Here is a 54,251-nt window from a genome sequence, read left to right as displayed (position 1 = left end):
TTATTCAATATAGCTAACCACACCTGGATTGTCAACTCTTTCCCAGCAAATTTTTTTGCCTCTTTTTTCGCCCGTCGCTACAAAGCCTCTAGAGTAAGTGTTGTAGGCTATATTATTGGTGCAAGTTATTAGGGCAGAGATGAAATTGTGAGTAAATCTGGTGTTTTGCCACCTTGGCTGGTATTAGATAGGCTATTGCATGATTGGTTGTTGGAGGATGTTGGTCGAGGCGATCGCACAACAAATAGCTTATTAGCCGCAGATGTGACTCCAGGCACAGCTAAATGGATAGCAAAAGCACCAGGGATTATTGCTGGTTTACCAATTGCCGCCAGGGTGTTTCAGCTTTTGAATGAGAAAGTAAATTTTGTGGCTACTGCTAATGAGGGTTCATTCTGCGAACCGGGCCAGGTAGTGGCGGAAATTCACGGTTCATTGGATGCTTTGCTGATGGGCGAAAGGGTAGCACTGAATTTAGCTATGCGTTTAAGCGGAATCGCTACTTTAACTCATCAATATGTAGAGCAAATAGCAGATTTACCGGCTCAGTTGGTGGATACACGCAAAACTACGCCAGGATTGAGATTGTTAGAAAAGTATGCAACTGCTGTAGGTGGTGCGATTAATCATCGCATGGGGTTGGATGATGCGGTGATGATTAAGGACAATCATATTGCTGCGGCTGGGGGTATTGGAGAAGCTATTACACGCATTCGGGCTAAAGTCCCGTATCCTTTGACGATAGAAGTGGAGACTGAAAGTTTAAATCAGGTGAAAGAAGCTTTGCAGTACCAAGCCGACATTATTATGTTGGATAATATGCCGTTAAGTTTAATGCATGAGGCAGTACAGTTAATTCGTCAGCAGGATATACGGGTGAAAATAGAAGCGTCTGGTAACGTGACTTTAGAAACTATTCGTGCTGTGGCGGAGACAGGAGTTGACTATATTTCTAGTAGTGCGCCAATTACTCAGTCCCGGTGGCTGGATTTGAGTATGAAGATTCCTGTTTAACGGGGGATATTCTTTATAAGATAAGGTTTACGGTAGAAATTAAACAGAAAGGCAAAACCACCGACTTTAATGGTGTGGGAATAATTGAGTGTACACTCAATTAGTTTGTTTCACATAGATTCTTTATTTGAAAATTTTTATGTTGGATTTTGTAGATTAAATGCTTGCCAAACAAGAGGTTTACGGATGAGGGAAAAATTGCGATCGCCTCACTAGCGCAACGTACAATAGGCTGTTGTTTATATAAAAATTTATTCTAGCCACAATTTAAACGTGACTAAAATTCAGACTAAGCATTCGACATTCCTAAAAACCTTAAAAAAAGCTTAAATTATTCAATTAACTCAATACCATAATATGAATCAAATTAATCAGCCTAAGTACCATAAATTTACACTAATTTTTTGATAAATTTCATACTAATTGAGTATTTTCGCTATTAGAAATATTCAGATAATTTATTGCTATTACTACTGTTGGTAAAATCCACAGTATCTAAGCAAGTTTAGGGTAACAGTTTCTATACAGAAGCGTTTATCCTAAATATTGTGGCTAGCTAATGGAGAAAGTTGGTGGAATTATTATCCGATTCCGTTGTGCTATCACGGATGCAATTTGCTCTAACTGCAATATTTCATATGCTTTGGCCTGTCCTGACTACAGGGATGGGAATTTATTTAGTCATTGTGGAAGGAGTCTGGCTAAAAACTAAAAATCCAGACTATTATCTTCATGCCCGCTTTTGGTCGAAATTTTACGTCCTAAATTTTGGGATTGGTGTAGCTACTGGTATCCCAATGGAATTTCAATTTGGGACGAATTGGGCCCCCTTCTCAGAGGCAGTAGGTAACTTTTTCGGCAGCGTGATTGGTTTTGAAGCGTCTTGGGCGTTTATGCTAGAGGCTGCTTTTTTAGGCATTATGTTATTCGGTTGGGAACGGGTGAATCCCACAATTCACTATCTTTCAACTATTTTGGTGGCTGTGGGTGCTAACTTATCAACCTTGTGGATTTTAACAGCCAACTCATGGATGCAAACCCCCGCAGGAGGGGAATTGGTGAATGGCAAGTTTGTGGTTCATGATTATTTTCAAGCCATTTTAAATCCGTTTATGGTCAATAGTGTGTTGCATATGTTCTTTGCCACGCTAGAGACTTCTTTATTTGTGATTGGCGGAATTAGTGCTTGGTACATTCTCAAACAACGCCATACAGGATTCTTTTCTAAATCTTTGAAGATTGCCTTAGCAGCTGCGATCGCAGTTGCGCCATTACAAATATACATCGGTCACTTAAGCGGCGAGCAAGTTTATCACTATCAACCCACAAAACTAGCCGCAATGGAAGCCCAATGGGAAAGCACACAAGCCGGACAACCTGCTGACTGGAGTTTACTGGCCATACCTAACGAAAAAGCCGAAAAAAACGATTGGGAAATTACTGTACCTAATGCTTTGGGATACATTCTGGAATTTAAAAAGAATCTTTCTGAACCAGTACAAGGTTTAAAAGAGTGGAAACCAGAAGATCGTCCCCACATGATAGGTTTAATTTACTACGCCTTCCGGGTCATGATTGCCATTGGCTTTTTCTTTGCCGGCTTAATGCTGTTGAGTACGCTGCAATGGTTACGTGGCAAACTTTCAGCAGAAAACATTACTCAGCAACGTTGGTTGATGGTAGCTTGGGTATTTGCTGCACCTTTAGGATATATCGCTGTTGAATCAGGTTGGATTGTGCGTTGTGTAGGTAGACAACCTTGGACACTTTACGGACAAATTCGTACTGTTGATTCTGCTTCTCATCTACCTGCAAGTAATGTCTTAACCTCACTCATTAGCTTCGCTGTAGTTTACAGCGTGTTGTTCATTGCAGCTATGTACTTTGGTAGCCGCATCATCCGCACAGGGCCAAATTTGGAACTACCAATACCAGGAACGGAAATCACCAAACCCGCAGTAGAAACTACTCCTGCTGAGTTTGTACCCGATGAACGGCCTGTGGAGGCACAACAATAAGTTTCTCAATTAATATTTGGCAGCATTGTCAATAACTGTCAGGTGGGCATTGTCAAAAACGTCAAATTAAGGCTTTGAAGAAATTGCCAGCAATGCCCACCCTACAAAAACTATCAGCAAGCAACAGGTACAAGTGGTTATTGACAATAATCTCTAGACAACTTAAAACTTAGGACTTTACCAATAGGACACTGTATGGAGACACTACAGTATTTTCTCCCTCAAGTCTGGTTTGTAATTCTAGCTCTTTTTTTATTTCTTTATGTCATGCTAGATGGGTTTGACTTAGGGGTAGGTATTTTGTCTCTCACTTCCTCCGATGAGGAAAGGCGAGGAATTTTGATGACTAGCTTGAGTAATATTTGGGATGCTAATGAAACTTGGCTAGTTCTCATGGGGGGGGGGTTGTTTGGTGCATTTCCCTTGGCTTATGGCACAATTTTGAATGCTTTATACATCCCGATTCTAACTATGGTGTTTGGGTTTATTTTTCGGGGTGTGGCGTTTGAATTTCGAGAATTATCTAGACGTAAATTTTTTTGGAATTTTGCTTTTGGTGCGGGGAGTTTTACTGCTGCACTCGGTCAAGGTTTTGCTTTGGGTGCAGTTCTCAAAGGTATCAGAGTTGATGAAACAGGACACTTTATTGGTAGCACTTGGGACTGGTTAAGTTTACCGTCAGTGTTGGTAGCTTTAACTTTAATTCAAGGCTACGTATTGATTGGTTCAACTTATCTAGTTTGGAAAACCACAGGAGAATTACAAGAGACACACTATAAAACAGCTAAACTTGCGGCTGTGACAACCCTAATCGGCGCGATTTTAATTACAATTACCACACCCATCATTTATGAGAGTGCTAGGTCACGCTTGTTTCAGCAGCCCCTAGTTTATATTTTTGCGGTTATTCCTGTGTTGGGAGTGTGGTTGATTTGGCAACTTTTACAAAGTCTTAACCGCAAGGAAGAACGCGCTCCTTTTGTTTGGACTATTCTGTTATTTGTGGTGACATTTTTAGGATTGGGATTAATTGTTTTCCCCTATATTATTCCTAATCAGATCACAATTTACGAAGCATCTGCCGATCCGAGTTCCCTCGTGATTATGATCATATTTATTGGCTTCCTGATTCCGGTGATGCTGTTTTACAACCTTTACCAGTACATTGTTTTTCGTGGTAAGGTGACTGGCGGGCAATATGGAGAGTAAATCAAGTTTGATTTAGATCAGTAACCTCAAAAATCACCGCCAAATAAAATCAGTCCGCTTTGGCGGACTTTGATTAAAATAGTTGATGTTATTTAAGCTAACTATTTGTAGCCACAGAGAACTAAACATCGATTTTTAGTGGTGGCAAGAATCATAGTTAACGTGAATGCTACTTGATTTTTTGCTTAATAAACGTCACTAACTGAGCGAGTTGTTTTTTCAAGCCGTCAATCTCTGCTTGCATTTTGATAATCTTGTCATTCAAAGCTTTAATTTCTGCGGCTGAAGTTGCTTCCGGTTGGGCAGTTGCGACTGTAGCTGTTGTAGCAACAGGAGCAGTGGCGATCGCACCATTTGTGACAGTGGCAGCTGTTGCTACTGTAGCAGTCTTAACAGCAACAGTAGCAGCTACTGGTTCTGGGCGAGGCAGTTTCGCCTTAGTCATTGCTGCCTTAATGGCGTTAATTAGCTGCTTCTGGTCAAAAGGCTTATGCAAAAATTCAAAATATTCAAAGGGTTCAGTAATTTTTTCTGTCACCTCTTCCTTTCGCCCAGACATGATCACTAAAGGAATCTTTCTTAAATCTGGGCTAGCCTGGATTTGTTGGAAAACTTCCCAGCCACTCATTTTGGGTAAAAGGAAATCCAACATAATCAAGCTGAGTTTTTCTTGACGGATGAAATTTAGTCCTTCCAAACCGTCTTTTGCTTCCAAGACCTCGAAATTGCCAGGAGGTAGCATTTCTCGTACTTTGACCCTGACAACGGTAGTGTCATCGATAACTAGAATCTTGTTACTTGCCACGACTGATTGCTCTAAAAGAATATCTAAGTTTAAATAACGGCTTTGTTGATTGACCGTGAGAATGTTCCCACTATATCCAACATTTTGATTAATTGGGGGATAGTATATTTCGGTATAAATGTCGTTGCGGGTAGTGTTTTACAAAACTTTTACTCCTGTGCCTGTAAATTTATGTCAAGGTGATATTTAAGGCCTAACAGTACCATTGCTTAAAGTTATATGACCTCTTCACAATCAGCCCAAATTAAGTCAGAAATTGCCGCAATGCCTAGCTGGTTACGCCGTCCTATCGGTAAAGCCAGTGAACTCTCGACTGTACAACGGATTATCAAGCAGCGTCAAATTCATACAATTTGTGAAGAAGGTCGCTGTCCCAATCGGGGAGAGTGCTATTCCCAAAAAACTGCCACGTTTTTACTGATGGGGCCAACCTGTACTCGTGCTTGTGCTTTTTGTCAAGTGGATAAAGGTCATGCACCAATGGCTGTTGACCCAGAGGAACCGCAAAAGGTAGCGGAGGCGGTGCAGCTTTTAGGCTTGCGTTATGTCGTACTGACTTCTGTAGCCCGTGATGACTTGTCAGATCAGGGTGCTGGTCACTTTGTGAGAACGATGGAAGCTATCCGTCAGTTAACCCCGAATACACAAATTGAAGTGTTAACGCCAGATTTTTGGGGTGGTGCAGGTGCGGGAGAAGCAGGACAGCGCGATCGCATCGCCTTGATTGTGGCAGCTCGTCCGGCTTGTTTTAACCACAATATTGAAACAGTACGACGGTTAACTGGGCCAGTACGTCGAGGTGCGAAGTATGATCGCTCTTTGCGAGTATTATCTCTAGTCAAAGAACTCGATTCAAGTATTCCTACAAAATCCGGTTTAATGCTGGGACATGGTGAGACTCAGGAAGAAATCATCACTGCAATGGCAGATTTAAGGGCTGTGGGATGCGATCGCCTGACTCTTGGTCAGTATATGCGTCCATCTTTAGAACATCTGCCAGTCCAAAAATACTGGACACCAGAAGAATTTGACGAACTCGGAAAACTCGCCAGGGAAATGGGATTTAGTCATGTCCGTTCTGGGCCGTTAGTTCGTAGTTCCTACCATGCAGGTGAGGAGTGAGTGGGTACAAATCAATTCAAAATTGTTGATTTTTGATTATTGATTGTTGACTGTTGACTGTTGAATTGATTTGTCCCCAGTCCCTATTCCCCAGTCCCCAATCCCCAATTTCCCACCCTCACACAAATATTTTTAAAGAAATTTGATAATTGGCTCCTCTGTTTGGTATTTCTGAAAAAGTCTGACATTAGGAGAATCGCCTTATGGCTAAAGTTAAAAATCCCCCAGTTCCTGACTCTGGAGCGAAAGCACCCTATCCTTTTCGCACAGGTTGGGCAATCTTGCTACTAGCTGTTAACTTCCTGGTAGCGGCTTACTACTTCCACATCATTGACTAATTAACTGTTTCCTGGTGTTGCTCAAATCGTGCCTTTGAATAAACCTTTGGGACGAATGAGCAACACCAAAATCATGATTAACAGTGCTACACCTTGCTTATACTGGGAACCCAACCAGGGTGTACTAACTTCTTGGACGATACCAATAATAAAAGCGGCGGCGATCGCACCGTAAGGGTTGCCAATCCCTCCCAAAATTACGGAAGCAAATAAGGGTAGAATCAAAAACCACCCCATGTTGGGACGTACAGCCGTAATTAACCCATACATACTACCCCCCAAAGACGTGAGTGTACCAGCAATTAGCCACGTCCAAAAAATTACCTGCTCAACATCAATCCCAGAAACCTTGGCTAAATCTAAATCATCAGCCACGGCTCGCATCGCCTTGCCAATTTTCGTGTTTTGTAACAAGTAGTGCAGAGCCAAAATAGCCACTACCGCTAATGCCAACACCAATAATTGATTTTGCGGTACTCTAATGCCAAAAATATCAAGTGCCGGAGTAATCGGTAAGTCATAATTTTGATTCTTACCTCCCCACAGGAGAATAATCCCATTCCGTAGGAATAAAGCCAATCCAATCGAGATAATAATCAGCGTCGTCGAATTAGCGCGGATCGAGCGCATCCTTGACCATAGTAATTTTTCTGATATCAGCATCGCCAATACCGTACCTGCGGCTGCCAAAATCATTGACAGCCAAATATTCAACCCCAAAGTATTTACCAGCAAAGTTAGGTAAGCTCCCAAGGTGAGAAAGTCACCATGAGCAAAGTTAGATAACCGTAAAATACCGTAAGTAAGCGTGAGTCCAACTGCCGCTAACGCAATAATGCTACCCACGGCAATGCCATTGACAATTAGCTGAATGATTTGTGTGTCCATAGTCTTACTTAAAAAAGTCGCCCGTTAATCAATTGGAATGGTTAAGCACAAATAATTATTTTTGGTTTTGTAGTAATCATCGACACTATAGGTTATGATTTTGATACAAAAAAGAATTGTGAGTTAATATACATAGGATCTTGTTCGTATTTTTTGCGAAACCACAGTTTTTCAACGGTCTAGTTGACCATGCAGCAGTATTCAAGCTTACCAGAACCGAACTCACAGGTAGATACCACAATTTCACAACTTCGCGCTGAGTTATGGCTGGAGCGCAGCTTGAACCAGCTACAAAGTCGGCTGAATGATTGTCTATTGGCTGTGTTTACTAATGTCTCACAGGCAAGAATCACAGAAGCTGAAATTTTTCAAACTGTGGTTAATGAACTCAACACGGCTTTAAATGCAAGTAGATTAGGGTTCGCGCAGTGTGTCATGGGTATCGCTCTGTTTCAAGCGCAAGACTCAGTTGGTAAAGTTTACTATATTTCTCATTCTCCATCTGCTGGTTCTCCATATCTGTTCCCAGAGGTAAGGCTGAAAAAAGGTAAAAAGCTCAGATTGGAACTGCAAGCAGAAATTACACTCAAAGATTTACAAGAGCTAGAAACACAAAAACCGCCAAAAGCTTGGCGATTAACTGATGAGACTGGTGGGATGGTTGGTTGGCTACTCATGGCTACACCTAAACACAACTCTCATGGCAAAACCCTAACAGCATCACAAGCGCAACTCTTGACGCTATTAATGGTTAAGTCAGTTGAGCAATGTGTTAAAACCCTGACACAACTTAAACAAATTCAATCTTTACAACAGCAATCTCAGAATTTATTTAGCACTAATCAAGAACTGAAGCGGACAAATCAACTAAAAAACCAGTTTTTAGCTAACACCAGTCATGAAATCCGCACACCATTAAGTTCCATTATTGGTTTTACTCACCTGCTGCTAGCTCAAAACTACGATCCAACTAGAGAACGTCATCGTGAATATCTAAATATTATTCAATCTAGTGGGAAGCATTTACTAGCTCTGATCAATGATATTTTGGATCTTTCTAAAATTGAAGCCAACCAATTAGAAGTGCAATGGGAAAAAGTTGATGTGCCAGAATTGTGTCGTAATGTTCTGGGGCTAGTCAAAGAAAAAGCTGGTAATAAAGGCTTAAAGTTAACTTTAGAATTAGATGCTGATGTCACCACCCTGGTAGCAGATTCCTTAAGACTTAAGCAAATGCTGTTAAATTTGCTGTTTAACGCTTTAAAGTTTACCAATAAAGGCACTGTAGGTTTAAAAGTAACACGACAAGATTCAGATTTGCATTTTCTGGTGTGGGATACGGGTGTTGGCATCTCCACAGAAAACCAAGCTTTACTTTTTCATCCCTATGTCCAAATCCCTAACTCCTCAGCTAGCCAGAATGAAGGTACTGGTTTGGGGTTAGCAGTAACAAGAAAACTGGCAGAAATTCATGGCGGTTCTGTTACGGTGGCATCAGAGGTAAATCACGGTTCCCGTTTTACGATTATCTTACCTCTTATACCTACAGGCGCAGTATTATCAACAGACATAGAGCCAGAGGAAGAAGTAACATCTTCACAGTCTTTGCCAATAACTCCTAGCAGTTGCAGAGACATTTTGCTGGTGGAGGATGACTTACCCAATGCGGAACTGATGAAAATTCATCTCAGTAAGTTGGGATATGCGGTAACTTGTGTGAACAATGCAGGGGAAATGTGGCTAGCACTTAGCCAAAAACAGCCAGCAGTAATATTAATGGATATTTGTCTTCACGATGCCAATGGTTTGGATTTAGTGCAGCAGTTACGAAAAAAACCAGAATATCAGCACATTGCTGTGATTGCCCAAACGGCAATGGCGATGAAAGGCGATCGCGAAATGTGTTTAGCTGCTGGGTTTAATGAATATATTTCTAAACCTATCGATTTATCACTGTTGACTAACTTGGTGGCAAAGTATAGCCAACCAAGTTAGGGTATGGGAAATAGGGGCAGAAATCACCACTAAAATAAAATTGATTTGGTGCTATTGGCTTTTGGCAGGAATTAGGAAATGATGTTGACAGCAAAACTGGAGCAATTAACAGCTTTATTTGCAGAAATGGAACAGGCTTTGATTGCCTACTCTGGGGGTGTGGATAGCACTCTGGTAGCTAAAATTGCTTATGATGTTTTAGGCGATCGCGCTTTGGCTGTAACGGCTGTTTCACCTTCGCTGTTACCAGAAGAACTGGAAGATGCCAAAATTCAAGCCGCAACTATTGGGATTACTCACAAAATCATCCAAACTCATGAAATGGAAAATCCCAATTACACAGCTAATCCGATCAATCGTTGTTATTTTTGCAAAAGTGAATTACACGACAACCTCAAACCTTTGGCTTTAGAGTTGGGCTATCCCTATGTAGTCGATGGGGTGAATGCTGATGATTTGCAAGACTACCGCCCAGGAATTCAAGCGGCTAAAGAAAGAGGCGCGCGATCGCCTTTAGCTGAAGTCGGTGTGACTAAGCTAGAAGTGCGGCAACTGTCGCAACAATTAGGTTTACCTTGGTGGGATAAACCAGCCCAACCTTGTCTGAGTTCCCGTTTTCCCTACGGTGAGGAGATTACTATCGCCAAGTTACAACGCGTAGGTAGAGCAGAAATTTATTTGCGGAAACTGGGTTGGCAGAATTTGCGAGTCCGTTCTGAAGGCGATACAGCACGCATTGAATTACCACCAGAAAAAATTCAAGATTTTGTACTCATGACAGATTTACCATCTGTAGTTACAGCCTTCCAAGAGTTGGGATTTATTTATGTCACTCTTGATTTAGAAGGTTATCGTAGTGGCAAGTTAAACCAAGTTTTAAATCGGGAAGCCTGGGAAACTAACGTATAAAAGTTATTTTGCATGATTAAGCTGCGAGGGCGGATGTTATGTAGTTTCTGCGTCTACAGACACTAAAATACAACCGTTAATCCTCCAAGTATCATCAGGTTGTTTTTCCATAAAATACAAGGCTCGTAAGGGAACCCCTTCAGGTGATAGCAGTAAAACCGGCTGAGTGATATTGTCTTGGATTGTGGTAATCTGCTCAAAAAATACCGAACGAGGACGGTAAACCGCAGGGTAACTGATGCTCACCATCCGCATAAAGTTCTCTGCGGTTTTAAATTGCTCTTTGATTGCCAGACTAGCAAAGGAGAAGGCAGCTTGAGCATCATCCTGTTGAAATGCTTGTAATTGGCCTTCTATCACAGAACGGATGGCAAGATAATCTTTATCAGTAGCTTCCATAAAACCTACAATTTGCGATCATTGATGTCAGGGTGAAGCCTATCGCTCAATTGCTTGAGAGAGTTTGAATTCTACTTGCTGGAGGGCAAATCGCCACACATCATATCCATCTTGTGATAGATGTAATCCATCAGTAGTTAAATCTGAGCGTAAGTTACCATCAGCATTTGTAAACCAATGATGGATATTCAAGTAATTAGCTCCTTCTTGTTGAGCAATCTCAGAAATTCTTTGATTCAGATGACGAATACGGCTATTAGAAATTGTTGAGATATCAGTTGGTAGGATAGATTGAACAAATATCTGAGTTTTAGGGTGAGTTTGCCGTAAACTGCGAAGAATTCGCCGATAATTTCGTAAAATTACTTCATCGCTTGTACCTTTTCTTAAGTCATTAATCCCAGCCATAATGTAAATTGCATCTGGTCGGGTTTTGGCGAAGGCTGCCAATCTTCTGGCAATACCGCTTGATGTATCTCCAGATATGCCCTGATTAAGCCATAATTTCCCAGTAGGCAGTTTTTCTGTGGGAAACCACAGGCTTAAGGAATCACCCACTAAGATACTCAAGCGGTTTTTACCTTGACCTTGAGCGATCGCTTTCCCTTCTAAAACTAATAAACTTTTCCAATCTTCATAAGTCAATTGCCGCTTCCTACCTGAGTCTCGCGGTAATTTTCCGCGCTCAATATCTGTACGTGTATAAATTTGACCCGTTTTCAGTGCTGCTAGTCTTTGATAGTAAAGTTGATTGCCAGAAGTTAATGACTGATTTGTTGGTTGGCTACTGGGGTTAAATAATGACTCTACGGTGTTTGGTATTTCTTGCGAGTTAATTTTCCGTAAACTGACGTTCTCATTCGCCAGCTTGTTGTCACCTACTTTTGTTTCAGAAGCTTCTGAAGCTGGTAACAGTTGACTGCTCAACTCTGATAATGAAAGCTGAAAAAGCCTAGGAAAAAATTTTTGACTGAATGTTGGTTGTAATTTTTCTACAGGCTGGGTTACTTGACTACTGAATTCGGGTACAGATACATCATGATTGAGGTTATTTTTGACATCTGTTCTGGTCTGCAAGCCTTGATTTACATCCCATTGGGATATATCATGTTGTGGCAAGATAGCTAACATCTGTGGAAGAGCTGAAGCTGGTATTGCCAATCCTGTTAACAAGCCTGCTGCCAACAGATAAGGTTCCCTCATCGCTTTGCTTCTCCTCTAAATTCCTGCTTTTCTCTTTGACAGCGTTAATTATCCGTATTCAGGAAATTTTACTGTAGTTAAAATATTATTCTTATGAAAAATGTATAATTTTGTAAACTAGGTTAACAAGATTACATAAGATAATTTACAAATTCTTTAAAGCATAACTTTTATATTACATAATTTAGCCTGATGTTAGACTTCATGTTCAAGAATGTATAACTTTTTATATACAACATGTTTTACCAAGTTTTTACTTCCGTATGCACCAGACGAGATTGATTTGGAATTATAAAAAAAATTTATCTGCTTGTAAATAAGTTAAGATAGAGAATATTTTGCATAAATGTGTCTTAGCAAATTCATGCAATTGCTAGCCATGTTTGACGACATCAGTAATTTTGAAGTCAAATACGGAATTTTTCCCTAAAACCATTCATATATTTTTACATATAGGACACTTTGTAGTAGTGAATACCATCTACTTAGATAGCCTCATGCCTTAACACTTAGGATGTCTGTATTATTACTCAATTAAATTTAGTTCAATATATATAGTATAAGCCCCTGGGAAATGCTAATATTTATCCGATGTCATTGATGTTTCCCTTTAATTTTGTGGCTAGAGCTAGTACAGCAATTGGAGTAAGTCCAATTATCAAGGAGATTGTGCAAAAACAGGCACATTCAACTCGTCTCACGTTAAAAGAGGTAATTCTCATGGGAATGTTAGCTATCGATAAACTTGATGACCAAAGTCGTCAAGAGTTAGCCGACCGAGTTCACCAAATGCAAGTCAATGGAGAAATTTGAATCTGCTTTCTTGTGTAAATAGTCTAGAGTCTACAGTTCACAGTTAACTACTGACTCTTGATTATTCACGAAATCGGTAACGACTTCCCAGAAGATAATCCTCATTAATCTCAAACGATAACCATCGACGTTGCAAAGTTTCAGCAACAAACCCAGTAGTATTAGAACCTGCAAAGGGATCTAATACTAAATCACCCTCATCAGTTAAAAACTTGATGAAAAATTCAGCGAAACCTTGAGGAAATCTAGCTGGATGTGGTTTGATTCCGGCTGCTTTACAACGTCGTAAATACACACTATTTGATTCGGTGTTCGGAATTTCTAGCAAATTCGGTGGAATTGCGCCTTGGTTATCTGTTTGAAATTTGTTAGAAATGTCATGTCCACTAGGACGGCTTTTAGCTTGATAGCCATTTTTAAGTAGGTTTTTCATACTTTGGCTATATGGCTTTAAAACTTTGCGATTGTTTGCTTTCGGGTACGGCGTTTTAGATAACCACCAAACTGTATTTACTGCGTCTTTAACCCGAATTCGTCTAATTGTTACCCACTCAGCAGGAGTCGGCAGTCGCGCTGGATTGTAGTGATAGAATTCCTGTGCTAAAAAAAAGCCGACTTCTTTGCAGAGTTTAATCAGAAGTTCGTATTGGTATATACTGCGGACAGGATTACCAGGCAGATAAGCTCCGCCTAAATCCAATACCAATGAGCCATTCTCTGCCAGAACTCTTTGAAACTCGTAAGCAAAAGGCAAAAACCAATCAATATATTTTTCTGCGCTTTCGTTACCATAAGCTTTTTTACGTGTTAAAGCGAATGGGGGTGAAGTGAGAATTAAATTAATGCTGTTGTCTGGGATACTTTTGATAATTTGCAGGCTGTCACCTAAATAGGCTTGTCCGTGCTGTTGCGTGTAATAAGGCTGAAAATTAGTGACTTTTGGGGTTGTTGGCTGTGAGTTCAAGCGGTATCTAAATTATCTGAATGACTCAAAGACTACCACTTTTTGTCAGGTAGGAACTTACCAAAAAATAAATTATCCAAATCGACTATTAGTAGGGTGCGTCAGGATGAATATTTTCTTGGTATAGTAGGGGCGGGTTCACAAATACCCTAGTTGAGCAATCCAAGATATTGATCAACCCGCCCCTACAAGGGGTTCTCGTACTGACGCACACTACATTTTGGATATTTTTGCTCTGGAAGTCCCTGAGAGAAATCTAACTCACTAAATCAGGGAATACCTCTTGCACAGCTGGATGTACTAAGCGACGATTCTGCACATTTAAACCTTTAGCTAAGGCGGGGTTAACTTCTAAAGCTTTGATACCTAAATTTGCTAACTGCACAACATAAGGTAGTGTACTGTTATTAAGTGCTTGGGTAGCTGTCCAAGGTACTGCACCTGGCATATTGGGAACGCCGTAATGGACTACACCCTCCTCAATATATATCGGGTTGGTGTGAGACGTGGCGTGTAAGGTTTCCACACAACCACCTTGATCAACGGCAACGTCAACAATTACAGAACCGGGGTGCATTTGTTTCACCAATTCGCGGTTAACTAGAATTGGGGCTTTACGTCCTAATACTAAAACTGCGCCAATGAGTAAATCCGCTTCTTTGACAGCTGCTTCAATATGGGCAGAGTTACTGTAAAGTAATTCTACCCTAGAACCAAATAAAGTTTCTAAGTAAGATAAACGCTCAACATTAACGTCTAAAATTTGCACCGCCGCACCCATGCCTACAGCAATTCTGGCGGCTTCTGTACCAACTACGCCACCACCTAGAATTACTACTTTTCCAGGTTTCACCCCAGGAACACCACCCAATAACACACCTCTACCACCTTGTTGACGTTCTAAGTAGCGTGCGCCAAATTGTACTGATAATCTACCAGCGATGATGCTCATGGGAGTCAGCAGAGGCAGTCTGTTAACTCCGGGTTGCTCTACGGTTTCGTAGGCGATCGCACAAATGCCAGAATCAATTAAGTTTTCTGTTAATTTGCGATCGGCTGCTAAATGCAGATAAGTAAACAATATCTGCCCTTTTTGGCAAAATTTATACTCACTAGCCAGTGGTTCTTTAACTTTAACAACTAATTCCTGATTCCACGCCGCTTCTGCTGTGGAGACAATCACCGCCCCTGCACTTTGATAATCCTCATCTGTAAACCCCGCGCCACTACCTGCTTGAGTCTCAACGCAAATAGTATGACCCTTTTCCCGCAATACCCTTACACTAGAAGGACTTAAACCTACTCTAAACTCTTGATCCTTAGTCTCTTTGGGAACGCCGATTTCCATTTAACGCCTCTGATAAATTTTTGTTTAATTAAGCCTGCCAGTCTCAGCCTGACAGTTCCGTATTAGGGATAGCTATCTATAAGATTAGGTTTCCCAATTTAAATTAATTTCCCCTCAAACTACTTACCCTTGACGATTGCTCTAGAGTTTCTACAATATATAAAGAATAATTACAAAATGTTAACGAGCCTTTGCAAAGCTTTTTAATCAAGCAGCTGTTAGCGTTTTCAAGTTATCTTGTCCTACAAGCTCTGCAATTAGCTCATAACTCGTTATTAAGTCCCGTTTGCCAAAAAGAGGTTTTTGCACAATGTCACAAACACAACCTACTGTTACCCCCAAACTAGAAGAGCCAAAATTTGGCTTTAACGAATATGCCGAAAGATTGAACGGTCGAGCTGCTATGATTGGCTTCCTGTTGATGGTGGTAATTGAATACGTCACCAATCAAGGTGTTCTCTCTTGGCTGGGTTTGAAGTAGTTCTTCGTATTGAAGTTGTAAGCTAATAATTAGAACAGTTGCAACCAGCTGGAACATTCAGCTGGTTTTGACTGTATTAATAGATAGTGCAATACCTGAGAGGAGTTTTCCTTTATAACTATAAGGCAGAGCAGAGAGTGTCAGTGATATCCTAAACTTGCAAATATGTAATGCAAGAGAGCCAATGACTATACATACTCTCAAACTTCAGAAAATTATAATATTTTTTAGGAGCCTTTTATGGTGAAGGGCAATTCCTCAGTTGGGTATTCTGGGTAAATTGACACACAAGGTGAACAGGAAAAACCAAGTTGTGATGAATGCTGTATTACCGCGTTTTTTGAAGTCAGCCTATAGAAAAGAACCCATAATTAGTGTATTGATCACAATGGGTGTAGTAGATGCTCTGATCGGTGGATTAGATGATAGTTGGTCATTGTTCGTTGTGGGTTTGGGAACAGCAGGCGTTACCCTCGCCTTTAAACTCTGGCGTAGTAGCCAGCAAGTCCGCCCTCCGATGGCAGAAGAGCCTGTAGTCCAACATTACTTGCCTTCTCGTTCATCTAGTCCGACTTTGCCGATGCTGACTGTAAATAAGAAGAAACCACCTTACTAGAAAGCTGGGTTTTGATCAGTCCATATTGAGCAGGTGAGGAAGAACAGTGAGGAGTCAGGGAAAAGCTAGCCTGTATTTTAGTTTGGCATTGCTAGGGGCGATCGCTCTGCCGATTCATCTCTGGCACGAATACAAAATCAATCCTGCTCATGCTACCGCAACAGTTAGCACCCCAGAAACCACACAAGCATTTATCAATCCGCGCCTCCTGAAAAACTTCAGGGCGCATCGTGGTACGGTGAAATCTTTAGCTTTTAGTCCCAATGGTCGAATGTTGGCTAGTGGCGGTGATTACAATGAGGGGGTAATCCGCCTATGGAACCCCATCAACGGCGAAAAAGTGGGTAGTATTACCAAAGCCCAAACAACGTCTGTAGAATCTTTAATCATTTCCCCAGATGGGCAAACTTTAGCTAGCTGTGGTGCTGACAAGACAATCAACTTATGGAATCTCAAAAATAATCAGTTTAAACGCTCTTTTGTAGGACATGGTGGGAGTGTATTGTCTCTGGCTGTATCTCCCGATAGTAAAATCCTTGTCAGTGGAGCTTTAGATGGTATTCGACTGTGGGACTTAGTACAACAGCGTCCCTTAGCTACCTTAGTACGCTTCGATAATACAATTTACACTGTAGCGATGAGTCCTGATGGTCAGACTGTCGCTAGTGGTGACAAAAGAGGCGTAATTAAGTTATGGAATTTAAATACTGGTAAGTTAACTCAGGAATTTGTCGCCCATGCTGGTACAGTCACCAATGTGGCTTTTACGCCTGATGGGCAGAAGTTAATTAGTTCTAGTCGCGATCGCACAATCAAACTATGGCATATTACCTCGGAAACACCAGTTTACACTCTCACCGGACACAACAATTGGGTAAATGCGATCGCCATTAATCCCGATGGCAGAACTTTAGCTAGTGCTGGTAGGGATGGGATTAAATTATGGGATTTAGCTACAGGTAAGTTATTAAATACACTAACTGGACACAGTGATTGGGTGAGTGCGATCGCTTTTAGTCGTGATGGCAAAGTGCTGGCGAGTGGAGCATTTGATGGACGAATTAATATTTGGGGGAATCCGTCAAATAAAGTTAGCAAGTAACTATTGTGACTTTGATGTAAGAGCGATCGCACAACATCAGTCTAGATGAAATATGCGATCGCTTGTAGCTCTTGGAGACGATGATTGCTTAATAGGGAATAACTATTTGTGTTTTTTCAACGGTGTCTTCAACTAATAGACTGCCGTCTTGTTGAGTTTGTAGTTGAAAGCTTCCCTGGTGTGCAGGAGGAGAAATCAGAATTTTGCTGTGATTGACATGCTCAATTTGCCAGTTCAAAATCTGCTCGTGATTATCCATAGCAATAGCATAGATCAGCAGATGGTCACGACCAAAGGGGGTAGTCCATTCACATATTTTGCCAGAACCTTCAGCCCCTTGGCCTAGTTGGTTGGGCTGGGGGTGATAACAGTCGTGAACATAGCCGTCTCTCTGGACAAACTTCACATTAGTATCATGATTTTTACCATCTAAATATAGAGGAGAATCAGGAGCAGACCAAAAGTAGTTTCTGGAAATGGCGGCTACAAGCACAAATTTAACAGAAACATCACCGCGCCGAAATAGTAATTCACGAGGAGAGATAACTTGAGTTTCCAGTTTTCCATCCCGATTATTCAGCAAAAAAGATGCTTGAACTGCTATTGATTGTTGGGATTGAATTCTGTCTACAAGGAAGAGACTATTTGCTCCACACAAAATCCATGTTCTTTGAGCTTTTTGGAGTGGCTTACCATAAGAGAATTTGAAGCGTTCTCTTTGGATGATAGACTTACTATAAGCGTCCGCCGCATCAGATTCGATAACAGTCATATTCCCTTTTTGGGAAAGTAGTTTCATCTGACTAAGAACTGGGGCATTTTTGTAGATACTTCCCTGTATAGGCTTTTGTTTGATCGTGGGAAAATTCTTGGTGATAAAAGTCCAGGTATTGTGAAAAGCTGCGGATTTTGAGAGACGTTGAATTTTCAGACGATAACAACAATGTCCAGGATCAACGAAAAAGTCTTCGCCGCCGTAGGAGAGTATAAAACTATTTAGATCCTCATGACGATGAGCGACTGCACGTAAAGGCTCATATCCAGTTTGAACGGAGAGAACTGTGGATTTATGATGCCAGCGATCGCGAACAATCACAGTGCCATTGCTGAATTTTGCTGCTAAGGGAAGGTTAGCTTGCTCAGGTGTGATGGAATTGTCCGCGTATCTCCAGTTGAGCAGAGTCGGGAACAGAAAATTATTAAAAAAGCCAAAGGTAGCTCGATCATCAGGGCCTAATTTGGGTTCTTGATAGGTTTCCTGAAACATCCAAAATGCTAAACCTGCTTCCATTGGCATAGTTTTTTTAGCCCGTCGGGAGATATGGAGTAACAGATCAGCCGTAGGTCTGAATATAGCAGCCGAATCACCCCAATTTAAAGAACGAGGATAAGGTAAATCTCCCCACCCAGGCAGAGGTTTCATTTGAAGGAATGATGATACAACCCAAGGCAAACAGCGAGTATAACAGGATATATCCAGCTTGCTTTCTAAGGATGGATCATAATGCACAAGCACTTCAAATAAGTGTGCCAGGTGCAGAGTTGCGTAGTTCCAGTATTGTAGAGATTCAGCATAGCTATCTTGGTTATATAGCTTGACAGCAAATTCGTAATCTTCTACAGACTTTTGTACACCTGCTTGATCGCCCAGGATTGCCGACACTGTGCCGTAGCCATTGAGAAGAACCATAAACCAGTTGCTCTTAATTTGTTGGTTTTTAATGGTTTTATCCAGCCATTCTCGACATAGTTTTTGAGGCTTATTTCTCAAAGCTGCACGAATTTCATCTAACTCAGTGGTAGTAAAGATATCTGGGCAAAGATCAAGAACAATTGCGATCGCAATTCCCGCATGAGCAGTCTCAAGCTGTCCTGATAATGGTTTAGTGCGTTTTCTAAACCAAGGCCCTACCCACTCATCCGCCGATTTACGTATAACATCTAACACAACAGCCTTCAGCCATTCTTTGAGCCTGACTATTTCTGTTTCAGGCGTTAAACCATGAGATTTAATTACTTGGTTAACCAGATCAGATATTAACGGCAATAATTGTTGTTTGGATATTGTATTATCTTCAGATAAAAATTTATTTTGACTTACCTGAAAATTATGGGATTTTTGCGCTAAAAAGCAAATAAATGCTACATCGCTTAAACGTTCCCAAATAATATGCCACCATTCATTAGTATCTGAAGGTTGTACCAACCCTGGATATTGAGTATTTTTGATAGTACGTTCCAACAGAGCAATTAAGAAATCATGCCGACGATCATTAGCTATCTCAAGGGCTATCAGTTCATCATCTGAAATCAACAATCCCATGACAGTTGCACCTTTATTATCAGCGTATTTACTTAGTGTATTGTACCTGCTTGCCATCAGCTTATATTGCAATCAGGTTTAGTTGATTTGAGTAGTAAATGCGGCTGAGTAACAGCGAAAACCGCAAAAGTCTTGATATAGTTAGGTTTGATTCGGCAAACTCATCTACACTATTGTTAATTTTTCTCCTCAAGAAACCAGTATTGACTGTATTTGATGTTACAGAAATACACAAGAAAGTTTCTAACTCAGCATTTCCTAAAAAAAAAACCCCCAAAGGGGGGAAATTTGGAAGTTGTCCGCGTGGAGTGAACAACTAAATAATGAATTCTCACAGTAAATAGAGTAATCCGAACAAAATAATCCAAATTACGTCAACAAAGTGCCAATAAATTTCCGCAGCTTCCACACCAAAGTGTTTTTCACTACTATAGTGACCGGGAGAGCGCGATCGCCACAACACAGCCAAAATCGCCAAAACGCCGATAGTAACGTGCAAACCGTGGAAACCCGTCAACACATAAAAGGCACTGGCAAATAAATTAGTAGTCAGACCAAATTCTAAATGTGTATATTCGTAAACCTGACCGACTAAGAAAATTGTACCCATGACGGCGGTAATCGCTAACCAAGTACGCATTCCCTTGGTATCATTCTTTTTGATAGCAGTGTCAGCATTGTGCATGACAAAACTACTAGCAATCAGATTGACAGTGTTAACTCCAGGTAGTAGCAGTTCTAACTCTGGTGTACCTGCGGGCGGCCACGCAGGTAAAGTTGAACGGAGAGCTAGATAAGCTCCGAACAACCCCATAAAAATCATTCCTTCAGCAATCAAGAACACAAATATCCCAAACAGACGATGATCGGGATGTTCTTCATGAGCAGCGATCGCCGCCGCATGATGATTCAGTTCTGTTTTCGCTGGGTCAATTGTTTGACTTTGCATGAATTTTGACAAGTGTGAAATGTGAATAGTTTGGGGATTGGGGATTGGGTCAAAGTGTTTCTTTCTCCGTTCCCCTGCTCCCCTGCTCCCTCTGCTCCCCTAGCCTCTAACCTCTAAATCAGACTCAATGCTGGGATATGGCTCATCAGTATCAGCCCTGAGTACGGGATTTTCAGATGGGGAGACATCAGCAGGTGCGAGTTCTACACCATAGTCATAGGGGCCATGGGTTAACACTGGCAGTGTTTCAAAATTTTCAATGGCTGGTGGTGAGGTAGTCGCCCACTCTAAGGTGAGTGCTTTCCAGGGATTATTACCCGCTTTCTCTCCGTACATCCAACTCCAAATAGCGTTGATGATAAACGGGAATGTGGAAACAGCCAGAATGTAAGCACCGTAAGTGCAAATTTCATTTAACAGGGTAAATTTGGGATCATACTGAGCCACCCGGCGGTTCATGCCCATCATCCCTAACTTGTGCATTGGTAGGAATGCCATATTTAGCCCCACAATCGTCAGGGCAAAATGCACCTTACCCCAAGTTTCATTCATCATCCGCCCCGTCATTTTCGGGAACCAGTGATAAATAGCGGCAAAAATACCCAACACACTACCACCAAACAATACATAGTGTAGGTGTGCCACCACAAAATAAGTGTCGTGAACGTGAATATCAAAAGGCACGGCTGCCAACATCACGCCACTGATGCCACCAATGACGAAAGTTCCCACAAAACCCATTGCAAACAACATGGCAGGGTTGAATTGGATTTTGCCAGCCCACATTGTCGCTAACCAGCTAAAAATTTTGATTCCTGTGGGTACAGCAATGATCATAGTGGTGATCATAAAGAACATCCGCAACCAACCAGGAATCCCACTGGTAAACATGTGGTGCGCCCAAACGATTAGCCCTAAGAAACTGATGGCTAAGGAAGAGTAGGCGATCGCTTTATAACCGAAAATTGGTTTACGGGAATGAACCGGAATCACCTCAGAAATTGCCCCAAAGAAAGGCAAAATCATGATATACACAGCCGGGTGAGAGTAAAACCAGAACATGTGCTGGTACACCACCGGATCACCACCACCAGTGGGATTAAAAAATGTTGTTCCTGCCAATAAATCAAAAGCCAGCAGAATCAAACCTGCTGCTAACACTGGTGTTGATAGTAAAACCAACGCCGAAGTCGCCAGCATTGCCCAACAGAACAAGGGCATTTGATGAACACCCATAGTGGGGATTCGCATTTTCAGCAGGGTGACAAGAAAATTAATTGCCCCCAAAATCGACGAAGTACCCAACAACAGGACACTCATAATCCAAATGCCCTCACCCACCTGTCCTGTTACCAAACTTAAAGGAGGGTAGGAAGTCCAACCGGCTTGGGCTGCATCCCCGATGATTAAGCTGGAAATTAACAACAACCCGGCTGGGGGAATCAACCAAAAAGCCACAGCATTCAGCCTAGGGAATGCCATATCTTTCGCCCCAATCATCAAGGGGATGAGAAAGTTAGCAAACCCCGCCCCGGCTGGCACAATCCACAAGAAAATCATGATGGTGGCGTGCAGTGTAAACAGGCTGTTGTAAAGTTCTGGACTCACAAAATCTACTTCTGGAGTTCGTAGTTCTGTACGCACTAAGTCAGCTAAAACGCCGCCAATGCAGTAAAAAATGAAGGAAGTAACGAGATATTGCAGTCCAATTACTTTGTGATCTGTATTAAAGCTAAAGTAGTCTCGCCAATGTCTTACCCCTGGTTCTTCAATATGAGCAGGGATGTTGGCTGTTTCTTGTAATTGAGCTTGTGTCATGGTTGTTTGTTATTAGTCATTGGTCATTAGTCATTAGTCATTGGTTGTAGCTTTGGACTGTGGACTATGGACTTTTTGACTATTGGTGAACTTGATGGAGGATTTCGGGGTTAATTCCCATGTCTTTGGTATGAGGTGCCAGAAATTCGTCTGGGGATTGGTTAGCTGGGTTAATAGCGATCGCTTCTTGAAGCGTGTCATTATTCGCAGCTACCTGTTCTTGCATCCATTTGTCAAATGCTGCCTGTGACTCAACTACTACCTGAGTTCTCATTGCGCCGTGGTAAGGGCCGCACAGTTCAGCACAAATCAGCGCATAGTCACCTTCTTTCTTAGGCGTGAAGCGAATTTCAGTCTGTCTACCGGGAATTGCATCTTGCTTGAGACGAAACTCTGGCACCCAAAAAGCGTGGATGACATCATTCGCTGTCATATTAATTTGCACTTCTCGCCCAATGGGAACGTGCAGTTCCCCAGAGGTAATACCTGTTTCGGGATAGGTAAACAGCCAAGCGTATTGCAAACCAGTCACATTGACTGTTAATTCCGGTGGTTGCCCAGCTTTTTCCCGACTAGCACCAATAGTGGGTGCAACGCTACCCACACCCGGAGCATTCTGCTTTTGGGGAATTTGATCCGCATTGCGGACTGCGGCTGTAGCTGGATCTTGCATAGCCTGATCAGATTTTTCTTGATTCAGGTTAGGCGCAGTCTTAGGAGGGGTATCGTTTAAAGTTGCGGCGATCGCCGCCCCAGGCATTGTCATCGATTCCTGCATAATTGGGGCTTCATGGATGGCGTGGGGATCAAAACCACCGATGTCGTTATAAACATCAAAACTGTAGACAGAAATACCGATAACGATAATTGCTGGGATTGCAGTCCAGAGTATTTCTAAAGGTACATTACCTTCAATTGGTGGCCCATCTTCCTGATCACCAGGTCGGCGACGATATTTAAATGCACAGTAAAATAATACACCTTCAACTAGCAAAAATATACCTGCTGAAACAGTCATCATCGTATTAAACAGACCATCTACCAAGACAGCCTCATTTGATGCGGCAACTGGCAACAAATTATGATTTTGTCCGTACCACAGGCTAATCAGAGTTAGCCCAATGCCAATTAGTAATGTCCAGATTGAACTTGGAATTTTCACGATTCACTTAAATGAATTGATCACGTTATCTCAAAGTAACTCACTTACTACGGTAGACCAGGCTATTAGATATGGAGACGACTGTTCTGAAATTTTTATTAATTTTTTCGCCTACAATCAGAATTTTGAGTAAAAGATAACTATTAGATACTGCCGAGAGTAGATGTCAAAAATTAGCAAAATTTAAGGAAAATTTAGGAAATTCACCTTGATGAATCTTAAGAAATTATTGACAACTTAAAAAATACCTAAAGCTTCCGGCTAGCAACAGCCAGAGTGATTCAAAGTATTAAGTAAAAGCTAAACAATTAACCCTGGTTCTATACGCTAGGGTGGAGATGAGTCAGTAATGAAAATAGAAAATTCTCAAAACTTCACCAATAGCGGGCTGAAGGTATCCTTCATGAACGAATTTGTCTTAGAACAACAAAATGAATCGGCAGCAATGCAGCAAAAGCCCAAGGATGTAATTCGTCGCTTGGTATGGCGGATGTGTATAGCTACCTTGATTTTGATGGCTATCGGCAGTGCTACCCGCGTCATGAATGCTGGGCTAGCTTGCCCAGACTGGCCACTGTGTTATGGGGAACTGGTGCCAGCTAAACAAATGAATCTCCAAGTGTTTTTGGAATGGTTTCACCGCTTGGATGCTAGTTTGATTGGTGTGAGTGCGATCGCCCTCTGTGGTTTATCCTGGTGGCATCGTCGAGTTTTACCAACCTGGTTACCCTGGGCATCGACATTTGCCTTGTTTCTCATCGTCTTCCAAGGCATTTTGGGGGGACTCACCGTTACTGAATTGTTACGATTTGATATCGTTACAGCCCACTTAGGCACAGCTTTATTATTTTTCACTACCCTGTTAATTGTCGGCATCGCGCTGACTCCCTATCAGGGAACAGGAAACGTAGGTAAGCTGCCGTGGATAGGTTTAACCGCCGCAATTTTAGTTTACGTGCAGAGTCTACTAGGTGCTTTGGTCGGTTCTCGTTGGGCTTTACACCAGTGTTTTGCAGGTTCTCAACTTTGCGGTGTGATGTATAGCCATATTTTTGGCTTAGTACCGCCAACAGTGGCAACTTTGGCAGTGGTGATCATTTCCTGGCGTACACCAGCACTACACCCAGCTTTGCGACGCTTGGCTAATATGGCTGGTGTCTTATTGGTTTTACAGCTATTGTTGGGAGTTGCAACTTTCCGATTACATCTGCAAGTCGAACCTCTGACTGTATCTCACCAAGCTGTGGGTGCCACTCTGTTAGGTACTTTAGTCGCTTTTACCGTTCTGGCATTACGTGACTGGAGTGCTAGCCGTGAAATTAATACTGCCTTTGTGGGTGTAACCGCATCTACTACCAGTACCCAAGCGAATGGCTCGAATCTGTAACTACTCTCAAGTTTGCTTGCATCCTAGATATTACCTTTATGGTTACTAATGACTAATGGCAATTAGCCATTAGCCATTCCTCTTTTAGTGTTGTAACCAACTTGACATCACCTATAGTATTAATCCCCATAACTAGAAGTGGTGGCAGTTTACAAAAATTCCCCTGCGTCAGCATTGACTCTAGAAAAAAGCCATAAGTAGTTGGTAATGAACTCCTTACACCAACAAACCATGAAAAAGTAAAGAGGAAGTAGAAGCAAACTCCCTACCCCTCTGTTCACAACTCTCACCCCCTGCCTTTTTCCTTTCCACACTCTCTACATGGCAGTTCTAAAGGCAAGGAATACAACCCTCACACAAGGGCTGTACTTAAGTTCTTGAAAAATAAGGAATTAAAGCGAACATGATTGAGACTAATGTCTCTCGCCACCACGAAAACTTTTTACAGGTAATTCACAGCTATTATCAGCTCACTAAACCTCGGATTATCCCATTGCTGTTAATTACTACTGCTGGGAGTATGTGGATTGCTGCCCAGGGACAAGTAGATCCATTACTCTTGTTAGTAACCTTGACTGGCGGGACTTTAGCGGCTGCTAGCGCGCAGACAATTAACTGTATCTATGACCGTGATATTGATTATGATATGGAAAGGACGCGGCATCGTCCTATGCCTTCCGGTAGGGTACAACCCCGTGATGCGTTAATTTTTGCGATCGCACTAGCAATACTTTCCTTTACACTCCTGACAGTATTCGCCAATCTCCTCGCCGCTTTACTAGCATTATCCGGCATTATTTTTTATGTTTTGGTCTACACTCATTGGCTCAAGCGTCATAGTACCCAAAATATTGTGATTGGTGGGGCGGCTGGTGCAATTCCCGCTTTAGTCGGTTGGGCAGCCGTCACAGGTACTTTAAGCTGGGCAGCATGGTTAATTTTTGCCATCGTCTTTTTATGGACACCTCCCCATTTCTGGGCTTTGGCGTTGATGATTCGTGATGACTACGCTAAGGTGGGCATCCCCATGTTACCTGTAGTGGAAGGTGCTACCGTCACCGTCAAACAAATTTGGTACTACACACTAATTACAGTTGTAGCGACGCTGTTATTGGTGTATCCTCTGCACGCTAGCGGCATGATTTACGCCGCCTTCGCGGCTGGGTTGGGAGGATTATTTATTCGTAAGTCTTGGTGTTTGTTACACAACCCCGAAGATCGCAATTTAGCTAGAGATGTGTTTCTCTTTTCTATCTCATACATGATGCTGTTGTGTTTGAGTATGGTGATAGATAGTCTACCAATTACCCATCGAGTGGTTAATGCTGTAATCGCTTTCATTAGTTAGCGCATGGACAATTGAGCGATCGCGTTGGTAAAGTTCAAGGCGCGATCGCACTATCATTAATTCCCAATAGCCTAGGTTATCTCGCTAGAAAATTCAAAATTCAAAACAATTTTGAGAATAACCACAAAATTAAACCAGTCACTACAACACAAACAATTCCCGCCACCCCAGCCAGGGGTTTTTTATTTTTACCAGTCCACCACTCGGAAACTGTACCTGTGTAAGTGATTAATTGGGCTGTATCTATAGTAGCGATCGCCCATACTAAAGCTGAATGTAATCCCCAAGCTATCCCTAAATTACCGCGATCGCTTATCCTCGCCAACACTAACATCATTCCTAATAACCATAACCCCGGTAGTTGTGGGATAGTTTCCCGTTGTTCCCAGACTAAATGTAATCCAGCAAAAATCAGACTAGAAATTACTGCTGCTAACCATAGAGGGTATTCTCGCTCTAATTCCGTTAACAGGAAACCCCGAAAAACTAATTCTTCTATACCCCCAACCAACAACGCTATTAATAGAATTGGTAAAAATATAGCTGGTAGTTGCTGAATGTTGGACTTTTCCCAGTCGCACCAACCCAACCAGAATTGAAAGATATATAAAACAGCTATACTCAGCAATCCTAAGCCGAAACCAAGTGCTAGGGAACTGAGCAGGGTAAAATTAGCAGTAAATCCGTAATTGCCAATAGAACTATTAGTTAACCCCATAACTCCCCATATCATCAGAGGTGCTAATAGGTAAAGTGAGACAATTAACGGTAATTTCTGCTGTGGTTGTAGCGGTTTTAGTGGTTGCCAATGCAGCAATCTGAGTAATGTGACTGCCACTGGTAGCCAACAACCTACCCAGCTAAGAAAAAATGCCATCACCACAACTATGACTGGTGCATCTTTCATCAATGCCAGTAGATTGTTGAGGAATGGCTGAAGTAAATTTGTCAAATTATCTAAAAAAAGCACAATAGACTGCTTGCAGAATAAATGTCTTGCTGATCAATCAAGACTTTACCAAAACTGGTGAATTCTGCAAGGGGTCTAATCGGATTTTGGTGTTAGAGCCAATTATTCAATTAGAGATACAATTTTTTTCTGAAGTTAGGGATAAGTCAAGAAGCTTTCAGCGTCAACTTACCCCTAAGACAAGAAAATTTATTCTTCGTCTTCTACATCTTCTTCAGATTCATCAGCATCAATGTCTGATGCCATTTCTTTCTTATCACTTTCACTGAGTTGAATCAAGTGAATATGCTTGTATCCCAGTCTAATTTCAAACTCATCACCAGGTTTTAAGCCCATTGCTTTGGTGTAAGTCGCACCAATGACAATTTGACCGTTCTGATGAACGCTAACGCGATATGTCGGTTCACGACCACGACCATCTTTTGGTGCTTCTGGACTGAGGGGAATTCCTCTAGCCGATAGCAAAGCATCATAAAAATCAGTGAGATTGACGCGAACCTGATTATTCTTAGTAACAGTGTAATATCCACACTGCTTGGCTCTTTCTCTTCGTGGTAAATTAGAAAGTTCTTTTACCTTAGCCAGCAGAGCTTTTCCAGTTAAAGGGGCAGTTGCAGTTTCAGTCATTATGCTCAAATTTTCCTTACTCTCTCCAAACTGATAAATTATGTAGTCTCACACCAGTCTTTGACTTTTTCGCATCTGTACAAAGCTACTGGGGACTTCCATCTCAAGGGTGAATTCCTGCTGAGATTAACCTCAAGAACCTCTATTATGGATAACCATAACAACTGAGAGGTCAGGGGGTTAACAGGCATTAGTTTTGTTGATTTTACGGCATTTTAAACCATAATTCACTATGGAAAATGCAATTATTTTCTCTTTTGGTCTAACGATTACAAATAAGTTGTAGACCCAAGAAATTGCAGGTTGCCCACTTGCAGTCCTTGCCTTTATTGCTTTTGAGGTGTCAGGTTTTCTCTCAGCTTACTCTTAAGCAAAGGACAGCATAGTATTTGAATATGGTCTGATGGACATCCACCCTTTTGTCCTGCCTGTCGAGGCATGAAATTGCCTCTAGATTACGAAGAAACTAAGCAGTGTTAGCCGCACTTGTACGGCTATTGATCTGGGATTGTGACTTCGTAATTTTATATTAAATACTAGCATGGACTAATAATAGCAAAATAATTGTTTCTTTTTGAATTTAACTTGCAGGGAAAATTTTCACTAAATCCACTAGCACCTAGAGAAAAAAAGCGGTGAGGATTTTACTGGCAGTTTATGACTGTAGTGATGATTGCTGTACAGCTTTTATAAAAATTAATCTAAATTGATGAGATGAGTAGTTTTGATGAGTGAGTGTTCTCCTGTGATTTCCTTGATTGAGAGCAGAGGAAAAAGCATCAGGATTAACCTTCTGGCTGATTATCCCCAGAGCAAAAGCTTTTGTCTTTTATGTACTTCTGTCTGTGGGAAGAATAAAATTATTCACATCTGTCAACGACTTTATGGCGATGACTGGATGTTTATTATCAGCTTTAATGCTTCTAGACAACCATAAAATTAGCACTTAGGAACTATTGAAGGGTGTTTTCCAAGCGGTGGAGATCACAGAGACTGGATTCAAGATGTAAAGATAACCTAAAAAGCATTTATTTTGGTTATTTTTCCCATATAAGAGATAAAAGTATATTCACCGCCTGGTCAATCCCCTTGACTCAGGCTGCCAAACCAGTGAACTAAATCACAAACAACGATAATTTTTTTGGGTTCTCGGCGCATAAGGAAATATCAATCTGGCCTACAGCACTTCTACAACTAAAATTTTAATGGTTATCCTGAGACTATAATCAGTCGCTCTTTGATTATCAGCCTATTCACACCAGTCTGGAAATTAGAGGCAAGAAGTATAGCTCATTTTTCGCAGCCACCAGCCTTAATTTAATATTTCTGCGGCTGATTAAGCAATTTTAAGACTTTGGTCGCTAACAATGGAAGTTATTTTTAAAATTATTCGACAACAACAAAATTCTGCCCCTGTCTTACAAACTTACCTTTTAGAGACAGAACCAGGCAATACGATTTTGGATTGCCTTAATCGCATTAAGTGGGAGCAAGATGGCACATTAGCATTTCGCAAAAATTGCCGTAATACCATCTGTGGTAGTTGTGCCATGCGAATTAATGGGCGTTCTGCTTTAGCTTGTAAGGAAAATGTAGGCAGTGAATTAGCCAGATTTAACCAATCAGCAAATACGATTCCAGAAATCACGATCGCACCCCTAGGCAATATGCCAGTGATCAAGGATTTAGTCGTGGATATGAGTAGTTTCTGGGATAATTTAGCAGACGTAGCTCCCTATGTCAGTACCGCCGCCCGACAAATACCAGAAAGAGAGTTTTTACAAACACCCGCAGAGCGATCGCTGTTGGATCAAACTGGTAACTGTATTATGTGCGGTGCTTGCTACTCTGAATGCAATGCCCGTGAAGTTAACAGCGATTTTGTCGGCCCCCACGCCTTAGCTAAAGCCTACCGCATGATTGCCGACTCCCGCGACAGTGATACAACCAATCGCTTAGAAAATTACAACGAAGGCACTAAAGGAGTTTGGGGTTGTACCCGTTGTCTATACTGCGATGCAGTCTGTCCCATGGAAGTTGCCCCATTAGAACAAATCACTAAAATTAAACAACAAATCCTTACCCACAAACAAGCTAGTGATAGTCGCTCAATTCGTCACCGTAAAGTCTTAGTGGACTTAGTGAAAGCAGGTGGTTGGATTGACGAAAGGCAATTTGGCTTACAAGTTGTTGGTAACTACTTCAAAGACTTGAAAGGGTTGCTGAGTCTTGCTCCTTTAGGATTACGCATGATTGCTAAAGGTAAATTCCCCCTATCATTCGAGTCATCCGAAGGAACAGCACAAGTGCGATCGCTCATTGAAGCAGTAAAACAGCAGGAAGGGAGTAGAGAAAAATAAATTCAAAATTCTCTCATTCAACATTGTTGACTGTTGACTGTTAATTTATCCCCAATCCCCCCAAGAGGCAAGGGAACTCTGAGCAGGGAGCAAGGGAGAGGGGACTTTCCCCTTTTCCCCCTGCACTCTGCCCCAATTCCTCTTTTTTCCCAATCCCCAATCCCCAAACTATCGTGGATCTTGAGGTACATTCACAGGTTGACCAAAACGGTCATAAACTGAAATGTCCCACTGTCCGTTATTGCTAAACTCAAAAGCAATCCTACTACCATCAGCACTAATAGTAGGATTGCGGACTTCTGCTTGCAGGTTAGCCGTTAAATTACGTGATTGTCGTGTTTCTCTGTCGTAGAGAAAAATTGCCGATCGCCCTTGACGACTAGCAGCAAATACAATATAACGAGCATCTTGGGAAACGCTGGGATGGGAAGCAATAGTATCCAAGGCATTTAAACCCGGTACATCAATTAAATTGCGCGTCAGAGTATCAAACAGATAAACGTCTTGGCTACCCCGGCGATCGCTTGTAAATACAATATATCTACCGGAAGTTTGCGGGTTAAGTTCCGACGCAAGACTATTCAGACTCCTCCCACCTGGATCAAAAGGATAACTTACCAACCGAGGATAACCAAAACAGCCACTTAACAAGGTTGTACAAGCAAATATAGGAATAAAAAGACGTTTAGTCATTAGTTATTAGTCATTAGTCATCAGTTATTAGTTATTCTCCTCCGCTCCCTCATCTCCCTCATCCCCCTCATCTCCCCCCCACTTCCCTACTGCGGTGGAGTTACAGTTGCACCATTGGGAATATCTAACTCAATATTTGGCCCTCTATCGAGAACTTCAATATCCCACTGACCACGGGCGGCTGTTTCAAAGACAACATAACGTCCATCGGGACTGATAGCCGGATTTCTCACCCAACCGCGATAGGTGGGTGTAACGATTTGTGACTGTTGCGTAGCGCGATCGTAGAGTGCTACTACTGGTCTGCCTTGGTCGCTGGTTAGGTAAGCAATATAACGTCCTGTATAGCTGAGGCTGGGACTTTCGATAATTGTCTCGCGGCGATTTAAGCCAGGCGTAGCGATAAAACTCTGCTGTTGTAAATCATACACAAGTAACTGATGACTACCATTACGATTGGAAATCAACGCCAAAAACCGACCATTGCCACTTAAGGCTGGTTGCTCTTCTGTGTAACGACTATTGAGGGAAGTAGGGCCAAGCGGAATCTCACCTGAGCTACAAGAGCCTAGCAACCCTGCCAAGCTAAAAACCAGGCTCCAATAAATCGGTTTTTGGAGCCAAAACTGAGAAGCAAATTTTTTCACCTCAGATATTTACTTTTTTCCATCGCCTTTAAGCTTACAACTATCCTGACCGCTTTATAAGTCCTCAAAATCTGTAGAATTATCAGACTGTTCATCTGATTGATCTATGGGTTTATACGGTACATAATCCGTTGGGATAGCTTCATCATCTTCTATTGGTCTGCGAGGAGTGGTTTCAGCAGGTGGACGGCGTTTCCTTGGTCTGCGTGGGACATCTTCGTTCATCTCTGAACTTGGCGAAACGTCATTAGTTCTACGTGAGGGTTTTCTTGTCGGTCGCTCAGAACTTTCCCAATCATCAACTTCTCTAGTGGAGGAAGAACCCCAATCTTCTTGTTGATATGTTTCACTCACGCGACTTGATGGACGGCTGGGACGGCGGCGTGGTCTATCTGTTGGTTCTTGTCTGTCGCTACTTGTGCGGCGATCGCGCCGGGGCGGTTGTTCGTCATAATAATCATCACGAGAAGAACGCTCATCTCTACTAGGGCGAATCCGCGCGCGTACAGGCCGTTCTTCCTCTTCTTCCTCTTGATAAGGCAGTGGTTCAAAGTCTGATTCCACCTCAGCCTCATATTTCCGCCGATTATATGAATATCTGTTACTAACCGGACGTTCTTCATCGACAATCGGAGTGTTACGTTTAGCTTGTTGCGTAGCAATACTACGCAAGCGAATACTCTCCACTGCAAAAAATACAGTTGAACCCACCAAAAGCAACTGACCAAATTGCAAAATCGGGTCTAAACGCCATCCTTGAAAGATGAGAATAAAACCGCACAGCAAACCCACAGCTGCAAAAAAGATATCTTGATCTCTTGACAGTTCTGGACGCACAGTTCGCAGAAAATATAGTGCTGCCCCAGCCACAGCCAGGAAAATTCCTAGAATACTGGCTGAGTTCGTCCCAAAATTTACCTGAGCCAGAACACTGGCTGAGTTCAGCCCAAAATTTAGCATTGTTCTTTTCCCAATATCAAATCTATGTTAGCGAGTTACACTTAAAATCACTACTCTCAACAATCACCAAACCTCCTCGCCCCGGAAGACCTTATTTTCTAAGCATGGGGAGAAAGGGGCGTTTGCGTTTTAATCGCCGTTCCAACAACTTAAAATTTATACGAATAGCCATCCTGTTTGTGAATAGGTGTACAAAAGCGGTAACTAATCCCAGCAACACGACCAACATGGGTGACAATATCGAAGCTACCAATCTTACGGCACAGCAATCGACCAACATACTGTCCTACCTTCTTGCCGGACAGTACAACAGCTTTGACTATATCGCCAGTCCTGAATCCAAAATGAACTTGCTTGCGTTCTCTGTGTCGAATAGGGAATCCGTATTTATCTGTACCGCACATTTGGCGGGTTCCCCATCCAGTGCATTTAATCCGCAATGGTTGTTGAGTCAACAGATTTAACTTCTCCACATTACCAACACAAGCTGCATCAACCCAATGATGTTTAGGTAATTCCAGCCTTGTTCGGTTATACTTAGTTTGTCCGCCTGTCCCCGTTGTTGTGGGCAGGATATTTTTCAAGGTTTGGAACAACGCCCAACGAGTTGAGTTAACAACTGCTGCATCCCTAAGCGGTTGTTTGGCTTGTCGCTGAATTTTCTTTAGTCGAGAGGGGTTTTTTTGGAGGAATTCATCGATAGACCTAGTTCCCTTTTTGGTGTTACACCTCTGACAACTTAAGGTTAAGTTACTGACTCGGTTACTACCTCCTTTTGCTCTGGGATGGATATGTTCAATTTGGAGTGGGACAGCTTCTTGATCGCAATAAGCACATTTGCGTCCCCATTTTTCTAACAGGTATTCCCGTACCTCGTATCCAGCCAGTTCCCCCTGTTGATACTCAACACCATCAATTTCAGGGTTTTGCATTGCTTGAGTGTCGAACTTAACCAATTCCATTGTAATTTGAACAATTGGAGCATAACGGCAAAGTCGTTTTACCCAAGTCTCAATTGTGAAAACACGGTGCATCAATGATGGTGCTAACCATCCCTCTGTGCGCTTACGGTTATTGAATCTTGGCTGACGATACCGAGTCTTGCGATTCCGACGACTGCGACGTAATGATCTTCTTGATTCCAATGCGTTTTTAATTTGCCCTCCTCGATGTTCTAGCTCGGCAACCCAAATAACATTTTCCTCATCTAAAACCGCAATGCCACTAAATTTACTGCCAGGATCAAGCTTGACGGTTAATGGTTTTAGTGTTGGATTCAAAACAGTGTGTTTGAGGATAATCGTAAATGGATACATCCTGAACACTGCTGCTTTTTCCTTAGTCAACAATTCCCTTGCTCTCGCTGGGGGAATTGGATTGAGAGGTTGTTTGTTGGTGTCTACAACAAATACGTAATTTTGCATTTCTGCATCTTTGTTACAGGTAATGTTTGCTTCGACTTTGTTTAAGGTCGGTACTATCCAAACGACACTGGTTTATTCTCCGTAAGCCTGTTTAATCGCTTGGTTCTAGAGCTTGGAACTAGCAAGCATTCCAAGGTAGGACTTTAACTCTTGCCTTAAACGAGTAGTCTGGTCAGGCAGCGAAGATAGCTAACCCCTAACTTCTAGCTGTGGGGTTTGCTCTCAACTAGAGAACCCTGACAATATAATATTTAAGCTTCAAAGCATCTGGCAAAGAAGCTCTGAAGCTATTTACCGCAAAATAAAAATGGTGAAGTCTGTCAGGTTAGTAAACCTATCGCTGACAGACAAAAACTTGAGAGAGTCAAAATAACTCTGCCAAGCACTAGGAACGTTGGATTTTATCTTTTTGGCTGATGAAAATTAAACCAACGGTGGCAGGGATAACAACGATCGCAGTACCCCAAGCCAGACTCCAAAGAAAGTTTGCTAAAGATGGTGTCATGGATCTCAACCTTTTTTTACACACTTCATAATAATTCTAATGGTGTATCACATCCTTGAGAAGCCTCTTGTCATCAGGTAGCAAACCAAATCAACACCTGCACACAGGTTAGTTACTTTTTCTTCCTCACTAATAAGTTCCAGTCTTTCGTTAGAATTTAAATAGATAAAGCTTTACAAAGCTTAAAAATTTCAGATTTTGCCCTCAGTGTTTTCTCGACCCATCAAGAGTAGCTCAAATCAATTCCATGACTGCTGTTAACCTGACCGTTTGGATTCTCGGCCCTATATTGGGCATCATGACATTTTTATTCATTTTCCGCATCATTCTCACTTGGTATCCGCAAGTGGATTTGAATCGGTTGCCTTTTAATCTCATCGCCTGGCCAACTGAACCATTTTTAATTCCTTTGCGGAAAGTTGTAGCACCTATAGGCGGAGTTGACATCACCCCAATTATTTGGGTAGGTATCTTTAGTTTGCTACGAGAAGTTCTCTTAGGTCAGCAAGGTTTACTCACCATGATGTCCCGTGTTAGTTAGAGCATGGGGTATAAATTTTTATCATGCTCATAATGCGTTAGTGCAGATCAAATAGGTGAAGATTTTTCTCTACGAGATGCTGCCCGTGGTTAGCTTACCCAAAGGGGTAAGCTAACGCCATCAAGCACCAAAAAATCTCAATAACTTCTGTAATTTACTATCCCGTCTGTAGTTGGTTTAGCTTCTGCCTGATTAAAATTTCAACTTCTTCAACCTCAGCCTTGCAGTTGGGGATGTCAAAAGTTTCTGGAGGTGCTTCAGCCGTAAAGCGGTCAACAAAGGCATGAAATGCAGCCTTATCATCAGGATGAGCTATGACATAAGCTCTTAGCTCACCCTTTGTTATGGTACTGAAGTCAGGCTTCATCACAAGAACCTCCAACGACCATTGGGATAGATTTCTATTTCTATGTTATCTCCAGCTAGCAGGAATAAATTACCTGTTCGCTCATCAAGGCGAACAACGAAAATAGGGGTAAAGGTGTTAGTTAAGGACTGACACAGGATTACACACCTAATAGCTTGTTCGGGAGTTGGCAAAATTGATATACCCTCACAACCATCTAATACTGCACCAGAATATCAGATAGCAAGAAGGGGTAGAAGTTTGACTTCGTTAACCTGAGTTCGGAGTCAGGAAAGGGGCAGGTATTAAGCTGAAAATAAGATATTTATCCGCCTTTTACGCTTTACCCTTTACCTTTCTACTTTTCAATCCCCAATTCCTTAGAGTTTCATCTCTTGAATGAAATTGGTGTAAACCTGACCTTCTAAAAACTGTGCGTTTTCCATGATTCTTTGATGGAAACCAATTGTTGTCGGCAACCCAGTCACAGCACACTCCCTTAAGGCGCGTTTCATGCGGTTAATAGCAGTACGACGATCCGGCCCCCAAACAATTAATTTACCGATGAGCGAGTCATAGTAAGGGGGAATTTGATAGTCAGTGTAAACGTGGGAGTCAATCCGCACACCAGGGCCGCCAGGGGGAAGATAACCACTGATGCGTCCGGGGGCTGGGCGAAAATCATGGTCGGGATCTTCGGCGTTGATACGGCATTCAATGGCATGACCTCTCAAAACTACTTTGTCTTGAGTTAGTCTGAGTTTTTCCCCTTGAGCAACTCTGATTTGTTCTGCTATCAAGTCCACCCCTGTTACCATCTCGGTAACAGGATGTTCTACTTGAATCCGGGTGTTCATTTCCATGAAGTAAAATTTACCGGATTTATCTAAGAGAAACTCGATAGTACCCGCCCCGGTGTAGTTAATGAATTGGGCAGCTTTGACAGCAGCTTGTCCCATTTTTTCCCGCAATTCTAAGTCAAGTGCCGGGCTGGGTGATTCTTCGAGTAACTTTTGGTTGCGGCGTTGTATTGAACAATCCCGTTCACCTAAGTGAATAACGTTACCGTAATTATCGGCCAAAATTTGAAATTCAATATGGCGCGGACGTTCAATAAATTTTTCGATATAAACGCCGGCATTACCAAAAGCTGCTCCGGCTTCACCTTGGGCGGCGTGGAAGAGTTTGACAAATTCATCTTCCGATCGCACTAAGCGCATACCCCTACCACCACCCCCGGCTGTGGCTTTAATCATCACTGGGTAGCCAATTTTTTTGGCGATCGCTAATCCTTCTTGTTCTGTCTCTACCAAGCCATCACTTCCCGGTACTGTGGGAACTCCTGCTTTTTGCATGGTTTCCTTGGCTGTGGATTTATCCCCCATCAACCTGATAGCTTCTGGAGTCGGGCCGATAAACGCAATGTGATGATCCGCACAGATTTCCGCAAATTTGGCATTTTCCGCCAAAAAACCATAACCAGGATGAATTGCGCTAGCATTGCGTGTTAAAGCTGCCGCAATAATATTGGGAATATTCAAATAACTTTTACCGCTAGCCGGTTCACCAATACAAACTGCTTCATCAGCAAGTTGGACATGGAGAGCATTCCGGTCAACAGTCGAGTGAACCGCGATCGTCGCAATTCCCATTTCTTCACAGGTGCGGAGAATGCGAAGGGCGATTTCTCCCCGATTAGCAATTAATATTTTGTCAAACTTCATTTTCGAGTTTCGTTATCAGTACCAGTAGATAGAAATTGTCTCCCATCCCATTTGCAACAGCGCGATTGCTTTATTTCAAATTATGACAGGAGTTTTACCAGCCTCATCATCCTCACAGATGTTGGGAAACTCAGCTACTTTAACGCTGAGATCAAAAACAATCACAAAGGCTTAAGCCGCAGTCAAAAATTTATAGGCTTTAGCCAGCAGAGTGTCAACTCCAGTAGACTGCACGATTTTAGTGTTGAGTTACCAGCCCTGAGTTGTGAGTCGGGTGATTCGCTTTGTAATTGGAACTCCAAACTCAGCAATAACTACAACCCTTTTAATATCACTTGTCGAGATACTATATTTCTGTCAGTCTGGTATCCACCTTCGGGAAATTTGTGAACCGATAAAATTAAATTTTTGGTAAAGTTTCACAACTAACAGATCATCTTGACGTATTTTTGTTTCTGGTGCTATACTTCATGTTTGTAATGCTTATGCGGATGTGGCGGAATTGGTATACGCGCACGTTTGAGGGGCGTGTGGCTTTGCCTTGCGAGTTCGAGTCTCGCCATCCGCATTTTTTAAAAGATTGGAAGACCCCAACTATAACGAAGTTTAGTTGGGGTACTTTACTGCTACAGTCTGGGCGCAATACAGAAGTTGCACAGTAACGCCTGTACAAGTCAATCTAACCAGCCCATATTATGGCTGACGGGGGTGTTGCCGTAACTTCTTTGTTATTGCTACACCCCCATTTTTGAACTAATGACTAATGACTAATAACTGATGACTAATGACTTAAATTTTGTTTTTTGTGCTTTTATAGAGATAGGTGAACTTTTGTAAAGAACATTGACTGCTATTTTTACAAGTAACAAATCAACACTGCCAACCGGGTGGCATCGCCTCACACCAATTTGGCAAGGTGGCGAAGAAGTCATCAAAAACAGTTTGCCACACACTCAGCTAGCACCAGCTTGGCAAATGCTGCTACTTGGCGACGGCTCACCAACTAGGCACTTAGAATTACTTACGGGAGAATCTACAGAAGTAGATGTGATTGATATGTCATTAATTGGCATGGACTTAGATTCTGCGCCAAGCTTGATTACATCTGTTCCAGGGCCAAGACTCAGGCGGCAGGTTTGGCTACGCACTGCCTCTGGGCAAAGATTGGCTTATGCTACTTCATGGTGGGAAGCTAGTCACGTAGATGAGTATTTACAAAATCGTTCTTTAACTATTTGGGCTAGTCTAGCTCGTCTCCGCACAGAATTGTATCGAGATGTGCGAGGCATTTATTATGGTTACTCAGATGCACTAAACACAGGATTCAACGAGGATGGGCCTTTTTGGGGTCGTCATTACCTCTTTTGGCATCACGGGCAGCCTTTGACATTGATTTATGAGGTGTTTTCGCCTTATTTGACTAAATACTTGGGGCCTATGCAGCTTAGTCCCAGTAAAGGTCAAGTTTAGAACCAACAGCAATAGATAGTTAGAGTTTTGGGATTGAGCCAAAGCACTGCTGATTCTCTGTGTTGAGGTACAAACCATCACAGCAGAATCAACTGAAATTGAGATGGAAAAATTTTAATTAAATTTAATGTTAAAGATATTCTGACACGATACGGCAGTTAATTGCGACAAATATCTATGTAAATTTGCTTATGAGCAATATAATTATTCTTGGTATTACTGGTAGAAAATGACAGCAAATAATTAATTGGACAAGGCAATCACATCTGAAAATAGAAAATAATTTTTACCTGGGACAAAATAAATCAAGTAAACGTCATAAATAAGTAGTTATATTTTAAGTAAAAAATCAATATACAGATAACTTGCAGCTTTTGATAGTAAGTTATATTCTCAAAGTGATTACCAATAAAAATTCATAACCCGCAGGTTTAACAGGTGAGACTTGCCGGGTTAAATAACTATTGCAGGTAAATTGTCCAGCAAATTTTCAGCAAGAATGCTAAAACAATTGAGTAACTATAAAAATACAACTTAGAAATTAAGTGTCAGGTAAGTAGACAGCCGAAGTATAAACATTATCCAAAGCGGAAAAATACATCTAAATTAACTGACTGAAAAATAAACAACCTGGAATTTGAGCTAATTAATTAAAATAATCAAAAATTTGTATGTATAAGGTGTAGTTTGCAATGACACCGCCTATTTTGTCTGTTCCCATGAGAAAAATTAAGCAATCATCTTTAGTGCTGACACTCTCGGCTGCTGGGTTATTGATTGGTGGTGGTGTAGCAGCATATTGGTTTTTCAGCCAAGGACAATTATTTTCGAGAAATTTACTGGCAGGTGCCAATATTATTCCCCATGATGCTTTGTTTGCGGTTTCCCTGACGACAGATGCCCAGCAATGGCAAAAATTACAGGAATTCGGCACTAAAGACACACAAGCACAACTGAATCAAAGCTTAGTACAGTTGCGCGATCGCTTTCTCACGAATAACGGTTATGACTTCCAGAAAGATATCCAACCGTGGGTAGGCGATACAGTCACCTTGGCAATTTTAGCCCCAGAAATCAAGAAATCGGCTCCTAAGCCAGTTTCAAACATTGGGGAAGCAGTAACTAATCAGCAATCGATAGTGATGGTTTTACCTGTAAAAAACCCTGAAAAAGCTAAAAGTATTTTTACCGAATCAAAAACTTTGCCTCCAGGTACGTGGGTTGATCGTACTTATCAGGGGATTACAATCAAACAAAATCAGGGTAAAACCGGAGAAAGCCTGGCGGCTGCATTTATAGATGGAAAATTTCTGGTAATTAGCGATAGCCTAAAAACTACAGAACGTACAATTGACGCTTATCAAGGTAAAACATCCTTAGCAAATACAGGCGGATTTGCTGAAAATTTTGGTAAAATCGCCAGTTATCAACCATTAGCCCAATTTTATATCAACGTACCCAAAGCTGCTAAAATCGCTGCTTCTGCTCCCACACGCCGCTTACCTGCTCAAGTTTTAACTCAACTGAAAAATAACCAGGGTTTAGCCGGGAGTGTGACTTTAGAGCCAGAAGGGTTAAGAATCAAAGGAGTTTCTTGGCTCAAACCGAATAGTCAGCGAGTTTTGACAATAGAAAACAAAGCCGGAAGTATGCAAAACCGCGTACCAGCAGAAACCTTGATGATGTTGTCGGGTGGTAACTTAAGGCGTTTATGGGGTGAATACGTTTTAACGTCTAAAGGTAATCCTCTGTCACCGATTACACCAGAACAACTACAAAGTAGTGTCAAGTCTCTGACTAATCTGGATTTAGAGCGGGATTTACTCAGTTGGATGCAAGGCGAGTTTGCTGTCTCTGTGATTCCGAGTCATCCCAAACCGGGAAAACCAGAAGATTTTCGTGCTGCTTTAGTATTCATGATCCAAGCGAGCGATCGCCAAAAAGCAGAAGCAGCAATTAAACAGCTAGATGAGGTTGTGCAGAATCAGTACCAGTTCCGCATCAAATCAACAACAGTAGCAGGTAAACCCGTTGTGAATTGGATCAGTCCTTTTGGTACTCTCACCGCTACCCACGGCTGGTTAGATCAAGATGTTGCTTTTTTAGTAGTAGGCGCACCCATTACTAATAAAATCTTACCTAAACCGACTAATACCCTCGCTAGCAATCCCGAATTTAAAACTACAGTACCCATAGAACTCAATCCAGCTAATGGACAATTCTACTTAGATGTGGAACAGGTAACGAAAAATTTCCCTCTACCACCACTGATTCCCCAGCAAAGAACTTTGCTAGGTGCAACACGTACTATTGGAGTTTCAGCCGCAGTTAGCGACAATCGCAGCACCCGCTACGACATTTTTTTGACACTGAAAAAAGCGGAGAAGTAGGTTGTTAGAGGGATGAGGGAGATGAGGAAATAGGGGAGGTAGGGGAAGCAGGGGAAGCAGGGGGAGCGGAGGAGAAGAACTTTTACCCAGTACCCAGTACCCAGTACCCAATCCCCAATTTTGAATTTGGAATTTTGAATTTTGAATTACTTAAGCAGATAGGATCAGAACAGTCAGAATCAATAATTTTCAAACATCCTTGGCGGAGAACACTTTATGGATCTGGTTTTGCTCCAGAATTGGTTGGATAATGCTTCTTTTGCTGCCTTGTTTGTCACCATGCTGGTGTATTGGGTGGGTGCAGCGTTTCCAAATTTACCAGCAATTAATGCTTTAGGAACAGCAGGGATGGCGATCGCTAATTTGTGCATTGCTACCCTTTTAGGTGCGCGTTGGCTAGAAGCTGGTTATTTTCCTTTGAGTAATTTGTATGAATCCCTATTTTTCCTGACTTGGGGGATCACTACAATTCATCTGATTGCGGAAAATTCTAGTCGTAGCCGCTTAGTAGGCGTGTTTACTGCGCCTGTGGCTATGGGAATTGCTGCTTTTGCGACTTTGACACTACCATCAGAGATGCAAGTAGCAGAACCCTTAGTACCAGCCTTAAAGTCCAATTGGCTGATGATGCACGTTAGCGTCATGATGTTAAGTTATTCAGCTTTGATGGTTGGTTCACTGCTAGCGATCGCTTTTTTGATCGTCACTCGTGGAAAAAACATCCAATTACAAGGTAGTTCTGTCGGTAACGGTGGTTATCGCACCAATGGCTACCGCTTGCATAAAGCAGGTGAACTAATTTCTCAACCTGCAACAGCAGAAAATAATGGCGTAGTTCGTTTAGAAACTAATCACAACGGTAAAGGTAACACTGCTGTCTTAGACTTAATTACCACACCTGAATCCTCAACCCTAATCAATGCTGAAACCCTTTCACCGCAACGCCTCAGCCTTGCCGAAACCCTCGACAATATCAGCTATCGCATTATTGGTTTAGGATTTCCCCTATTGACAATTGGGATTATTGCTGGTGCTGTCTGGGCTAATGAAGCTTGGGGTTCCTATTGGAGTTGGGATCCTAAAGAAACTTGGGCGTTAATTACTTGGTTAGTATTTGCTGCCTATCTCCACGCTAGAATTACTCGTGGTTGGCAAGGCCGTCGTCCTGCAATTTTAGCAGCTAGTGGTTTTGTTGTGGTTTGGATTTGCTACCTGGGTGTGAATCTTTTAGGTAAAGGTTTACATTCTTACGGTTGGTTTTTCTAAATGTATTTTCCCCTCTTCATTTGCCAAGAGGGGATTTGAATTTATGAAAATGATTACTATCTTTTGGGAACTATAAATTTAGTGCCAGGAGATTACTATGAATGATAAATGGGAAACCCTGAATATTAACGATGATGTTATTCATTTTTATCAACAATATATTCAAGATGTCTATAATACTCAAATAGCCTTTCAATTGCTGAGAGCAATTCAGAAAATTTGGAGTACATATCGCTCTGAATCAGAATCTCAGCTATTTGATGAAGGATTAGATTGTTATGTTTTAGCACCTGGGAAAACATGGCGCAAAGGTAAAATCAGATTGCGGTTTGAATTTCTTCCGGATGAGTCAGAACCAAAGGAAATTCAAGACAATAATCTTGAGACTTCCCCACTCGATGATTTGAGAGAGAAATTAAAAAATCTTGAGGAAGAATAGCAATTTAAGATAAAGTTATTCTCATCTAAAAATTTTAATCTTTTCAAAATGGTATGGACTGCACTCCACGCAAAAATACATCGTACTATCAAAGCGCGCCACTTATTTGAACGTGAGCAAAGGTTATTAGTAGCAGTCTCCGGTGGACAAGATTCGCTGTGTTTAATTAAATTACTATTAGATTTACAACCCAAATGGGGATGGGAGTTAGGTATTGCCCATTGTGATCATCGTTGGCGTGATGATTCTCAAGCTAATGCCCATCATGTCGAAAATTTAGCGAAAAATTGGGGTGTATGTTTTTATTTAAAAATTGCCTCTGAGCCTGTTAATAGTGAAGCTAAGGCTCGTGATTGGCGGTATCGAGCTTTAAGTGCGATCGCTCAGGCTGATAATTATCAATATATCGTCACAGGTCACACCGCTAGCGATCGCGCCGAAACTCTCCTCTACAACTTAATTCGTGGAACTGGTGCTGATGGTTTACAAGCTTTGACTTGGCAACGTTCCCTAACTGATAAAATTGCCCTAGTGCGTCCCCTGTTAGAAGTTACCCGCAAGCAAACCGAGGAATTTTGTCAACAGTTTGAGTTACCAATTTGGGAAGATGCCACCAATCAAAACTTAAAATATGCTCGTAACCGTATCCGGCAAGAACTCATACCATATTTACAGCAAAATTTCAACCCCCAAGCAGAATTAGCCCTAGCCCAAACCGCCGAACTACTACAAGCAGAAGTTGAATATTTAGAACAAGCCGCCCAGCAGTTGCGGGAAGCATCTCTAGAAAATGCTTGCTTATCTTCCTTGCCATTAAGGTTAAATCGTCGGGTATTGCAAACAGCACCCTTAGCACTGCAACGGCGAGTGATGCGTCAAGTCTTGCAGCAAATACTAGCTGATGCGCCTAATTTTGAACATATCGAGAAATTAACCGCATTAATTACCGCCCCGAACCGTTCACAAACCGATCCCTTTCCTGGTGGTGCGATCGCTCAAGTCCAAGGCGATTGGATATTATTAGAGACGGTTGACGGTTGATGGTTGACTGGGGATTGGGCATAAACAAATCAAAATTCAATAATTACAGGGAAAAAGTATTTAATGCAAGAATTTTGTAGGCGCAGCCTTTGCTACGCTGGCGTAAGCCTAGCCGCAGGGTATTTTGAATTGATTTGTCTCCCTCATCTTCCCCTGCAACAAAAGCACATTTCACGAAGCTAGCAACTCCGGCTGAGTAATAAAACTATGGATAGTGTGACGGATTTCGCTAATAGTTTGGAGTTGATAATCGCTAGTTTCTTGAATCTGAGCCAAAGATTCCTTCATGCTTTGCAGTTTTCCTCGTAAGCCATCCAAGCAATCTTGAATAGGTTGTAGAGCCTCTTGATAAAGATTAACCCGTCCCCAGCATTCAGCGTTGGCTATCCGTAGAGACAGTAAATTTTCCTCCATTGTTTTAAGTTCTTGCTTTTGTTCACGGAGGTTGTGGGTTTGGTTATCAATCATGCCTTGATCTATCTCAATCGCAGCACGCATCTGCTCAACTTCGCGTTCTAACTTCTGTATTGCTTGATATTGGTGTTGTCGCTGATTTTCGAGTTGTGAAACAATCGGGCTGAAATCAATGCTATTTTCCTCTTCAGCATGAAGAACAGCTTGTCCTTGTCGGCGTAGCAGCACATTTTGGTGTCGCTTGACCAACTTTTGCTGTATTAACAAATTGCGTCTTTGTCCTACCAAAGTTTCATTAAGCATCCGATAAAGGTCTTGTTCATCGGCGAGTTCCATTTGCAAATTAACTAAATCTTTATCAGAAGCGTGGTTAATCTTCTGTTGCAATTTTTCTATAGTTTCTTGTTTATATTTCAGTTCTTGCTCTTGGTCTTGAACAAAGCTAGAGTCTATTTCTAACTTGTCTAATAAGTCTTGTATTAGCTTTTGCAGTTCACCTATAGGCATATTTTCCAGAGCTTGCACATCAACTTTTTGACCAGGAAGCCCATCACCAGCACTAACAGCTAAAGAGTAAATTTGCTGGTATAATTCTTCCTGAAAGTGTAATTGCGCTTTAGCTAGGTGAATGTATTCTTCCTTGCAGGCGATCGCCGCCATATTGACTTGTAATTGAGTGGTTTGTTGCTCCAAAGTTTTTTGTGCTTCTTGCCAGGCGGTTTGGCAATCGCTATAGGTTTGCGCCAGTTGCTCAACTTCCTGCTGCTGTTGAGTGGCTAGAGTTTTTTGTTGTTGGAGTTTTTCCCAATGGGGATTAAGAATAGCTTGCTGCTTTTCGACTAATTCACCAGCCCAATGGAGATGTTCCCGCACTTGTTCTGTAGGAGCAATGCGATTAGACAAGCGATCAAGTAACTCGCTCATCTTGCGACTTTGCTCTTGATCTAACACACCTCCCTCTTGCAAACGCTCCTCCAAGCGACGCTGTTCACCCCGCAGATGCTCCCAAGCACCTGCTAATTCTTGACGATTTTGCTCAATTTCTGCTTGCAATTGTTCAATTTGCTGACGGTTTGTCTCAACCTCCTGTTGCTGTGCTTCCAGGCGTTGAAACTCCTCCTCCATATTTTGCAACTGTTCCAATCGCACTTCCATATCCATTTCCCGGCGATTTAACTCTTGCGCCTGAAACGTCAGCGATTCTTTCCATTGATCAATTTCGTCTTCCTTGAGCTTATGTTTTTCTACCTGACGGGAGAAATTTTGCAAAATATTAACAAGTGGCCTGCCCGCCTCCTGAAGTCGCTGCACTTGACGATTGGGAGTCAATTCTACCAACACCAGCGCACCATCATTTAATTTGCTGGCTTCCTCAGCAGCAATGATATCTTCCGACACAGGACTCCAATTCTGGTCGGTTCGCTGACAAGCTAGCAGTTTCAGTTCGGTTTTAGAACTACCACCCAGTAAGCCGGCTTTCTGCTTTTGTACTTCTGCTAAATACAGCACACCGCTAGTCCTCTTGTGTACTTAATGACCGTGTTTGAAAATCTACTTTAGATTATTCTGTTAACTGGTCTGATTTACCTCAAGTTAGGCAAACAAGACCAACAAAACTATTTATAGTCGTTTTATTCTGCGCCCTGATCTTTATAGCAGCGATTTAATCGCTTCTTTGAATATTTTGTACTGATGACAGTGACGATGGCTTCCGTGTTATCACTAACTTTGTCAAATACTATTAAGAAAATTTACGGTTTATAGCTCAATGTATTTCCTGTTTCAGACTAATTGTAAAGAAAATATATTTTTAATACTCCGTACCTTACGTGCCTAAGATCAACATGGAGCAACCAATGTGCCAAAATCACATGATGTCAACAGCATCAAAAGGAGCCACTCAAAGCTAAATGCAGGGAAATTTACGGGAAATTGACCTTCGCAGTATTCTGCAATTAATTGAATTAGGGCAGCGAACTGGGCAACTTTTGATAGAAAGTGATTTCCACAGTTTCCACCCAGGAGCTAAAGAAGATACCGAGGGAGATAACCATTCCTGGCATTGCAAACGTCAAGCGTGGTTCATATTTTTTCTCAATGGTCAAATTATTTATTGCCAAGAAGGGCATAATAAGTTGTCACGGATTGACGAATACTTACGTCAGTATCGCGGGGAAATCTCTCTGGAGCGACAGCAAATGAATGCTTTAGGTGAACACAATTCTTCAGAATATGGCTATATTTGGATGCTATTAGAGAAGAATATGCTCAATCCTACCAAAGCTAGCCATCTCATCTACCGCTTGGTTTGTGAGACACTGTTTGATTTGCTGAGTTTACAGCAAGGGAGATTTATTTTCCATCAGGATACAGCCCTAGCACCCCAGTTAACTACCTGGGAAATTTCGGCTTTAATCTGCAAAATTAGCCAACAATTACAGGAGTGGAAGCAGCTATCTCCATATATTCAATCTCCAGAACAATTATTAATCCTGGCGGATACAGTGCATCTATACTCCTCGCTCCCAGCGACAACAGTCAATAAACTCAAACATTGGGCAGACGGTAAAACCACCTTACGTCAACTTAGTCGTTATCTTGATCGGGACATTTTAACAGTCGCGAAAACAATTTATCCCTACGTACAGCAAGGTTGGCTAAAACTGACATATCCACCAACAACTCATCCCCAGATAGCAAACCCAGCAGTGACAGGACAAAATCGGCAACAGGTAAAAATACTATGTATTGACGATACCCAGACTATTTGTGACACTGTAAAGTCTATTTTACAAGCACAAGGATATCAAACAATTGCGCTCACCAATCCCTTAGAAGCACTCAGTCAAATTTTTCAATTCCAGCCCCATCTAGTTTTATGTAACATTGCCATGCCAGAATTAGACGGTTATGAAATTTGTGCCATGCTCCGACAATCACAAGCATTTCGGCATATACCGATGATCATGCTGACCAGTAAAGATAAATTTATAGATCGAGTCAGGGCGAAAATGGTCGGGGCGACAGATTTGTTAACAAAACCTTTGAGAGAAGCTGAACTACTGATGCTAGTGGAAAAATATCTCAATGCTTGATTTGGTGTAGCCAAATCAACCTGCTACAACACTTGTTCATCCCATAAAAGATGGGGTAAAAAATGTTATCACAGTATCAACTAAGGACTCAAACGAAGTTATTAACCAGTAAACTGCGGAAAATACTAAATTTAATTTATACAATAACTATTTTCGGGGAGATCAGGGAATGTTCCAAACAGGAACGTCTACATCAGGAGGTAGATAGCCATTTATGAGTACAGTTCTGATTGTGGAAGACAGTCTAGCACAGAGGGAGATGATTACAGACCTCCTGAAAGCCAGTGGCTTAACAGTCACCCATGCCACGGACGGATTAGAAGCCTTGCAGGCAATTCAAACAGAACCCCCTGATCTGGTGGTTTTAGATATTGTCATGCCCCGAATGAATGGCTACGAAGTTTGCCGTCGGTTAAAGTCTGACCCCAAAACCCAAAATGTTCCCGTGGTGATGTGTTCTTCTAAAGGTGAAGAATTTGACCGCTACTGGGGTATGAAACAAGGAGCAGACGCGTACATAGCTAAACCCTTTCAACCTACCGAGTTGGTGGGAACAGTCAAACAACTGCTGCGAGGATAAGGATGAAAACATCATGGTTAGCAAACCGGACTTTTTAAATGGTAGTGGTCAAGACCACTTTCGCCCTGAATTACAAGTAGAAAGTCCTGAAGGTGAGTTACATTTACGGTTTTATATTCCCTCGCATCAGGAGTTTGCACTACCCGCCACTGGTATCCGAGAGGTAATGGAACTGAGTCCTGACAGAATCACTCCGATTCCTAATGCTTCTCCCTTACTTTTGGGTACTCTAAATCTACGAGGTCGAGTAATTTGGGTAGCTGATTTGGGTCAATTTCTAGGGGAGGCAACTCCTTTAAATACAGATCGAGCAGAGATTCCAGTGATTGCTGTACAAGAGCAAGACACAATCGTAGGCTTGGCAGTAGAAGCGGTAGTAGGTATGGATTGGCTGGATGTACAAAATCTGATGCCACCGACAAACATACCAGACACCATGACTCCTTTTTTGCGTGGAGAGTGGTTATTAGAAAATAAAAACAATCAGTGCCTCAGACTACTCGACCAAATCGCAATTTTACGGAGTGCGCGGTGGGCAGGATGATATTGGGAGTGAGGAAATGGCAGCAAGTATAGACGATTACCTCGAAACTTATAACCAGGCTTGTACAGCCTACGCGCAACAAGACTATGAAGTTGCCGCGAGTTTAGTTGATCAGGTGGTGCAGAATGTCCCGGATGACCCTAACTGCCATTTATTGCGGGGTCACATCTACTATGTTTTGCAGCAATACGATATAGCAAAATTAGAATATCAAAAAGTTTTGCAATTGAGTGACGACTTAGAAATTATCGGTTTTGCTCACAATGGGTTAGAAAATATCAATCAATCTCAACAAAATGTCACAGAAAACCTTGATAATGACGAGCCGAGCCATCTCACAAAGACAACAAATGATTCACTGACATCTCAAGCATCAGAATTAGAAGATTTAGGAGCAATAGACAACTTTGATCTCGATAGTTTTGATTTGAATGCTTTAGAAACCCCACAATCATTACCAGATAACGATGAGTTGTCTTTGGACAATCCTTTTGCAATTACTACAGATAGCCAGGCTGTTGAGCCAACCATAGAATCTATACCAACTTTTAGCGATGATCCATTTGCTTTACATGAGCAACCAAATTCTCAAAATTTGGATGACAGCAATCAAGACAACTTTGGAGAACTAGAGTTACCTGCTTTTTGGCAGGAAGATTCCTCAGAAAATGGTTTAGCATCGTCAGAACTGGAGACTAATTTTTTAGATAGTGGTAGCAATTCCCAAATTGGTGACGACAATAGTCTTGATTCGCCTTTTGAAGAATTTGAACCACTAACTAACCTGAATGGGGAATATACTGCTGCGGATTTTCTCAACCCAGAAGAGGCTGAACCACCCAGCACTGTGAAGTGGGAATCCAGCAGCCATGAGGAAGCAGAGGAGGATTTGGTGATGGGTAAAGAAGAACTGAGCAATAACCCAATCCCAGATGATAATTTTCTGAGTAGCAATCAAGATAATTTTACTCAACCGGAAGCGAATAACTGGTTACAAGAAATAGCAGAGTCAGAAAACTTATCAGAAACTCCTTTAGCTTTGAACGGTAGGATGGCAAATAAAGAACAGCCATCGCCAACAATTGCTCAACCAGAAACGCATAGCTTTGATATTGATGAAAATTTTGACTTGGAAGCCTTTGAGTCAGCCTTTGGTTCCGAGAGTGTGACAGCAGATGAGGAGCCGAGCAGTATCATCAATGGAGATAACTCCCAGAATAATATCGAGTTTTTAGACGACTTTGATGACTTTGACGATTTAGGCAATATTCCTGGGTTTGATTTAGCAGATGCAGATTCTAGCTTTAGTGATGTGATGCTTGCCAGTGCTGAGGAAATTGGTAGCATTCCCGAAAGTAAAGAAGCACGAGTTACCAGTAGTGAGAATAGTAGCGATCGCGATGAGGAACTATTCACGATTACTGGTTCCCAAGAATCAGTCCCAGTATTTACCCAAACAGATGTCGCCAAGGTAGAACCCAGCGTCAGCGTTGAACAAGGCTGGTTAGCACCAGTAGAAAATGCTACCCTAGACACCAAACCTTGGTTAATCGGCGGAACTGTGGGTGTGTTCTCCGCTTTGATAGTAGCAGCTGTTAGCTTTGCTGCCACCAACTTTTCCCCTCCCCAACAACGGGAAACAGTACGGAATACAGGTTGGGCAATGTCACTAGCAGCCGGGATCACAGGTTTTGCTACAGCTGCTTTTATGGGTAATCTTACCCTCAAACAAGTTCGGCGCACTACCAAAGATTTACAAGCACAATTTGATTCTGTCCGCCAAGGTAATTTGAACGTACAAGCTAAAGTCTATTCTGAAGATGAATTAGGGCAGTTAGCCGCTAGCTTTAATGAAATGTGGCAGGTAATTTTTACGACTACCTACGAAGCCCAACGTAAAGCTAATGAACAAGAAGAAGCCAAGGAAAACCTACAACGCCAAGTTATCCGCCTGTTGGACGACGTGGAAGGAGCAGCCAGAGGAGATTTAACAGTACAAGCTGAAGTTACAGCCGACGTATTGGGGGCGGTAGCTGATGCCTTTAACCTGACAATTCAAAACCTGCGGGATATTGTACAACAGGTAAAAGTCGCAGCCAGAGAAGTCACAAAAGGGGCAACCAATTCCGAAACATTTGCGACGGCTTTATCTAGCGATGCTTTACGCCAAGCCGAAGAATTGGCAGACACCTTAAAATCTGTACAGGTGATGACTGACTCAATTCAACGGGTGGCAGAAGCTGCAAGACAAGCAGAGTCTGTGGCTCGTGATGCTAGTACCATCGCCCTCAAAGGAGGGGAAGCAGTAGAAAATACGGTGGCGGGGATTTTGGAAATTCGGGAAACTGTAGCGGAAACTACCCGCAAGGTGAAACGATTAGCGGAATCTTCGCAGGAAATTTCTAAGATTGTGGCGTTAATTTCTCAGATTGCCTCTCGCACCAACTTACTAGCACTCAACGCCAGTATCGAGGCGGCACGGGCAGGAGAAGCCGGACGTGGGTTTGCAATTGTCGCTGATGAAGTCCGCCAGTTGGCAGATAAATCAGCTAAATCCCTCAAAGAAATTGAACAAATCGTTATGCAAATCCAAAGCGAAACCGGCTCAGTAATGACCGCAATGGAAGAAGGCACACAACAGGTAATTAAAGGCACAAAACTTGCAGAAGAAGCCAAGCGATCGCTTGACAATATCATTAAAGTAGCAAATCAGATTGATGGTTTGGTGCGCTCAATTACCAGTGATACCGTAGAACAAACGGAAACCTCCCGCGCCGTCGCTCAGGTAATGCAATCTGTAGAACTCACCGCTCAAGAAACATCCCAAGAAGCACAACGAGTTTCCGGCGCACTACAAAACCTAGTAGGTGTATCCCGTGACTTGATTGCTTCCGTAGAACGTTTCCGCGTGGAAACTACAGAAACAAGGTAATTAGTCAATAGTGCAAAGTCCAAAGTCAAAAGTCCAAAGTTGAGATAATTGGCTATTGACTGATGACTGATAACTAATAACTGATGACTATTGACTATTGACTATTGACTATTGACTACTGACTAAAAAACTATGTTGCCAGAACAACAACAGCGAATTTTAGGTTACTTTATTGAAGAAGCCAGAGACCACCTCAACACCATAGAGCAGGGGTTATTAAATCTTCAAAGTACCTTGAACGACCCGGAACTGATTAACGAACTTTTCCGGGCGGCTCACTCCATTAAAGGTGGTGCGGCGATGCTGGGTTTAACTAGCATTCAGCACATTTCCCACCGTTTGGAAGATTCTTTCAAAGTTCTGAAAGAAAATCCGATTCGAGTTGATCAAAAATTAGAATCATTACTTCTGGGAGTCTCTGATACCCTCAAGGCACTTTTAGAGCAGTTGAGTGGGCCGTTTGGTTTATCAGAAGAAGCTGCTAACACTTTGATGTCAGAGACAGAACCAGTCTTTCAATGGCTGAATGAGCATTTAGAATTGCTGGTGCAACAAGGTGCGGGTACAGGTGATACCAGCGCGACTGTCATCCAACCAAAATCAACAGAAACTGTTGGCACTACTATTACAGAAATTTTCTTCCGCCAAGATGTGCCGACTGGTGGCGAACCAACACCACAAACAGCTTCATCTCAGGCAGCATCAGCCCCAGCCACCTCCACAGCACAAGATCATTGGGCTGAGTTTCAAACCCAGGTGTTACAGAAACTCAGGGAAATGTTGCAACTGTTTAAGCAACAACCAACACCAGCATCGCGTCAACAACTTCAGCAATGCTGTAACCAATTACAGCAAATGGGTCAAACCTGGAATTTGCCTAATTGGTGTAATTTGTGTAAAGCCGCAGCTACCGCAATTGGTAATTCTGAAAATAGCTATCTTACCTTAGCTAAAATTGTCATCACTGAAATTAAACAAGCCCAAGAGTTAGTCCAGCAAGGTAGAGAAGCAGAAATCACAATCAGCCAACAATTAGAAGCTCTTTGGGGTTTTTCAGACAATGCTTTATTGGAAGTAGCTCAAAATTTGCTGGGTGATATCCCTTCTGCTGTGCAGCCATCATTAATTTCACCAGCAACCAGCGAAGTTACTGATAACACTGATAACACATATTCAACAATAACCAAGGGAGAAGACAGTAATATTACTGTTGATTTGCCCACAGATAGCATAACTAGCCTGACAGAAGTTTCTGAGCAACTTGATCCCCACACAGATATTTCAGAAACCACAGAAAACACTGTTTCTGAACATGATATTATCGGGCATCTTATCTCGGAAAGTGAAGCACCAATATCTGTTCATACTGCTAGAATAGATGCCCATGGCCCAGAGGTAGGTTTAGCTGAATTAAATACCCTAGCTGATTTGTTTGAAGGTGAAACACCAGAACTAGATGACAATTGGCAGCAAGAGGAAATTATAGAAATTACAGACTCTAGTGCATTAGGGGTAGATATTGGTGCAACTGTTATTCAAGAATTTGATAGTGATTTAGCTGATTTTCTGTCACTAGATGGCAATAATGATGAGATACAATCTAGTACAAAGAATACAGAAGATTTAAGTTTATTATTTGGTGAAAACTTATTACAAACCGAAGATTTAGCAACAGAAAATTTACAAAATTCTCCAGCTATTTCTGAGGAAATATTGCAGGAACATTCACCAAATACTGAGGGTGAACAGGATGAGAATGATGATTTAGAGGAATTTTTGCATCTAGAATTTGATGCTAGTAACTCGCCTACAAGTAAAATCATTGAGATAGAAAATAATCATAGTTCTCAAGCCGAAGTAGCTCCTAAATCATCTAATGAACTTGATGATTTATTTAGCGAAAATGAGTTAAAAACAGAGGATTTGGCAAGAAATGATTTCAGCAATATCCCTGAGTCAAAATCGGTAGAATCACCAGAAGATTTATCTTTAGATAATTTATTTACTGAAGTACAAGAAATACCCAGAATATCTATAGATGAGTCAGAAATTAATGATTTATTTGATGAACAACCGATAACAGTATTAGATTTTTCTGCTGATGAAGATGACTTAAGTAACTTCTGGAGCGAAGAAAATACAGCAGAATCAGAGCTAATTTTGGACGATGTTGATGAACATGATCTAGCCAAAGAGTTAGAGGAAAGTTTATTTACTGATGCGGCTTCTGGTGAGAGTTTTGGAAACGTTGAAGATTCGGCTAACTCAGGCTTGGAAAGTTTTGATGCGGTAGATTTGAATGAAACTTTTCTCCCGCAGGAAGAACAGTTAGATTTAATGTTCTCATCAGAAGATACGGAAGATAACTTATTTGAAGATTTAGCAGCAAGTGAATCGACAATTAACCAGATACTTAGTGAAGAAGGCGAAATTTTTCAACCAGAAACTCCAGGTTTTTCGCAAGCACCAGAGTCGTTAGATTTTATTCCAGAATTTACCAATCAGAACATAGAAACTTCTGCTGGCGATTCTAATGTATCATTCGCTGATGTGCCATTTGATTTATTCAGTCTCAACGACGGTAACAGTGAAGAAGAATCTCTAGAAAATATAGATAATCCATTTGATGATTTATTTGCTAAGACTAATGATATCGGCTTGGAACCTCAGCAGGATACAGAAGGTTTAAATAATCATGCCACTAGCTTAGAAACTGATAGTACGCTGGCAGATGTGGAGGAAATTTCTGAATTAAGTTCAGGTGATAATCTTCTGCCGATAGACACTCAACTATCAGCACCGACATTTGGCGAATGGGTGATTCCCATTAGTGAAGTAACAGATGTTGAGTTTGAAGACACTAGCTTAGATATCGGTGATGAACTGTTAGAGACAATTGTTCAGGAAACATCAGAACTGGATTTAGCTGAGAGTTTCTTAGGCATAGAAGCGGATGTCTCTGAGGTGAGTGGTGAAGACACTAGCTTCGATATCGGTGATGAACTGTTAGAGACAATTGTTCAGGAAACGCCGGAATTAGATTTAGCTGAGAGTTTCTTAGGCATAGAAGCG

The 54,251-nt window shown here is 41.8% G+C and carries 45 protein-coding genes and 1 tRNA gene; 26 read left to right on the top strand and 20 right to left on the bottom strand.

Going from position 1 to position 54,251, the window contains the following annotated elements:
• The first annotated feature begins 147 nt into the window (after nt 1-147).
• The 3 genes from nadC to cydB all read left to right on the top strand — a co-directional run bounded on the left by nadC (nt 148) and on the right by cydB (nt 4,241).
• Entirely contained in the window at nt 148-1,014 is an 867-nt protein-coding gene (nadC, locus tag A3775_RS04535; RefSeq protein WP_066375997.1) for a carboxylating nicotinate-nucleotide diphosphorylase, read from the top strand.
• Between the two features lie 572 nt (nt 1,015-1,586).
• A complete protein-coding gene (locus tag A3775_RS04530; RefSeq protein ID WP_066375996.1) occupies nt 1,587-3,032 on the top strand; it encodes a cytochrome ubiquinol oxidase subunit I in 1,446 nt (481 codons plus the stop codon).
• A 195-nt stretch (nt 3,033-3,227) separates the two neighbouring features.
• The gene (gene cydB / locus A3775_RS04525; RefSeq protein ID WP_066375995.1) at nt 3,228-4,241 is read left to right on the top strand and encodes a cytochrome d ubiquinol oxidase subunit II; all 1,014 of its coding nucleotides are present in this window, start codon (nt 3,228-3,230) and stop codon (nt 4,239-4,241) included.
• 169 nt (nt 4,242-4,410) lie between these two features.
• Here cydB and A3775_RS04520 read toward each other — a convergent pair whose 3' ends face one another.
• The gene (locus A3775_RS04520) at nt 4,411-5,046 is read right to left on the bottom strand and encodes a response regulator (RefSeq protein WP_066375993.1); all 636 of its coding nucleotides are present in this window, start codon (nt 5,044-5,046) and stop codon (nt 4,411-4,413) included.
• 219 nt (nt 5,047-5,265) lie between these two features.
• On the opposite strand from A3775_RS04520, the gene lipA reads away from it, so the two are divergent.
• Together lipA and A3775_RS04510 are read left to right on the top strand one after the other, a co-directional pair.
• The gene (lipA, locus tag A3775_RS04515) at nt 5,266-6,168 is read left to right on the top strand and encodes a lipoyl synthase (RefSeq protein ID WP_066375991.1); all 903 of its coding nucleotides are present in this window, start codon (nt 5,266-5,268) and stop codon (nt 6,166-6,168) included.
• Nucleotides 6,169-6,371: 203 nt separating this feature from the next.
• Nucleotides 6,372-6,506, top strand: coding sequence for a photosystem I protein PsaX (locus A3775_RS04510; protein WP_066375989.1), 135 nt, complete (start codon nt 6,372-6,374; stop codon nt 6,504-6,506).
• Nucleotides 6,507-6,527: 21 nt separating this feature from the next.
• Here the strand turns inward: A3775_RS04510 and A3775_RS04505 are convergent, their stop codons facing one another.
• Entirely contained in the window at nt 6,528-7,394 is an 867-nt protein-coding gene (locus tag A3775_RS04505) for a branched-chain amino acid ABC transporter permease (protein WP_066375988.1), read from the bottom strand.
• Nucleotides 7,395-7,583: 189 nt separating this feature from the next.
• Between A3775_RS04505 and hrmK the strand changes: the two genes are divergently transcribed.
• The gene (gene hrmK / locus A3775_RS04500) at nt 7,584-9,389 is read left to right on the top strand and encodes a hybrid histidine kinase/response regulator HrmK (protein ID WP_066424037.1); all 1,806 of its coding nucleotides are present in this window, start codon (nt 7,584-7,586) and stop codon (nt 9,387-9,389) included.
• A gap of 78 nt (nt 9,390-9,467) precedes the next feature.
• Nucleotides 9,468-10,298 (top strand): ATP-dependent sacrificial sulfur transferase LarE, encoded by an 831-nt coding sequence (gene larE, locus A3775_RS04495; protein ID WP_066424035.1) that lies wholly within the window; start codon nt 9,468-9,470, stop codon nt 10,296-10,298.
• Nucleotides 10,299-10,334: 36 nt separating this feature from the next.
• On the opposite strand, the gene A3775_RS04490 is transcribed toward larE, so the two are convergent.
• A complete protein-coding gene (locus A3775_RS04490; RefSeq protein WP_066375980.1) occupies nt 10,335-10,697 on the bottom strand; it encodes a DUF4864 domain-containing protein in 363 nt (120 codons plus the stop codon).
• A gap of 39 nt (nt 10,698-10,736) precedes the next feature.
• Nucleotides 10,737-11,900, bottom strand: coding sequence for an SGNH/GDSL hydrolase family protein (locus A3775_RS04485; RefSeq protein ID WP_066375979.1), 1,164 nt, complete (start codon nt 11,898-11,900; stop codon nt 10,737-10,739).
• Nucleotides 11,901-12,500: 600 nt separating this feature from the next.
• On the opposite strand from A3775_RS04485, the gene A3775_RS04480 reads away from it, so the two are divergent.
• On the top strand, nt 12,501-12,713 hold the full coding sequence (locus A3775_RS04480; RefSeq protein ID WP_066375978.1) for a hypothetical protein: 213 nt from the start codon (nt 12,501-12,503) through the stop codon (nt 12,711-12,713).
• Nucleotides 12,714-12,774: 61 nt separating this feature from the next.
• Here the strand turns inward: A3775_RS04480 and A3775_RS04475 are convergent, their stop codons facing one another.
• Nucleotides 12,775-13,677 (bottom strand): site-specific DNA-methyltransferase, encoded by a 903-nt coding sequence (locus A3775_RS04475; RefSeq protein WP_066424032.1) that lies wholly within the window; start codon nt 13,675-13,677, stop codon nt 12,775-12,777.
• A 256-nt stretch (nt 13,678-13,933) separates the two neighbouring features.
• Nucleotides 13,934-15,025, bottom strand: a complete 1,092-nt coding sequence (gene ald / locus A3775_RS04470) for an alanine dehydrogenase (RefSeq protein ID WP_066424028.1) — start codon at nt 15,023-15,025, stop codon at nt 13,934-13,936.
• Between the two features lie 310 nt (nt 15,026-15,335).
• Between ald and A3775_RS24030 the strand changes: the two genes are divergently transcribed.
• The 3 genes from A3775_RS24030 (at nt 15,336) to A3775_RS04460 (ending at nt 17,224) form a co-directional block, all read left to right on the top strand.
• Complete coding sequence (locus A3775_RS24030) at nt 15,336-15,506, top strand: chlorophyll a/b-binding protein (protein WP_015139885.1); 171 nt, start codon at nt 15,336-15,338, stop codon at nt 15,504-15,506.
• A 316-nt stretch (nt 15,507-15,822) separates the two neighbouring features.
• A complete protein-coding gene (locus A3775_RS04465) occupies nt 15,823-16,122 on the top strand; it encodes a hypothetical protein (RefSeq protein WP_066375969.1) in 300 nt (99 codons plus the stop codon).
• 46 nt (nt 16,123-16,168) lie between these two features.
• Nucleotides 16,169-17,224 carry a WD40 repeat domain-containing protein gene (locus tag A3775_RS04460; protein ID WP_066424025.1) on the top strand — a complete coding sequence of 352 codons (1,056 nt, stop codon included), beginning with the start codon at nt 16,169-16,171 and terminating at the stop codon, nt 17,222-17,224.
• Between the two features lie 88 nt (nt 17,225-17,312).
• Here A3775_RS04460 and A3775_RS04455 read toward each other — a convergent pair whose 3' ends face one another.
• The 4 genes from A3775_RS04455 to A3775_RS04440 all read right to left on the bottom strand — a co-directional run bounded on the left by A3775_RS04455 (nt 17,313) and on the right by A3775_RS04440 (nt 23,476).
• Nucleotides 17,313-19,604, bottom strand: coding sequence for a heparinase II/III family protein (locus A3775_RS04455; RefSeq protein ID WP_082803671.1), 2,292 nt, complete (start codon nt 19,602-19,604; stop codon nt 17,313-17,315).
• Nucleotides 19,605-19,878: 274 nt separating this feature from the next.
• The gene (locus tag A3775_RS04450) at nt 19,879-20,496 is read right to left on the bottom strand and encodes a heme-copper oxidase subunit III (RefSeq protein WP_066375963.1); all 618 of its coding nucleotides are present in this window, start codon (nt 20,494-20,496) and stop codon (nt 19,879-19,881) included.
• 99 nt (nt 20,497-20,595) lie between these two features.
• Nucleotides 20,596-22,314, bottom strand: a complete 1,719-nt coding sequence (ctaD, locus tag A3775_RS04445) for a cytochrome c oxidase subunit I (RefSeq protein ID WP_066424023.1) — start codon at nt 22,312-22,314, stop codon at nt 20,596-20,598.
• Between the two features lie 79 nt (nt 22,315-22,393).
• Complete coding sequence (locus A3775_RS04440) at nt 22,394-23,476, bottom strand: cytochrome c oxidase subunit II (RefSeq protein ID WP_066424021.1); 1,083 nt, start codon at nt 23,474-23,476, stop codon at nt 22,394-22,396.
• Between the two features lie 403 nt (nt 23,477-23,879).
• Between A3775_RS04440 and A3775_RS04435 the strand changes: the two genes are divergently transcribed.
• Together A3775_RS04435 and A3775_RS04430 are read left to right on the top strand one after the other, a co-directional pair.
• Nucleotides 23,880-24,863, top strand: a complete 984-nt coding sequence (locus A3775_RS04435; protein ID WP_066375955.1) for a heme A synthase — start codon at nt 23,880-23,882, stop codon at nt 24,861-24,863.
• A gap of 403 nt (nt 24,864-25,266) precedes the next feature.
• A complete protein-coding gene (locus tag A3775_RS04430) occupies nt 25,267-26,211 on the top strand; it encodes a heme o synthase (RefSeq protein ID WP_066375954.1) in 945 nt (314 codons plus the stop codon).
• A gap of 100 nt (nt 26,212-26,311) precedes the next feature.
• Here A3775_RS04430 and A3775_RS04425 read toward each other — a convergent pair whose 3' ends face one another.
• Both A3775_RS04425 and A3775_RS04420 read right to left on the bottom strand, forming a co-directional pair.
• A complete protein-coding gene (locus A3775_RS04425) occupies nt 26,312-27,181 on the bottom strand; it encodes a lysostaphin resistance A-like protein (protein ID WP_369817206.1) in 870 nt (289 codons plus the stop codon).
• 189 nt (nt 27,182-27,370) lie between these two features.
• Nucleotides 27,371-27,808, bottom strand: a complete 438-nt coding sequence (locus tag A3775_RS04420; RefSeq protein ID WP_066375953.1) for an AbrB family transcriptional regulator — start codon at nt 27,806-27,808, stop codon at nt 27,371-27,373.
• Nucleotides 27,809-29,175: 1,367 nt separating this feature from the next.
• Here A3775_RS04420 and A3775_RS04415 point away from each other — a divergent pair.
• A complete protein-coding gene (locus tag A3775_RS04415; protein WP_066375951.1) occupies nt 29,176-30,168 on the top strand; it encodes a succinate dehydrogenase/fumarate reductase iron-sulfur subunit in 993 nt (330 codons plus the stop codon).
• A 168-nt stretch (nt 30,169-30,336) separates the two neighbouring features.
• Here A3775_RS04415 and A3775_RS04410 read toward each other — a convergent pair whose 3' ends face one another.
• The 5 genes from A3775_RS04410 to psbX form a co-directional block, all read right to left on the bottom strand.
• The gene (locus A3775_RS04410; RefSeq protein ID WP_066375948.1) at nt 30,337-30,861 is read right to left on the bottom strand and encodes a TolB family protein; all 525 of its coding nucleotides are present in this window, start codon (nt 30,859-30,861) and stop codon (nt 30,337-30,339) included.
• An 86-nt stretch (nt 30,862-30,947) separates the two neighbouring features.
• Nucleotides 30,948-31,508 carry a TolB family protein gene (locus A3775_RS04405; RefSeq protein ID WP_066375946.1) on the bottom strand — a complete coding sequence of 187 codons (561 nt, stop codon included), beginning with the start codon at nt 31,506-31,508 and terminating at the stop codon, nt 30,948-30,950.
• Nucleotides 31,509-31,562: 54 nt separating this feature from the next.
• Entirely contained in the window at nt 31,563-32,468 is a 906-nt protein-coding gene (locus tag A3775_RS04400; RefSeq protein WP_066375944.1) for a Ycf66 family protein, read from the bottom strand.
• Between the two features lie 149 nt (nt 32,469-32,617).
• Nucleotides 32,618-33,892, bottom strand: a complete 1,275-nt coding sequence (gene iscB / locus A3775_RS04395; protein ID WP_066424020.1) for an RNA-guided endonuclease IscB — start codon at nt 33,890-33,892, stop codon at nt 32,618-32,620.
• A gap of 385 nt (nt 33,893-34,277) precedes the next feature.
• Nucleotides 34,278-34,397: a photosystem II reaction center X protein gene (gene psbX / locus A3775_RS04390; protein ID WP_015112477.1), complete on the bottom strand. Its 120-nt coding sequence runs from the start codon at nt 34,395-34,397 to the stop codon at nt 34,278-34,280.
• 247 nt (nt 34,398-34,644) lie between these two features.
• Here psbX and A3775_RS04385 point away from each other — a divergent pair, with 247 nt between their 5' ends.
• A complete protein-coding gene (locus A3775_RS04385; RefSeq protein ID WP_066375938.1) occupies nt 34,645-34,938 on the top strand; it encodes a YggT family protein in 294 nt (97 codons plus the stop codon).
• Between the two features lie 157 nt (nt 34,939-35,095).
• On the opposite strand, the gene A3775_RS04380 is transcribed toward A3775_RS04385, so the two are convergent.
• Together A3775_RS04380 and accC are read right to left on the bottom strand one after the other, a co-directional pair.
• A complete protein-coding gene (locus tag A3775_RS04380) occupies nt 35,096-35,305 on the bottom strand; it encodes a DUF6887 family protein (protein WP_197480086.1) in 210 nt (69 codons plus the stop codon).
• A 359-nt stretch (nt 35,306-35,664) separates the two neighbouring features.
• Nucleotides 35,665-37,008: an acetyl-CoA carboxylase biotin carboxylase subunit gene (gene accC / locus A3775_RS04375; protein WP_066375936.1), complete on the bottom strand. Its 1,344-nt coding sequence runs from the start codon at nt 37,006-37,008 to the stop codon at nt 35,665-35,667.
• Nucleotides 37,009-37,495: 487 nt separating this feature from the next.
• Between accC and A3775_RS04370 the strand changes: the two genes are divergently transcribed.
• The 6 genes from A3775_RS04370 (at nt 37,496) to tilS (ending at nt 43,614) form a co-directional block, all read left to right on the top strand.
• A tRNA-Leu gene (locus A3775_RS04370) sits at nt 37,496-37,576 on the top strand.
• Nucleotides 37,577-37,851: 275 nt separating this feature from the next.
• Nucleotides 37,852-38,478, top strand: a complete 627-nt coding sequence (locus tag A3775_RS04365) for a chorismate lyase (RefSeq protein ID WP_066375933.1) — start codon at nt 37,852-37,854, stop codon at nt 38,476-38,478.
• Nucleotides 38,479-39,170: 692 nt separating this feature from the next.
• Nucleotides 39,171-40,868, top strand: coding sequence for a DUF3352 domain-containing protein (locus A3775_RS04360; protein ID WP_066424018.1), 1,698 nt, complete (start codon nt 39,171-39,173; stop codon nt 40,866-40,868).
• A 216-nt stretch (nt 40,869-41,084) separates the two neighbouring features.
• Nucleotides 41,085-42,134: a c-type cytochrome biogenesis protein CcsB gene (gene ccsB, locus A3775_RS04355; RefSeq protein ID WP_066375928.1), complete on the top strand. Its 1,050-nt coding sequence runs from the start codon at nt 41,085-41,087 to the stop codon at nt 42,132-42,134.
• 97 nt (nt 42,135-42,231) lie between these two features.
• A complete protein-coding gene (locus tag A3775_RS04350) occupies nt 42,232-42,573 on the top strand; it encodes a KGK domain-containing protein (RefSeq protein ID WP_066375925.1) in 342 nt (113 codons plus the stop codon).
• 48 nt (nt 42,574-42,621) lie between these two features.
• A complete protein-coding gene (gene tilS / locus A3775_RS04345) occupies nt 42,622-43,614 on the top strand; it encodes a tRNA lysidine(34) synthetase TilS (RefSeq protein WP_066424016.1) in 993 nt (330 codons plus the stop codon).
• A gap of 171 nt (nt 43,615-43,785) precedes the next feature.
• On the opposite strand, the gene hmpF is transcribed toward tilS, so the two are convergent.
• Nucleotides 43,786-45,537, bottom strand: coding sequence for a pilus motility taxis protein HmpF (hmpF, locus tag A3775_RS04340; RefSeq protein ID WP_066424014.1), 1,752 nt, complete (start codon nt 45,535-45,537; stop codon nt 43,786-43,788).
• Nucleotides 45,538-45,938: 401 nt separating this feature from the next.
• Between hmpF and A3775_RS04335 the strand changes: the two genes are divergently transcribed.
• The 5 genes from A3775_RS04335 to A3775_RS24895 all read left to right on the top strand — a co-directional run.
• Nucleotides 45,939-47,123 (top strand): response regulator, encoded by a 1,185-nt coding sequence (locus A3775_RS04335; protein ID WP_066424012.1) that lies wholly within the window; start codon nt 45,939-45,941, stop codon nt 47,121-47,123.
• Nucleotides 47,124-47,337: 214 nt separating this feature from the next.
• A complete protein-coding gene (locus A3775_RS04330) occupies nt 47,338-47,703 on the top strand; it encodes a response regulator transcription factor (RefSeq protein WP_066375917.1) in 366 nt (121 codons plus the stop codon).
• A gap of 13 nt (nt 47,704-47,716) precedes the next feature.
• Nucleotides 47,717-48,247 carry a chemotaxis protein CheW gene (locus tag A3775_RS04325; protein WP_066375915.1) on the top strand — a complete coding sequence of 177 codons (531 nt, stop codon included), beginning with the start codon at nt 47,717-47,719 and terminating at the stop codon, nt 48,245-48,247.
• A gap of 16 nt (nt 48,248-48,263) precedes the next feature.
• Nucleotides 48,264-51,179 (top strand): HAMP domain-containing methyl-accepting chemotaxis protein, encoded by a 2,916-nt coding sequence (locus A3775_RS04320; RefSeq protein ID WP_066424010.1) that lies wholly within the window; start codon nt 48,264-48,266, stop codon nt 51,177-51,179.
• A gap of 132 nt (nt 51,180-51,311) precedes the next feature.
• A partial coding sequence (locus A3775_RS24895) for an Hpt domain-containing protein (protein WP_231866938.1) occupies nt 51,312-54,251 on the top strand: 2,940 nt, incomplete at its 3' end.

This window comes from Anabaena sp. 4-3 (genome assembly GCF_001597745.1).
GTDB lineage: Bacteria > Cyanobacteriota > Cyanobacteriia > Cyanobacteriales > Nostocaceae > Trichormus.
Note: the sequence above shows the minus strand (reverse complement) of the source record. Positions and strands in the feature narration are given on the sequence as shown.

Bases quoted from the DNA above. Each gene is read 5' to 3' on its own strand.
- A3775_RS04400 (WP_066375944.1), bottom strand. From the start codon at position 32,468: ATGCTAAATTTTGGGCTGAACTCAGCCAGTGTTCTGGCTCAGGTAAAT.
- cydB (WP_066375995.1), top strand. From the start codon at position 3,228: ATGGAGACACTACAGTATTTTCTCCCTCAAGTCTGGTTTGTAATTCTA.
- A3775_RS04490 (WP_066375980.1), bottom strand. From the start codon at position 10,697: ATGGAAGCTACTGATAAAGATTATCTTGCCATCCGTTCTGTGATAGAA.
- A3775_RS04465 (WP_066375969.1), top strand. From the start codon at position 15,823: ATGAATGCTGTATTACCGCGTTTTTTGAAGTCAGCCTATAGAAAAGAA.
- A3775_RS04435 (WP_066375955.1), top strand. From the start codon at position 23,880: ATGAACGAATTTGTCTTAGAACAACAAAATGAATCGGCAGCAATGCAG.
- tilS (WP_066424016.1), top strand. From the start codon at position 42,622: ATGGTATGGACTGCACTCCACGCAAAAATACATCGTACTATCAAAGCG.
- A3775_RS04420 (WP_066375953.1), bottom strand. From the start codon at position 27,808: ATGACTGAAACTGCAACTGCCCCTTTAACTGGAAAAGCTCTGCTGGCT.
- A3775_RS04455 (WP_082803671.1), bottom strand. From the start codon at position 19,604: ATGGCAAGCAGGTACAATACACTAAGTAAATACGCTGATAATAAAGGT.
- A3775_RS04330 (WP_066375917.1), top strand. From the start codon at position 47,338: ATGAGTACAGTTCTGATTGTGGAAGACAGTCTAGCACAGAGGGAGATG.
- A3775_RS04335 (WP_066424012.1), top strand. From the start codon at position 45,939: ATGCAGGGAAATTTACGGGAAATTGACCTTCGCAGTATTCTGCAATTA.
- A3775_RS04360 (WP_066424018.1), top strand. From the start codon at position 39,171: ATGACACCGCCTATTTTGTCTGTTCCCATGAGAAAAATTAAGCAATCA.
- iscB (WP_066424020.1), bottom strand. From the start codon at position 33,892: ATGCAAAATTACGTATTTGTTGTAGACACCAACAAACAACCTCTCAAT.
- A3775_RS04510 (WP_066375989.1), top strand. From the start codon at position 6,372: ATGGCTAAAGTTAAAAATCCCCCAGTTCCTGACTCTGGAGCGAAAGCA.
- A3775_RS04415 (WP_066375951.1), top strand. From the start codon at position 29,176: ATGGAAGTTATTTTTAAAATTATTCGACAACAACAAAATTCTGCCCCT.
- A3775_RS04320 (WP_066424010.1), top strand. From the start codon at position 48,264: ATGGCAGCAAGTATAGACGATTACCTCGAAACTTATAACCAGGCTTGT.
- A3775_RS04505 (WP_066375988.1), bottom strand. From the start codon at position 7,394: ATGGACACACAAATCATTCAGCTAATTGTCAATGGCATTGCCGTGGGT.
- A3775_RS04450 (WP_066375963.1), bottom strand. From the start codon at position 20,496: ATGCAAAGTCAAACAATTGACCCAGCGAAAACAGAACTGAATCATCAT.
- A3775_RS04480 (WP_066375978.1), top strand. From the start codon at position 12,501: ATGTTTCCCTTTAATTTTGTGGCTAGAGCTAGTACAGCAATTGGAGTA.
- lipA (WP_066375991.1), top strand. From the start codon at position 5,266: ATGACCTCTTCACAATCAGCCCAAATTAAGTCAGAAATTGCCGCAATG.
- A3775_RS04325 (WP_066375915.1), top strand. From the start codon at position 47,717: ATGGTTAGCAAACCGGACTTTTTAAATGGTAGTGGTCAAGACCACTTT.
- A3775_RS04485 (WP_066375979.1), bottom strand. From the start codon at position 11,900: ATGAGGGAACCTTATCTGTTGGCAGCAGGCTTGTTAACAGGATTGGCA.
- A3775_RS04350 (WP_066375925.1), top strand. From the start codon at position 42,232: ATGAATGATAAATGGGAAACCCTGAATATTAACGATGATGTTATTCAT.
- ccsB (WP_066375928.1), top strand. From the start codon at position 41,085: ATGGATCTGGTTTTGCTCCAGAATTGGTTGGATAATGCTTCTTTTGCT.
- A3775_RS04410 (WP_066375948.1), bottom strand. From the start codon at position 30,861: ATGACTAAACGTCTTTTTATTCCTATATTTGCTTGTACAACCTTGTTA.
- psbX (WP_015112477.1), bottom strand. From the start codon at position 34,397: ATGACACCATCTTTAGCAAACTTTCTTTGGAGTCTGGCTTGGGGTACT.
- A3775_RS04380 (WP_197480086.1), bottom strand. From the start codon at position 35,305: ATGAAGCCTGACTTCAGTACCATAACAAAGGGTGAGCTAAGAGCTTAT.
- ctaD (WP_066424023.1), bottom strand. From the start codon at position 22,314: ATGACACAAGCTCAATTACAAGAAACAGCCAACATCCCTGCTCATATT.
- A3775_RS04385 (WP_066375938.1), top strand. From the start codon at position 34,645: ATGACTGCTGTTAACCTGACCGTTTGGATTCTCGGCCCTATATTGGGC.
- larE (WP_066424035.1), top strand. From the start codon at position 9,468: ATGATGTTGACAGCAAAACTGGAGCAATTAACAGCTTTATTTGCAGAA.
- A3775_RS24030 (WP_015139885.1), top strand. From the start codon at position 15,336: ATGTCACAAACACAACCTACTGTTACCCCCAAACTAGAAGAGCCAAAA.
- ald (WP_066424028.1), bottom strand. From the start codon at position 15,025: ATGGAAATCGGCGTTCCCAAAGAGACTAAGGATCAAGAGTTTAGAGTA.
- hrmK (WP_066424037.1), top strand. From the start codon at position 7,584: ATGCAGCAGTATTCAAGCTTACCAGAACCGAACTCACAGGTAGATACC.
- A3775_RS04430 (WP_066375954.1), top strand. From the start codon at position 25,267: ATGATTGAGACTAATGTCTCTCGCCACCACGAAAACTTTTTACAGGTA.
- accC (WP_066375936.1), bottom strand. From the start codon at position 37,008: ATGAAGTTTGACAAAATATTAATTGCTAATCGGGGAGAAATCGCCCTT.